Source organism: Pannonibacter sp. I15F10I1 (assembly GCF_900185665.1).
Taxonomy (GTDB): domain Bacteria; phylum Pseudomonadota; class Alphaproteobacteria; order Rhizobiales; family Stappiaceae; genus Pannonibacter; species Pannonibacter indicus.
On record NZ_FYAN01000029.1, the window covers coordinates 1 to 55,770 of the forward strand.

Below are 55,770 nucleotides of genomic sequence, written 5' to 3' on the forward strand. Positions count from 1 at the left end.
GCCTATGACGTGCTGGACGTTTCCGAGTTCCATCACGTCCGGATCAACCACTCGGAACTCTTTGCCGAAGATGCCAACCACATCAACGGTATCGAGAACTTCTGGAACCAGGCGAAGCGGCATCTGAAGGGCTACAACGGCATTCCCCAGCAGCACTTCCACCTCTTCATCAAGGAGTGCGAGTGGCGCTTCAACCATCGTCCCGTTGCCAATCTCGTCAGCGTCCTGCAAAACTGGTGGTTCAAGTAAAACTGAAAACGCTATCTATGTCAGCCCCCTATTTTTTTTTGTGCGGGTGTGATGCCGCCGATGCCCATATTGCGTGCCGTTTGTTTTTTAATATCATCCTCACTGTCAACTGCCCTAGGTTTTCAGAGGAGTCCAACTACCAGTTAAGATGGACCATTGTTGACCTGCCACTGAGTTTTTGTCCAGCAGCGGTTAAAGCCCCGGCACGGTTTACACCTTGCGGTGCGGCCCCTTCGCGCCGGGCAGCCGGTCGATCAGGCCTTCAGCTCCATAGGTCTGGAAATTGCGCCGGATCTCGTAGAACTGCTGGCGCGAATAGCCCATCACCTTGCAGGCACGGCTGACATTGGAAAGTTCGCTCGCAAGGTCCAGCAGAGACAGCTTCCGCCGTGCTATCTTGTCCTTCGTGGTCATGTTCGTTGTCCTCGGATTTGAGATGTTTGGCGACACCATCAAACCCGCTCCAACGCGGCATGGCCACACCCTTAAAGGTGAGCCAACTGTCAGGTAATTACCGTCTCAGGACACTCCAATGACACCTCCATAAGCCTTGATTCTGAACTCTCAGACCATTTTCATCCCCTCGACCACGGCCATCAAAACGGCTAATAGTCTGTGATGTCTTCAGTTTTGGGACCTATCCAAAGTTTGTATTGTGAGGTTTCATGATCACTCCCCTTCTCCTCGTCGGCGGTTCGGGCACCCGGCTCTGGCCCTTGTCGCGCAAGAGCTATCCGAAGCAGTTTGCGCCGCTGATCGGCGGGGAAAGCCTGTTCCAGGGCTCGGCCAGGCGGCTTTCGGCGGAGGGTTTTGCCGCGCCTGTCGTCATCACCGGCTCGGATTACCGCTTCATCGTCACCGAACAGCTGGCCGCCGCGGGCATTGATCCCGGCGCGGTCCTGATCGAGCCGGAGGCGCGCAACACGGCCCCGGCCGTGCTGGCCGCAGCGCTGCACATCGCCAGAACCGATCCGGACGGACTGATGCTGGTTGCCCCTTCCGACCATGTGGTGCCCAACCCGGCCGCCTTCCGCGCGGCCGTGGCTGCCGGCGTGCCGGCGGCCGAAAGCGGCCAGATCGTCACCTTCGGCATCCGCCCGACCCATGCCGAGACCGGCTATGGCTGGCTGGAGCTTTCCGCCGCCGCCGCCGAGGGCGAGCCGGTGGCGCTGAAGCGCTTTGTCGAGAAGCCGGACCGGGACAAGGCCGAGGCGATGCTCGCCGCCGGGTCCTATCTGTGGAATGCCGGCATCTTCCTGTTCAAGGTCTCCACCATTCTGGACGCCTTCCAGGCGCTGGCGCCGGAGCTGATGGAGCCCGTCACCCGCGCGGTTGAGGATGCAAAGTCCGATCTCGGCTTCCTGCGGCTTGATCCGGCGGCCTTCGGCCGCGCGCCGTCCATCTCCATCGACTATGCGGTGATGGAGCGCGCCACCAACCTCACGGCCGTGCCCTTTGGCGCCGGCTGGTCGGACCTTGGCGGCTGGGACATGGTGGCCAAGGAAATGGGGCCGGACGGCCGCGGCAACAGCCTCGGCGGCGAGGCCACAGCCATCGACTGCGACGGCACGCTGCTGCGCTCGGACAGCGACGGGCTGCAGCTCGTCGGCATCGGCCTCAAGGATATCATTGCCGTGGCGATGAATGACGCGGTGCTGGTGGCCGACAAGTCCCGCGCCCAGGATGTGAAGCTCGCCGTCGAGGCGCTGAAGCAGAAGAGCGCACGCCAGGCCGAAACCTTCCCGCGCGATCACCGGCCGTGGGGCTGGTTCGAGACGCTGGCGCTGGCCGACCGGTTCCAGGTCAAGCGCATCGTCGTGCATCCGGGTGCCGCCCTGTCGCTGCAGAGCCACCTGCACCGTTCCGAACACTGGATCGTGGTGTCCGGCACCGCGCGGGTTGCGGTGAACGACGACGTGCAGCTGCTCACCGAGAACCAGTCCGTCTACATTCCCCTCGGCGCCATCCACCGGCTGGAAAACCCCGGTAAGGTGCCAATGGTGCTGATCGAGGTGCAGACCGGGGCGTATCTTGGCGAAGACGACATCACCCGCTACGACGATATCTATTCCCGCGGGCAAGGCGCCAAGGGCTGATACCAAGGGCCTCCAGTGCCGGCGCATCACGCCTCGAAATGGCGCAAGCGCCGCACGGGCTTGACCGGCCCCTATGAGCGGGGCTCACCGGGGCAGGTCTCTTCCTTCCACTTCGGCCCCCTTTGTGCCGGTGCCCTTTGCGCTCGTGCCCTAGAGGAGGTCCCGGTCCAGCTCGGCTGACAGCCAGCGCAGAAGATGGCGCACGGCTTTGCGGGGGGCGGCCTTGGCCGTCATTTTGGCGTGGAACCCGCCGGGAACAGCCACGAAGCCCAGGGGAGCGGCAAGCCGTCCCGTGGCCAGATCCCGCTCGACCAGCCGCCGCTCCGAAAGGGCCACCCCCAGCCCGGCGGCCGCGCCCTCAATGGCCAGCATATGATGGGGATGCTCCAGATCCTGCACCGCATGGAACGTGACGCCGGCACGGCGCGCCCATTCCTGCCAGCTTCCGGCCGCCCCCAGATGCGTGAGGCTCACCGGCGCGGTCCATATGCCGTCCTGCGCGCGGAAGGGATAGTCCGGTGAACAGACCGGCCCATAGGAGGTGCTGCCGATGGAGGTGACACCGGGTTCAGGCGCGGGGCTGCGAAGCCGGTCATAGCTCAGCATCAGGTCAAACTCATGATCGGGCACACGGCTGGGCCCGGCCATCAGCAGGCGGATCTCGATTTCCGGATGGGTCCTGTAGAGGCGCGGCAATCTTGGGGTCAGCCAGCGGGTGGCTAGGGTGGCGCTGAGCAGCAGGGTGATATGGTTCCCGTCCGCCTCGCCCCGGAGGCCGCGCGACACACCGTCCAGCTGGTCCAGAACGGCCGTGACAGCCACCCGCAGCCGCTCGCCGCGCGGTGTCAGCTTCAGCCCCGTACCGGCCTTCTCGAACAGGCTGCCGCCAAGGTCTTCCGACAGATGGGCAATCTGCTTGCTGATGGCGCTGTGAGTGCGCCCAAGCTCCCCTGCAGCGGCTGTGACGGAGCCGAGCCGGGCCGCCGCCTCAAAGGCCGGCAGGGCTGTCAGAGGAGGCAGGCGGCGCATCTTTGTTCCTTTTGGTTACATTAGCCCGAAAAATATTCAATTTTTCTGCGCATATCACCTCGGCTACATCAAGAAAAAAGAACAGAAAGCAAGATCATGCCCAGCGTCATTTACATTTTCCCCCACCAAACCATCAGCACGCAGGACCGCGCCAGCGGACAGGGCTTGCACCGTATGGCCCGTTTGTGGCTTGGCAGGTGGCTGGGCGTCTGGCTGGACCGGATCGGCTACCGGCGCATGCTGCGCAAGGAACTGCTGCCGCAGCCCGACAGCGTTCTGGCGGACGCGGGCCTCGAGCGGGCCGCCGTTCTTCTCGAAGTGTCAAAACCCTTCTGGCGGGCCTGATACGGAAGCGGGCCGGGCATCAGCGCCTCTGAAAGGCCATGCCGGAATGACCAGACTGCTGGCGTTCCCGAATCTGTCTCCGGCTTCAGGAACGATGTATGCCTGCGGTGGCCATATGGGTGAGAGAAATGCTCGCACGGAAGGAGCGCCCGTCCCTCTCCGCTTTGCGTTCGCTGTAAACCCATCCAGGGGGGGGGCCTGGAAAGCCGTACCGGAGCGGCCTCCCCCATGTAACCATCTTCCCTGTGCAGAACTCCCACCGGAAACCGGTGCTTCCTTCAAATTATAACCTTAATGTTTAACAGTTGTTAATGATTGGCAGGCCTACTCAGGTGGCATACGGCCAGTCAGGAGTACAGAGTTGATGCAACCGGCAGCAGGCGAAACCCGCAAGACATCCGGCGTTCCGGAGCACAGGCTTCCCGGACAGCCTGCGGACGCGGCCTGGGCTGAGGACCTGCAGGATGAGGCGTGGGAACGTGCCGGGCGGTCTGCGGATGCAAACGGGAGCGGTGTGACTGCCTCTTTCCTTCTGATCAAAAATCTGCTGTTCTGGGGTTCGATGGCTGTGGTTCTGGCTGCGGCCGGTGTTGCGGTTTCCATTCTTTTCTGACTTTTCCACGCCGTTTTAGGTAGTGGCCTTGAATTTTGCCGCATTGCGTTTGCAGGCTACGTGGGGGTGGCAAGCAGCATAGGGAGCGGGATATGTCCGCGCTTGGCTTTGTTGGCGGCCTTGCCGGTGCCGTGGCTATCGGCATCTATGGCTTGATTGCTTTTGTTTTTCTGACTGCTGCCATGCTGGAGATGGCGGAACGCGGGCGCACAGGCCGGCTCTCCATTTTCCTGGCTTTTGCGGGCGCCATGCTGTGGCCTGTGTCCCTTTTCATTGCTTCTGTTGCTGCAGCCCATGCCCTCAGGCGAAGGCGGGAGGCGCGCAGGCCCTCCTCAGAGCCGCAACGATCCGGTTCTGACAAGTCCATGATTTCGCTGGTTGAACGGGAGGGCGGCAACAGCCGGGCCCAAGGCCGGGCAGTTCCAGACCAGCGTCCGTTGGTGCAGCCGGTCAGACCAGTGGACGGGCACGGCACGCCCTCCGCTGCCTTTACGCCAGAGACGTCAACTCATGCTGTTTCAGGCCCTTGCCTACCGGTACCGGCTATAGGCGGGCACTTGGTGCGTACGCTTGCCCCCCTGCAGATCCAGCCGCAGCCACCCTTTGCCATGCCGGGTCCGGACAGCCGCTGCCGTATCATCCTGTCACCAAGGCAGGTTCTGGCAACTGTGCGCTACGGAGAGTCGAAGCCCTCCACAAACCGTGACAGACTGCGGCAAACAGGCTTTAGCACCTCGAAAAAAGGCAAGACTGACTGAAGCCGGGGCCGGTTGAAGGCAGCACGCGCCGTGCCAGCCACACGAACCTGCCGAAGCGCCGGGGCGGGAATCAGGATCGCTTTGTGCTTGGCTCCGTTCAGGCTCTCCGGCGGAAGATCTGCACCGCATAGGCAATGAAGACCCCGGCAAGCGTGGCGGCAAGGCCAAACCAGGTCAGGGCATAGCCGAGGTGATCGTTCTTGAACTTCACCACCGTTTCGCCCGCCCTGGGAAGTCCGCCCGCGCCTGTGAAGGCGGCGTCGAGATCAATGCTGTAGGGCGCGAGGCTGCCGGTGGCGCCCAGAACCTCCGCCATATGGTCCGTGTCACGGGCAAACCAGATGCGCTTTCCGGTGTCCACGGCGGGAGTTGTCCAGTTCGGCTCCTCCCGGCGGCGCAGAAGGCCCGTCAGCTGCTGGCCGCCCGGCGGCGGGGTTTCCAGCACCGCCATCAGATCCGCCGCCAGCCATTGCGGCACAAAACCCCGGTTGATCATCACCAGCCAGCCCTCATCCGTGACGAGCGGGCTGTAGATCATGTAGCCCGGGCCGGACGGTGCGCCGGACTTGACCGGCAGGGATGTGTAGTAATAGGCCGCGCCCGGCAGATAGCGGCCGCTGACGGCCACATGGCGGTAGTCCGTCAAGGGATCGGCGATGACCTGCGGCCAGTCCTGCGGCCCCGGTGCCGGAACGGCCGGCCGCGCCACATCTGCGGTGACCCGTTCGATCAGCGCCTCTTTCCAGGCCAGCCGCTGCATCTGCCACAGGCCGAGATTGACGAGAATGGCAAGGCCGATGGCAGCCGTCACTCCCGGAACAAGCAGGCGGCGGACAGCAGATTGGCCGGAGGAACGGGAGGGACGGTTTGAGGCGGACACGTGTTTCGATCCTGTTCGGCTTACGGATTGGCTGATACCAATGCTCGATGAGCTTGAGCATTTTCAAGGCGTGATGCGTCAGCATCGAAAGCCTTGGTATGAGACGGCCGGGTTCAGGCCTCGTCCTGGCCACCCGCGTCAAGCCTGCCTTCGGCCGCATCATTGCGGTATTGCATGGCGATCATCAGCCCCTTCAACGGGCGCAGCACGCCAAGGCCGAGGATGACCGTCAGCGGCAGCCAGAGCAGCAGATGCAGCCATATGGGCGGCGCATAGGCCAGTTCCACCGCCAGCACCAGCCCCACCACGATGAAGCCGACGATCATGATGACGAAAACGGCCGGGCCATCGCCGCTTTCCGCGGCAAAGGCGAGGTCGAGGCCGCAGGCCGTGCAGGCCGGGCGGGGCGTCAGGAAGCCGCGGAACAGCCGCCCTTCCCCGCAGCGCGGGCAGCGGCATCTCAAACCGGCGGACACCGGATTCTGCGGCGGATAAAGCGCCCTGTCCTGGAAGCTGTCCTGCAAGCTGTTCTGCATTGAAACCTCTCTGGCCCCGCCGGAAAGCGAAAGGCCCGGCCAGATGGCATGCATGCCACCCGTCCGGGCCCATTCTGTTTACACCGGTTTCAGCGCCGCGTCAGTGCGTCGGCACGCCCCATGCGCCCCAGATGTAGATGGTGGCGAAGAGGAACAGCCACACCACGTCGACGAAGTGCCAGTACCAGGCAGCCGCCTCGAAGCCGAAATGCTTCTGCGGGGTGAACTGGCCGGCCGAAGCGCGGATGAGGCAGACCGCCAGGAAGATGGTGCCGACGATCACGTGGAAGCCGTGGAAGCCGGTGGCCATGTAGAAGGTGGCGCCATAGATGTTGCCCGAGAAGGCAAAGCTGGCGTGGGCATATTCATAGGCCTGGCAGATCGAGAAGACGACGCCCAGGATCACGGTGAGGGTCAGACCCCACTTCAGGCCCTGACGGTCGTTCTCGAGCAGCGCATGATGTGCCCAGGTCACGGTGGTGCCGGAGGTGAGCAGGATCAGCGTGTTCAGCAGCGGCAGGTGCCAGGGATCAAACGGGGTGATGCCCTCCGGCGGCCAGACACCGCCGGTTGCCTCGACACGGGCATACTGGATGGCTTCGCTGGTGAAGAGCGAGGCATCGAAGAAGGCCCAGAACCAGGCGACGAAGAACATCACTTCCGAGGCGATGAACAGGATCATGCCGTAGCGCAGGTGCAGGCTGACCACGCGGGTGTGATGGCCTTCCAGCGATTCGCGCACGGTGTCGCGCCACCAAGCGTACATGACGTAGAGCACGATCACGAGGCCAACGGCGAACAGGCCCCAGCCGGTGAGATCGGCACCGAAGATGGTGAAATCGGCGCCCTTGGCAGAGCGCATCAGGCCGATCCCGCCCAGGGCGAGAATGAAGGCGCCCATCGAGGCCAGGAACGGCCAGGGGCTTGGGTCCACAAGGTGGTAGTCGTGGTTCTTGGTATGTGCCTCAGCCATGGGCATGCTCCCCGAAGTTCCAAATGCGTTCCGGACGGACCGGCCGTTCAGCGGCCTGACCCATCACAAATTGCTCTCCGCTGCCGGATCCGCAGGTCTGGCAGCGACTGGTTTGACCGGATGTTGCACCGGGTAGAAAGTATAAGACAGGGTGATTTCCTTGACGTGCTTCAGGTCAGGATCTTCGTCCATCGCCGGGTCGACAAAGAACACCACCGGCATTTCAACGCCCTCACCGGCGGCCAGCGCCTGTTCGGTGAAGCAGAAACACTGCATCTTGTTGAAATAGGCCCCCGCCTCGAACGGCGTGACGTTGAACACGGATGTGCCCGTGGTCACGTCAGAGCTGGTGTTATGGGCCTCATAGGCCACCTGCATGGTCTCGCCCATGCGCAGGGTCACGCTGCGCTGCTGCGGCTTGAAGCTCCAGGGTAGCGCGCCATTGATGTTGCCATCAAAACGGACGGTGATCTTGCGGTCGATGATGGTGCCGCTCTCGCTCTCGGCGCGCTGTGTCGTACCGCCGAAACCGGTGACCTGGCAGAACAGCTCATACAGCGGCACGGCAGCGAAGGATGCGCCCACCATCGCAAAGAAGATGGACGCACAGACGAAAGCCACCTTTCGATTGCTGGCATCACGGCGGCGAAGGTCCATTCCGTTCGTTTCGCTGTTCATGAGGGCCTCACAAAGGACGTTGCAGGACGGCAGCGCCCAGCTTCAACCAGGTGACGAGATAGAACAGAACCACGAGACCGGCCAGGGACAGGCCGATCGCGAGCGAGCGGGCCTTGCGCCGCTTCAGCTGTTCATCGGTGAGCTTGATACCGTCTTCCGTCATGGCTCAAAGCATCCGCCCGGCAAGGCTCTCACCCAGCATCAGGGCATAGAGCAGGAAAAGATAGAGGATGGAGAAGCTGAAGAGCCGCACGGCCGCCTTGCGGGCCGCCTCGCCCTCCCGCTTGCGGTAGACGGCAACCGCCAGCCCCAGGAACACGGCGCCCAGCACGGTGGCGGCCACACCATAGACCACGCCGGCAAAGCCGAGCGCATAGGGGGCCACCGCCAGCGGCGCCAGAATGATGGAATAGATCAGGATCTGGCGGCGCGTTGCCGTTTCACCGGCGACGACCGGCAGCATCGGGATTCCGGCCGCGCGGTAGTCACCGCTCTTGAACAGGGCCAGGGCCCAGAAATGCGGCGGCGTCCACATGAAGATGATCAGGAACAGCACGACGCTTTCGAGGCTGATGCTGCCCGTGACGGAGGCCCAGCCGATCATCGGAGGGAAAGCACCGGCCGCGCCACCGATGACGATGTTCTGCGGCGTCGAGCGCTTCAGCCACATGGTATAGACAACCGCGTAGAAGAAGATCGTGAAGGCGAGGAAGGCCCCGGCGAACCAGTTGACCAGCAGCCCGAGCACGAGCACGGAGCCGATCGACAGCACCATGCCGAAGGCCAGGGCCTCATCCGGCGTGATCTTGCCGGCCGGGATAGGCCGCTTTGCGGTGCGGCTCATCACGGCGTCGATGTCCGCGTCATACCACATGTTCAGGGCACCGGAGGCGCCAGCGCCGACGGCAATGCACAGAAGGGCAACCCCGGCGAAAAGCGGATGGATCGAGCCGGGCGCCAGCATCATGCCGACAAAGGCGGTGAAGATCACGAGCGACATGACCCGCGGCTTCAGCAGGGCGATGTAGTCGCCAACCGAACCCATGCCACCGTTCCAGACGGCGGGGCCGGCAGTCATCCTGTCATTGCTCTCTGCGAGAGACATCGGCTCTTCCTCGTACCTGTGCGTCCTGGGCTCCGCGGCGGGCGCGGAGATGAGGGCTTTGCACCCGCGGCCCTGCGGCCCGGCGCTGCCCTTTCTCTTCGGGTGCCCTGCCGCAGCAGGGCGCAGACAGCTGACCTGTCCGCTGGATCCGCCAAGAATACGGCTTTTTCCGTATGAAGGATCCGGGCGAAATGCCGCGCCCATACGGCGCGGCATTTCTGTTTCCTGCAGGAGCGCTGCTTACTTGATGCGTGGCAGCGTCTCGAACTGGTGGAACGGCGGGGGCGAGGACAGGGTCCACTCCAGCGTGGTCGCGCCTTCACCCCAGGGGTTGTTGCCCGCAACGCGCTTCTTCATGAAGGCTTCCAGAATGCCGAACAGGAAGACGAACACTGCAAAGGCCGAGATGTAAGACCCGATGGAGGACACAAAGTTCCAGCCGGCCAGCGCATCCGGGTAATCGGCATAGCGGCGCGGCATGCCGTTGAGGCCGAGGAAGTGCTGCGGGAAGAACACCAGGTTCACGCCGATGAAGGTGATCCAGAAGTGTGCCTTGCCGATGGTCTCGTTGTACATGTAGCCGGAGATCTTCGGGAACCAGTAGTACCAGGCCGCGAAGATGCCGAACACGGCGCCGAGCGACAGCACGTAGTGGAAGTGGGCAACCACATAGTAGGTGTCATGCAGCGCGCGATCGAGACCGGCGTTGGCCAGCTGCACACCCGTCACACCGCCAACGGTGAACAGGAAGATGAAGCCGATGGCCCAGACCATCGGGGTGCGGAACTCGATGGAGCCGCCCCACATGGTGGCGATCCAGGAGAAGATCTTCACACCCGTCGGCACCGCAATCACCATGGTGGCGGCGACGAAGTAAGCCTGCGTCTCGACCGACATGCCCACGGTGTACATGTGGTGCGCCCACACGATGAAGCCGACCACGCCAATGGCGACCATGGCATAGGCCATGCCGAGGTAACCGAAGATCGGCTTGCGGGAGAAGGTGGAGACGATGTGGCTGATGATGCCGAAGGCCGGCAGGATCAGGATGTACACTTCCGGGTGGCCGAAGAACCAGAACAGGTGCTGGAACAGGATCGGGTCACCGCCACCGGCCGGGTTGAAGAAGGCCGTGTCGAAGTTGCGGTCCGTCAGCAGCATGGTGATGGCACCGGCCAGAACCGGCAGCGACAGCAGCAGCAGGAAGGCCGTGATCAGCACCGACCAGGCAAACAGCGGCATCTTGTGCAGGGTCATGCCCGGCGCGCGCATGTTGAAGATGGTGGTGATGAAGTTGATCGCACCCAGGATCGACGAGGCGCCGGAAATGTGCAGCGCCAGGATCGCCAGATCCACCGCCGGGCCGGGCTGGCCGGAGGAGGAATAAGGCGGATACATAGTCCAGCCGCCGCTCACGCCGGTGGAGCCCGGAGCCCCTTCCACGAACAGCGACAGCAGCAGCAGCGCGAAGGACGGCGGCAGCAGCCAGAAGGAGATGTTGTTCATGCGCGGGAAGGCCATGTCCGGCGCACCGATCATGATCGGCACGAAGTAGTTGGCATAGCCGCCGATCAGCGCCGGCATGACCATGAAGAAGATCATGATCAGGCCATGGGCCGTCGTGAAGACGTTGAACATGTCCGGGTTGGAGAAGATCTGCATCCCCGGCTCCTGCAGCTCCATGCGGATGCCGACCGAGAGCGCGCCGCCGATGATGCCGGCGATGATTGCGAAGATGAGATAGAGAATGCCGATGTCCTTGTGGTTGGTCGAATAGACCCACCGGCGGAAACCAGTCGGATGGTCATGAGCGCCATGCGCAGCAGCCGCAGCCATGATCGAGCTCCCTCTTGAATTTCACGACAGGGCGGGCGGCTCCTCTTGCCCTCCGCGCCCCTCTGGATTGAGCGGAAGCGGCGAGAACCCCGCCGCACCCGTTTCAGCTTGAGCAGGTGCGGTGGCCGTGCCGCCGCCCCGGATTTTTCCGCCTCAGCGAGCGGCGACAGCCGTGTTGCGCTCAGCTGCGATGGCCGCCATCAGCTGCTTGTGTGCGCCGTCGATGTCGGTCTTGGCAGTCTCGGCCCAGGCATCGAACTGCTCCTGCGTGACCACCCGGATGGCGATCGGCATGAAGGCATGATCCTTGCCGCAAAGCTCGGAGCACTGGCCGTAATAGATGCCGGTCTCGCGGGCGTTGAACCAGGTCTCGTTCAGGCGGCCCGGGATCGCGTCGATCTTGATGCCGAAGGCCGGCATGGCGAAGGCATGGATCACGTCACCCGCCGTCACCTGGACGCGGACGGTCTTGTTGACCGGCACGACCACATCATAGTCGGTGGCGAGGAGGCGAGGCACGTCGCTCAGGGGAACGCCGCGTTCCTGCGCCGCCTGCTGGCGCTCGTCGTCCTTGAGCATGATCGCTTCAAAGGCGATGCCTTCCAGCGCCTCGTCCGTATATTCGTAGCCCCAGTACCACTGAAAACCGGTGGCCTTGATGGTCATGTCATAGGCCGGGATCTCGACCTGCTTGTACAGCAGGCGGAAAGACGGCACGGCGATGACGACCAGAATGAGGATCGGCACAACCGTCCAGGCCACTTCGATCATCGTGTTGTGCGAGGTGCGCGAGGGCGACGGGTTGGCCTGACGGCGGAACCGCACCATCACGTAGATCAGCAGCGCCAGCACGAACAGCGTGATGATGGTGATGATGCCAAGCGTGAAGTTCTTGAACCAGTGAATGTCGTCCATCACCTCGGTGACAGAGTTCTGCAGGCCAAGCTGCCAGCTGGACATACCGCCTGAGACTTCGGCCATTGCCGCACCGGCGGTTCCCGCCAGCAAGACAGCCGCTGCACCTGCCGCAATGAGACGCTTGAAGTTTGCCTTCACGTCCGCGCTCCCTTCCCTTGCCCGCCCCCCGGGCGGATCATGCTCAATTCGCCCGCCTTGCGGCGGTTTTCCTTGTGTCCGCCCCGGGGCGGCCTGCGCGGCCTGCCCTTGCGGCGGAGATGCCCCATCCCCACCTTGCGGGTTGGGACAGCTTCCGGTTCCGCCTGCAGCACGCCCCGTCCGGAGACAATCCGGTCATCGGCCGGTTTCCGGCGGGTGCCCTGCTGCCTCGTCGTCAAGGCAGAACCTGCAAACTCTTGCGGGACAGCCAAACCTCCCGCCCGAGGCCGGCGGCCTTTTGGCGCCCTGCATCAGACCGGAGTGTCTCGCGTCCGTTTCGCGTATGATAATACGCATATAACCGCATGCTGCACGATGCGGCCAAGGGAGGAGCGACGTTCTGCCGCAGCCTTTTCACTTCTCCCTCTTCGGGCACAAAAACCACAAGAGAACGGCCTTAGCAATGGGTTTGTCGTGATTTCGCCAGAGCTTGTCCATTTCCCCGCCTTGATCCTTGTCAATATTTTACAGCTTGGCTGAAACCTCCGGCCAGCGGCCAGCTCCATGCACAGGTTGATCAGAATCAACGCAGTCAGCGGCAGGCTGGCATTTTTCCCGCCTCTTGCAGCGTTTCCGCCTTGCTTCTGCCATGGAGCCTATTGAAATGTGGATCACGCTGCCCGCTTGCGGCATTGTGCGTTGAGTTTTAAGAACCTGATTCGCCCTTGCGGCGTTGAATGACCCAGTCGGAGAAAAGTCCTTGCTGACCCGTATCCCGCGCCTTGCCGCTTTTGCCGCCCCGGTTTTTGGCCTCCTGTTGGGCCTGGGAGCACAGGCCATCACCAGCCCCGCCCTTGCCCAGGGCGAGGTGAAGGCTGTTCATGGTGACTGGCAGATGCGCTGCGACACCCCTCCGGGGGCCGAAAGCGAACAGTGTGCCCTTATCCAGAACGTGACGGCGGAAGACCGGGACAATGTGGGCCTTTCGGTCATCGTGCTGAAGACCGCCGACAAGCAGGCGCGCATCCTGCGCGTGCTGGCGCCGCTCGGCGTGCTGCTGCCCTCCGGCCTTGGCCTGCGTGTTGATGAGGCCGATATCGGCCGCGCCGCCTTCGTCCGCTGCCTGCCCAATGGCTGCATTGCCGAAGTGATCCTGCAGGATGACGTGGTGGGCAAGCTGCGCGGCGGCAAGCAGGCCACCTTCATCATCTTCCAGACCCCGGAAGAAGGCATCGGCATCCCGATTTCGCTCGCCGGCTTCTCCGCCGGCTTCGACGCCCTGCCGTAACGCGCCCGGAAAACTCTGCGCCTTCAGGACCCGCCTGCTGCAACAGCTGGCGGGTCTTTTCATGCAGCCTTCACACCTCGAAGCCGAAGCCGCGCAGGGCAGCTTCAAGGCGTTGTACCAAGGCTTTCGATGCTGACGCATCACGCCTTGAAAATGCTCAAGCGCCGCAAGGCCTTCAGAGAGCCATCGTGCACTGCCGGATGAGCCAGGCTCCCCGGAACGGATATCAGACCGCCGTGCCGCCGACGGTCAGCCCGTCGAGCCTGAGCGACGGCTGGCCGACGCCCACCGGCACGCCCTGGCCCTGCTTGCCGCAGGTGCCCATGCCCGGGTCCAGCGCCATGTCATTGCCGATCATGCTGACGCGGGTCAGCGCATCCGGGCCATTGCCGATCAGCATCGCCCCCTTCAGCGGCGCGCCGACCTTGCCGTTCTCGATGCGGTAGGCTTCCGTGCAGGAGAAGACGAACTTGCCGCTGGTGATATCCACCTGCCCGCCGCCGAAGGACACGGCATAAATGCCGTTCTTCACCGAAGCGAGGATTTCCTGCGGGTCCTTGTCGCCGCCCATCATGATGGTGTTGGTCATGCGCGGCATGGGAATATGCGCAAAGGACTGGCGGCGGCCATTGCCGGTGGGCTTCATGCCCATCAGCCGGGCGTTCTGCCGGTCCTGCATGTAGCCCACCAGAATGCCGTCCTCGATCAGCGGCGTTAAGGCCGAGGGTGTGCCCTCGTCATCCACGGTGATGGAGCCGCGCCGGCCGGCAATCGTGCCGTCATCCACAATGGTCACGCCGGGGGCCGCCACGCGCTGGCCCATCAGCCCGGCGAAGGCGGACGTCTTCTTGCGGTTGAAATCCCCTTCCAGCCCGTGGCCCACCGCCTCATGCAGCAGAATGCCCGGCCAGCCGGGGCCCATCACCACATCAAACGTACCGGCGGGCGCAGGCACCGCCTCCAGATTGACCAGCGCCCGGCGCAGCGCCTCATCCACACCCGCCTGCCAGGCCTCCGGCGTGATGAAACGGGCAAAGCCCTCACGTCCGCCGCAGCCGAAGGAGCCGGTTTCCATGCGCTTGCCCGAGGCCGCCACCACGGAGATGGACAGGCTCACCATCGGCCGTACATCACGCACCCGGTGGCCATCGGCCCGCAGAATGTCCACCACCTGCCAGGAGCCGCCAATGGAGACCGTCACCTGCCGCACGCGCGGATCACGCGCCCGCGCAAAGGCGTCGATCTCCTGCAGCAGCTTCACCTTTTCCTCGAAGCTCGGCCCCGCCAGCGGGTTGAGGTCCGGATAAAGCTGCACATTGGTGCGGGCGGGCGCGGCGGCATAGCTGCCCGCATGGCCGGAGCGCACCGCCGAGACCGCATCCGCCGCCCGCTTCAGCGCCGCTTCCGAAATCTCGCCCGAATGGGCATAACCGGCCGCCTCGCCGCAGACCGCCCGCAGGCCAAAGCCCTGCGACGTGTCGTAATTGGCGCCCTTCAGGCGGCCATTGTCGAACACCAGCCCTTCCGACTGCCGGTATTCCACAAACAGCTCCCCATCATCCGCCCCCGCCAGCGCCTCCCCAACAATCCGCCGCGCCGCCTCCATCCCGAGCCCCGTGGCTTCAATCAGATCCGGAATTGCGGCGGCAGAAGGGGACTGGCTCATCGGTGTCTTTCAGCTGACTTGCGGAACAGGGAACCGGCGCACAGGCGGCACCGGTTTTGAGGTAACATAGCGGGTCGGGTGGCGGAATTCATCCCCTGTGGATGAGCCCCGGCATTGACCACTGCCAGTCTCAAGCCCCCGGCATTGACCATCCCCCGGCTTCCGGCCATAACCGGCGCAAGAGTTGGGGCTTGCCTGAGGGGTGGGCCGGATGCAGGAGAGAGATGTGATGAACCGTATGGAAACCCCGCGCATGCCGGGTGAGGCGCGTTTGCGCTATCTGGATGGTGATTTCCAGATCGAGTCTCCCGGCACCTTCGTGCGCTGTGCCGTGACCGGGCAGGCCATTCCGCTGGATGAACTGAAATACTGGAACGTGGAGCGCCAGGAGGCCTATGTGGACCCCGCCGCCGCCCACACCCGCTTCGTGCAGTTCGAGGGCAAGGACCTCTGAGGTTTTTGCTGTCCGGGGCGGATTTGCCCCCTCTGTGCATGCGGGACAGCGGGGGATTGGGCTTGACGTGCCCTGTGTCCCTTACGGGTCCCGGCTCAAGGCCGGGACGGCGCGGAGAAATGATTGCCTTCTGGGACAATTCCACGTTCTCCAGGTTCAAAGAACGCAGCCTGACCATCCCCGCTGTGCTGTCCCGGCCTTGAGCCGGGACCTGTGAGGGTTTCTCTGCCTGCTGGTTCGGCCAACTGTGCCTCAGTCATGGCAAGAGGGCAGGATCTGCGCTCAGAATACGAGCTTCCGTGACATGACTGCCGGATCTCCGCTGCTTCTCTCGGGGAGGCCAGCCCCTCCCCTCACCGGCTGCGGAAGGGGCGGCGGCGGAGGGTTTCGGCGATGAGATCCATGAGACGGGATTGCGGCTCGATGCGCATGTCCACCTCCAGCACGGCGGAGCGCTTGGCAAGCCAGCGGTAGATTTCGCCCTCGGCGCTTTCGATGCGGGCCATGTCCTTGGCGGTGGTCACCAGTTGCAGGTTGCCCGTTTCGGCTCGGGTGAGAAGGCTCTGGGCTTCGGCTTCCGAATAGGGGTGATGATCGGCGAAGGCGCGGGTTTCCGCCACTTCGGCCCCGGCAGCGGCAAGGCTTGCGAAGAATTTCTGCGGCCGTCCGATGCCCGCATAGGCCAGCACCTTCTGCCCCTCGAACTCCGCGCCATTGGTGGGGGTGATCTTTGCCTCGATGATCGGCAGGCCGCGCCGGGCGGCCAGGTGCACGGCCTTGGCGGCGCGGCTGCCTTCGCCCACCACCACCAGCGCATCGGCCTTGCGGATCTGGGCGGAAAGCGGCGCGCGCAAAGGCCCGGCGGGCAGGCACAACCCGTTGCCGGTGCCGACTTCAGCATCCACCAGAGCCAGCGTCAGATCCTTGGCCAGCGCTGGGTTCTGGAAGCCGTCATCCATGAGGATGAGGCTTGCCTCCAGCGTGGCGGCGAAGGCCGCGCCCTCCGGCCGGTTGGCGGCAACGATCGTGGGGGCAGCGGCGGCCAGCAGAAAGGCCTCGTCGCCCACATCGGCGCCGCTGTGCTTTTCCGGGTCCACCAGCACCGGGCCCTTCAGCCGCCCGCCATAGCCGCGCAGCAGGAAGACCGGCTTGTGCCCCTCGGCCTGCAGCAGGGCGCAGAGTTTCAGGGCAAAGGGCGTCTTGCCCGCCCCGCCCACGACGAAATTGCCGATGCAGATGACCGGAAGGCTGGCATGGGCGGAAGGCGCCTGATGCATGCGGCGGCCGGAGACCGCGCCGTAAATGAAGGAGAGAGGCGAAAGCAGTGCGGCCTTCAGGCTGATCCTGTCATGCCACCAGAAGGCTGGAGCCGTTCTCATTCCCCGGAAATCCCGTCCCTTGCACCGCTGTCAGCGTAGAGCAAAGGCCGCAGATGTTCCAGCGTGCGATCCAGCGCGCCTGCACCCGCCTCCGCAACGGCAAAGGCACGCGCTGCCATCGCCTTGCGCCCCGGCTCATCAGCCAGAAGCCGGGCGATGACGGACCCCAGCTCTGCCGGATCATCGACGCGCACGGCCGCCTGCGCATCCCACAGGTCGCGGTAGACGGCCCGCGCATTGGCAACGAGCGGCCCGGTGACCAGCGGCACGCCAAGCTGCGCCGGCTCCACCGGATTGTGACCGCCCACGGGCGCAAAAGACCCGCCGAGGAAGACAGCCGGCGCCAGCCGCAAAAACAGCCCCATCTCACCCAGCGTGTCGGCGATATAGACATCAAGATCCGCCACCGGAAACGCCCCGCAGGAGCGCTGCCCCGCCTTGAGGCCCGCGCCTGCGGCAAGCGCTGCGATATCGCCGCCGCGCACCGGATGGCGCGGCATCAGCAGCGTCAGCAGGCCGGGAAAGCGCTCCGCCAGGTGCTTGTGGGCGGCGAGGACGATCTCATCCTCGCCCGGATGGGTGGAAGCGGCCAACCACAGCGGGCGGCCTGCCATCTGCGCCGAAAGGGCGGCAACGGCGGCAGGATCGGCCAGCGGCGGGGCGGCGTCGAATTTCAGGTTGCCGGGGGAGCGCACATCGGCCACGCCCAGCTTGCGGTAACGGGCAGCATCCGCCTCGCTCTGGGCCAGGCACAGGCTGACGCAGCCGAAGACGGCGCGGCCGAAGGCACGGCTTTTCTCCCACTTGGCACCGGAGCGGGCCGACATGCGCCCGTTGATGATGGCAAGCGGAATGCCCGTCCGCGCCAGCCGGGCGAAGGTGCCGGGCCAGATCTCCGATTCCACGACCAGCGCCAGATCCGGCTGCCAGTGGGCCAGAAACCGGCGGACAAGCTGCGGCGCATCAAAGGGGGCATATTGATGGAAGGCCCCCTGCGGCAGACGCTGCGCGGCGATTTCCGCAGAGGTGCGCGTTACCGTGGTCAGGAGCACGCTGGCGCCCTCACCCGTCAGCCGTTCGATCAGCGGCAGTACCGAGTTGGTTTCGCCAACGCTCGCCGCATGCAGCCAGACCAGCCGGCCTTGCGGGCGCGGGCGGGAGGCAATGCCGAAGCGCTCGCCGCGCCGTGCCGGATCTTCCTTGCCCGCCCGCACGCGGGAGGCATGCAGCAGCTTCAGGACCGGCAGGGCCAGCCCTGCCACGGCTCCATAGGCGCGCAAGGGAAAGGAAGCGGCGGCAGCGGCGCGCGCGTCAGCCATGGCGTTTCCCGGTCAGGGCATAGGCGCGGGCTGTCACTTCGTTGAGGCCGGCCTCGACGGCAAGGCGGGCCGCTTCCAGCGCCGCGTCATCGGCATCATTGGCCACATAGATGGGCTCGCCGATGGCGATGGCAGCGCGGCCGAACGGCAGGTTCAGGCTCGCCTTGTCCCAGCTGTTGAAGGTGAGGAAGCGGCTGGTGGCAATGGCGAAGGGCACGATGGGGCGGCCGGAGTAGCGGGCCATCTGCACGATGCCCTGCCCGGCAACACGGGCCGGCCCCTTCGGCACATCCGCCGTCAGGGCCATGATGCCGCCCTCCTTCAGCACGCGCAGGCCCTCGATAAAGCCGCGCATGCCGCCGCGCTTGGTGATCTGGTAGGACTTCTGGCTGCCCGAAGCACGGATCAGCTTCAGACCCAGCTTTTCAGCCGCCGTGGCATTGATCTCGCCATCCGCGGAGCGGGAGATCATCACATGCACGTCCCAGTCGTCAGGCCGGGTGAAGGGCATCATGAAATGCTGGCCATGCCACATGGCGCAGATGAAGGGCCGGTGCGGCTGCAGCCGATCGTAGGCATCCGGCGGATCAATGACCATGCTGTTCGTCTTGCGCACAAGACGCAGGTAAGCCGCCAGCAGCAAGCCAGCGGCCTTCAACAGCGCGGGATTCCGGCCGAGTTTCTTAAGCATTCTGTTCCTGACGTCGCGCCCGAGGGATCAAGAGGCTCTCAGGCGGCGGTTTCCGGGTCCAGCAGGCGGTGCATGTGGACGATGAAGTAGCGCATGTGCGCGTTGTCGACGGTGGCCTGCGCCTTGCTCTTCCAGGCGGTGTAGGCCGTCGCATAATTCGGGTAGATGCCGACGATATCGAGCTTTTCGAGATCACGGAAGGTCAGGCCCTCCGGGCTTTCCAGCTCACCGCCGAAAACCAGATGCAGCAGTTGCTTGGGCTCGTTTCCGGTGCTGTTCGTCACGATGTGCTCCTTGCGTCTTGTCTTCCAGCAGTCTGGCGGCAGTTCAGCGGCGGACGGCTTCAGCGCAGCTTCAATCCGCGCAGAAAGGCCGAGGCCTTTGCCGACAATGCTTCACCGGCAGCCACCAGTTCCGGGTGCTGCAGTGTCTTACGGTTATAAAGGCATGCAGCGCCAGACCAGTCCGTCAGCCGTCCACCCGCTTCCTGCACCAAAAGATCGGCAGCCGCAAGATCCCAATCATGGGCATTGCCTCCGGCAGCCGCGAGGTCCACATCTCCGGCGGCCACCTTGGCGATGCGGTAGGCCAGCGAGCCGATGGTGCCGGAAGGCACGATGCCGCTTCCTTCGGCAGCCCGGTTGAGCAGGCCCTGCGGCCCCAGCAGCGTTGCCCCCGTCAGGTTCTCACGGACGCTCGCCGTCACCAGCCGCCCGTTGAGGCGGGTGCCGCAGCCCGTAACGGCGCTGAACAGCTCGCCCCGCACTGGATTGAGCAGCACCGCCACCACTGGGCGGCCATCTTCAACCACCGCCAGAGAAATGGTCCATTCGTCCTTGCCGGCCAGAAAGGCCCGCGTGCCGTCGATCGGGTCCACCACGAAGACACGCACCTTGCTGAGCCGGTCGGGCGTATCGGCCGTTTCCTCCGACAGCCAGCCATACTCCGGCCGGGCGGCGAGCAGCGTCTCGCGCAGATAGGCATCGGCGGCCATATCGGCTTCGGAGACGGGCGAGCTCCCCGCCTTCATCCAGGTCTGCGGATCGCGCCCGAAGAAGCCGAGGGTGATTTCCCCGGCCTTACGGGCGGCCGCTTCCAGAAGCGCAAGATCCGCCAGAAGGCCAGCGTCAGTTTCCGGCAATGGTCAGATCCTCGATGACGACAGAGGGCGTGGCGGTGGAATAGCGCGCATCCAGGTCATTGGCCGGGCGCATCCGGGCGAACATGTCCTTGAGGTTGCCCGCGATGGTGATCTCGCTGACCGCTTCGACGAGTTCGCCGTTTTCGAACCAGAAGCCGGACGCCCCGCGTGAATAGTCGCCCGTCACGCCATTGGCGCCATGGCCGATCAGATCCGTCACCAGCAGGCCGGAGCCGAGGGCACGCATCATCTCCTCCGGGCTTTCCGTGCCCGGATGCAGCGTCAGGTTCGTGGCCCCGGGCGATGTGCCGGAGCCGCCCCGGTGCGCCCGGCCATTGGCGGCAAGACCCAGCTCCCGCGCGGTTGCCCCATCCAGGAACCAGTGCCGCAGGACCCCATCCTCGATCATGTCCAGCGGCAGCGCACCTGTGCCCTCCCCGTCGAAGGGGCGGGTGGCTGCGCCGCGCGGCTTGTGCGGATTGTCGCTGATGCGGATGCCCGGCGCGAAGACGCGTTCGTTCATCCGGTCCTTGAGGAAACTGGTGCCACGGGCAATGGCCGCGCCATTGATGGCCCCGGCCAGATGCCCCAGCAGGCTGCGCGCCGCATGCGCCTCGTAAATCACATGCCCCTTGCGGGTGGACAGCTTCTTCGGATTGAGCCGCCGCACCGCCCGCTCGCCCGCGCGCTGGCCGATCAGCGCCGGGGCGTCCATATCGGCGAAGAAGGTGCGGGAATCGAAGTCGAAATCACGCTCCATGGCCGTGCCCTCACCGGCCACCGCCGTCATGGACAGGCCAAAGCGGGAGCTGGTGTAGGAGCCGGTGAAGCCGTGGCTCGTCGCCAGCACCATGCCGCCCAGCCGCCAGGAGGCGCTCGCCCCGCCGGAACGGCTGACACCAGAGACCGACAGGCCTGCAGCCTCGGCGGCCAGCGCCATCTCTTTCAGTTCATCGGCAGACGGCTGATGCGTGTCCAGAAGCTCCAGCTCCGGCAGCGTCTTCAGAAGGCGCGCCTCTTCCGCAAGACCGGCATAAGGGTCCTCCGGCGCAACACGGGCCATGGCGACGGCGCGGGCGGCAAGCCCGTCCAGGTCCTGCAGCGTGTTGGCAGAGACGGAGGCGGTGCGCCGGCCGACGAAGACGCGCAGGGTGACATCATCGCCCTCGGCGCGCTCAGTTTCCTCGACCTTGCCTTCCCGTACCTCGACGCCCAGGGAAACACCTGTGATGGCCACCGCATCGCAGGCATCGGCGCCCGCACGGCGCGCAGCCTCCACAAGGCGCGCTGCCCGCTCTTCCAGTACCCGCTTGTCGACGAGATCGCTCATGGCTGGTCTTTTCTCCTTGTCATGCCCCTGTTTAAGGCGCGGGCGCACAGGCGGCAAGACCGGCGTGCCAGCGGGGACGGACAAGCAAAGTAAGTTTTTTCTTAAGTAACTGGTTAGTCTTTGATAACCCTGAATCAGATCATCTTTTCTTAACCACGCCTGTTAAGGCAATGCCCACCGGCTGCTGCGTAGATTGATGTCATTCACGAGGCCCACCGCAAAAACAAGGGTCCGATGGAGAGGCAATTGAGACGTCAGACAGCTATCGACGGAGCATTGGAGGCCGGGGCGGGCCGCGCAGAGCGGCTCGACCCGGCAACCCTCCCCGTCAGGTTCGACACCACCATGAGCGCGCCGCCCGCTGCCGGCAGCGCCCGCGTCGATGCCAGGGTCTATCTGGACCGTGACACCGCCATCATCAAGCGCCCGCTGGCCGGACTGCCGCTGACGCTGGTGGTGCCGCTCAATGTCTTTGAAGGCATTGCCGTGGAGATCCGCCCCGCCGGGCTTCTCGGCACGCTGGTGGCGCGGCTCTTCCTGCGCCATCCCGATCCGGCCCTGTGCCTCACGCTGCGTGAGGCGGACAATGCCGAGGATCTGGCCGAAGACTGGGCCGGCTGGGCCGAAGCGCTCAACCTGCCGCTGCAGATCGTGGAGCCGGACGGCAGCGTCTCGACCATTCAGGATGCCGCGCAGCCGCATTTTCCCGCAAGGCCCTGCCTGCGGCGCAAGGTCTACGCCCTCACCGGCCACCGCCCCCGCTTTCTGAACCGCCGCAAGACGGGCCGTGGCCTTGCCCTGCTGCCGGTGCACCGCGGCGAGCGCGAGATCATCGCCCGGCACTGAATGGCCGCCGAACGGCATTCAGCTTAGAAACTGGCAGGCGGCCCTGGGCCGCCTCTTCTATTTTTATTTGTTTATTTGAAAATTCCGGAATTTCTTACCGCCGCGAAAGGCATTTTTTCAATTTCTACGGGTTTGACCTAACGGATATTTTAGCATTTTCTGCGCTAGATCTGTCACCTTCCGGGCAGGAACAAAGTCATATGCATCTTGATGCCGTTACGCTTTCAACTGCAGTCACGCTCATGCTTCTGATGGGCGCTGGCATGCTGATGCTTGTGTTCCGGTTCTCGGTCCGCAGACCAAGCGCCCACGCCGACAGCGTCCGCTACTGGTCTGTTGCTCTCGGCCTCATGGGCGTTGGAGTTTTTCTCGTCAGCCTGCGCGGACACATCCCGGACTTCCCAAGCATTGCGTTTGGCAATGGCATCATTCTGCTGGCGATGAGCTTGCGCCTCAAGGCCATCAAGATGTTCTGGAACCGGCATGAGAGCTGGATGGTCACCGCAGCGCCTGCCACCCTTTGGATGTCCATGTGCCTCGTGCCCGCGTTCTACAACAACTTCCTGCCGCGTGTGGTCTTGGTCAACGCATTGGTCCTCTTGCTCCTGGTCGTGTCGATCCAGGTCACGCGCAAGTGCAATCACGACCAGCTGAAATCGGCTAACTGGCTCCGCGACAGCATGATCTTCGAGATAATGTCGAAGATGGCCATGGTTCTCGGCTTCACCTTCATCGGGCTGGATAGCTTTGAAGCTGCAGTCAAATCCAACCTGACCGCGATCTACCTTCTCACGCTCATCATCTCCACGCTCGCCACCATCATCTCCGCCTTTGCGATGATCATCGAACGGGAGGAGAGGCTGCTGCGGGAACAGGCTCTGCGCGATCCGCTGACAGAGCTGTCCAACCGGCGCGCCTTCTTTAATGATGCGGACCGCTGGCTGGAGAAGCACGCATTTGCCGACAGGCCATTTGCCGTTGCCCTGTTCGATCTGGACCACTTCAAGCAGGTGAATGACCTGCATGGCCATGCCGCCGGCGACGAGATGCTGACGATCTTTGCCGATGTTCTGCGCGAGAACACCCGCAAGGGTGACTATGTGGCCCGGCTCGGCGGCGAGGAATTTGCCATCTTCCTGCCGGATACGGACATACGCACGCTTGAAACGGTTGCAGACCGGCTGCGCGCCGACTTTGCCGAAAAGACCGTGCGGAAATCAGGCGGTGCCCTGCATGTCACCGTCAGTGCCGGGATCGCGGCGGGCAGAAGCGGCGTCAATGGCCTGGAGCAGACGCTGGCAACCGCCGACCATGGCCTCTACGCTGCAAAGCGCGCGGGCCGAAACCGGGTTCGCAACGGACATGACAAGTGCGGCGCGGATCTCCAGGAGCAGAATGAGACCGGAGCCTCCTCCGTCCTCCAGGTGCTGCATCTTCCCGTGGCATCCGCTGCCCAGTAGCCGTTACAGACGGCTGACCAACGCCTCCAGGCAGAACCCGGCAAAGACAATCCAGCCATAGCGGTCGTTGGAGCGAAAGAGCTTCAGGCACTGATCGCCATCATCGATATCCAGCACCACGATCTGCCAGAACAGATGCAGCGCGCCCAGCGCAATGCCGGCAAAGGCAAAGGGCCCCGCGTCCGCAAAGGCCGCAGCAAGGGCGAAAAGCACCGTTGCACCGGAATAAAGCACCACCAGCGCCGCTTTCGTCCAGGATCCGAACAGCCTTGCGGTGGAGCGAACGCCCACCAGCGCATCGTCTTCCTTGTCCTGATGGGCGTAGATCGTGTCATAGCCGATCGTCCAGAGAATGCCGCCGGCATAAAGCAGGAAAGGCGCCGTATCGAGCTTGCCGAACAGGGCTGCCCAGCCCATCAGCGCACCCCAGGAGAAGGCAAAGCCGAGGAACAGCTGCGGCCAGTTGGTGAAGCGCTTCATGAAGGGATAGATGGCCACGACGAGCAGCGAGGCGAGGCCGAGCACGATCGTGAACAGGTTGAACTGGATCAGCACCAGTCCGCCCACGAGCGCCTGCAGCGCCATGAAGAGCTTGGCCTGTGCGCGGGTCACCTGCCCGGCGGGGATCGGCCGCGAGCGGGTGCGTTCCACCTGCGCGTCGATCTTCTCGTCCACAAGGTCGTTATAGGTGCAGCCCGCCCCGCGCATGGCCACCGCCCCGATGAGGAACAGCAGGATGTGCCAGGGGTTGGGATAGGCATTTCCGGCCGCGACCGCCGCCAGCGCGGAGGACCACAGGCACGGCCACAGCAGCAATTGCCAGCCGATGGGCCGCTCCCAGCGCGCAAGGCGCGCATAAGGCCGGGCCCAGGCGGGCAGTTTGGTGTCGACCCAGTGACGCTTCACAGCATCGGAAACCGGGCCCGTGTCGCGGGTGCCGAAGATCTTGAGACTCATGCCCCTTCGTTACCACGACCCTGCCGCCTCTGGCGAGCCCTTGGCGGCGGCCTGAAGCCTTACGTCCGCCATGTAACCGGGTCTTCCAATCCCATTCCCGGCTGCCAGCCTCATCAAGCATGGGCAGTCATGGCCCCAGATCGTCTTCCTCGCCGATCTCGCGCTCATAGACCGCAAGCGGGCTGCGGCTAAAGCCTTCGGACAGGATCAATCCGGCGGCCACAGAGTTCTGCGGCGCAGCAGCGTGGAAATGGCGGATGCCGAAATCGGCAAGATCGGCACAGGCCCCGCGCAGCAGGCGGCGGCCCAGCCCGCGCCCGCGGGCTTCCGGAGCGATGTAGAACTCGCCGAAGAGCGCCAGACGGTCGGCCATTTCCACCGAATGGCGGAAGAACGCCACGGCATAGCCCGCAGGCTGATCCCGGAAATTGGCGAGCCACGCCCGGCCAAGATTTGCATCCACCATCAGCATGCGCAGCGCACTTTCCTGCGCCCGTGTCATCGGCAGCCCCGTTTCACCGCGCATGCGGCCGGCGAGTTCGACAATACGCGGCGCCGTGACAGCCGTTCCAAGCAGCAGCGAAAAACCGCCGGGCCGTATCATCGGGCGCTCTCCGGCGTCTCAGCGGATTGCCGCCCCCGGCCTGCCGTGCTAATCCGCGCCGCAACTCTGGAAGGCCCAGCGGCGATGCCGCGCAGACGTGAGAGCTTGCCCATGAATATTCTCCTCATCGGTTCCGGTGGCCGTGAACACGCCCTCGCCTATGCCATTGCCAAGTCGCCGCTGACCTCCCGGCTCTACGCCGCGCCGGGCAACGCCGGCATTGCCGAAGAGGCGGAACTCGTTGCTCTGGACGTTGCAGACCACGCTGCCGTGATTGCCTTCTGCAAGGAAAAGGCCATCGATTTCGTCGTCGTCGGTCCGGAAGGCCCGCTGGTGGAAGGCATCGTCGATGATCTGGCGGCGGCCGGCATCAAGGCCTTCGGCCCCTCGAAGGCCGCAGCCCAGTTGGAAGGCTCCAAGGGCTTCACCAAGGACCTCTGCGCCGAAGCCAATATTCCGACCGCTGCCTATGGCCGCTTTGCGGACAAGGACAAGGCGCTGGCCTATCTGCGCCAGCAAGGTGCTCCGATTGTTGTGAAGGCAGATGGCCTTGCCGCTGGCAAGGGCGTGGTCGTGGCCATGACGCTGGACGAGGCCGAAGCGGCAGTGAACGCCTGCTTCGACGGCAGCTTCGGCGCAGCCGGGGCGGAAGTGGTGATCGAGGAGTTCCTCACCGGCGAAGAGGCCAGCTTCTTCGTGCTGTCCGACGGCAGGACCGCCCTGCCCCTCGTGGCTGCGCAGGACCACAAGCGCGTCTTTGACGGCGACGAAGGCCCCAACACCGGCGGCATGGGCGCCTACACGCCGGCTCCCGTCGCCAGTGATGCCGTCATCGCCCGCACCATGGAGGAGATCATCCTCCCGACCATCGAAACGCTGGCAAAGCGCGGCACCCCGTTCAAGGGCGTGCTTTTCGCTGGCCTGATGATTGGCGAGAGTGGCCCGAAGCTGATCGAATACAACACCCGCTTCGGCGACCCGGAATGCCAGGTCATCACCCTGCGCCTCAAGGAGGATCTGCTGCCGCTGCTGATCGCCACCGCAGACGGCACGCTGGACCAGCACAGTGCCACCTGGAGCGATGACGTGGCCCTCACCGTCGTCATGGCCGCCAAGGGCTATCCGGGCGCTTACGAGAAGAACACGGAGATCCGCGGTCTTGAAGCTGCGGGCAAGGTCGAAGGCGTCAAAGTCTTCCACGCCGGCACCAAGGCTGATGGCGGGCGCATTCTGGCCACGGGCGGGCGCGTGCTCAACGTCACCGCCACCGGCAGGACCGTCGCCGAAGCCCGCGAGCGGGCGTACAAGGCCGTGGACCTGATCGACTGGCCCGAAGGCTTCTGCCGCCGTGACATCGCCTGGCGCGCCCTCTGAGGGCAGATGGCTCAGCACCGGACTGAAGAAGCCCGGCACGGCATCCGCTGTGCCGGGCTTCTTGTTTTCGTGAATAGGCATCTCCCTTGCGCCTGTCCCGCCCTGCGGCCATCCTGCCGTCAGCACAGGAAGGAGCCGGATGATGACAGCACCCGAGGCAGATCTTTTTCCCGGATTTGACGCCAGAATGATTGAGGCTGGCGGTGTCCGGCTGTTCTGCCGTCTCGGCGGCTCAGGGCCAGCCCTGCTGCTGCTTCACGGCTTTCCGCAAAGCCATGTGATGTGGCACCGCATCGCGCCGGAGCTTGCACGGCACTTCACACTGGTGATCCCGGACCTGCGCGGCTATGGCGCCAGCGACGCGCCCGAGGTGGATGCAAGCCTTTATTCCAAGCGGCAGATGGCGCAGGACGTGGCTCAATTGATGCGCGGCCTTGGCCAGGAGCGCTTCATGGTCTGCGGCCATGACCGGGGCGCCCGTGTCACCTACCGGCTGGCGCTGGATCATCCGGAAGCCGTCAGCCGCGCGGCCGTGCTGGATATTCTGCCTACCCATGACTACTGGGCCCGCATGGACCGGCAGTTCGCACTCAAGGTCTATCACTGGGCCTTCCTCGCCCAGCCTGCGCCCCTGCCCGAAACGCTGATCGGCGGCAGCCCGGACTATTACATCGACCACACCATGGCGAGCTGGACGGCGGAGCGGAGCCTTACCGCCTTCGCCCCCGCCGCCATGAAGGCCTACCGGGACGCCTTCCGCCAGCCCGCCCGCATCCACGCCATGTGCCAGGACTACCGGGCAGGCGCCACAACGGATCTGGAGCATGACGGCGCCGACATCGCCGCAGGACGCCAGATTGCCTGCCCGCTGCTCGCCCTGTGGGGCACGTCAGGCATTGCGCCGGGCGCAGGCACGCCGCTCGATGTGTGGCGCCGCTGGGCACCGCAGGCGGAAGGTCAGGGCGTGACCGGCGGGCATTTTCTCGCCGAGGAGAACCCGGATGGAACGCTGGCGGCCCTTCTGCCGTTTCTGCAGGGAGGATAAGCGGCGGGCGGTCCTGTCATCTTCCTGCCGGATAAATCACGCAAGACAGGCACAACCCTGATACAGGAATATCTCCCCGCGCAGATGCAGGAAGCGAGTTTCAAGATGACCTACCCCCGGATCGGCCTTGCCCTTGGCGGCGGCGGAGCGCGCGGCATGTCCCATATTCCGGTGTTTCAGGCCTTTGACGATCTGGGCCTGAAGCCCTGCCATATCACCGGTTCATCCATCGGCGCCCTGCTGGGGGCGGGCTATGCGGCGGGCTTGTCCGGCCAGGAGCTTTATGACTATGCGCTTGAAACCTTCCGCCACCGCAATGCGTTGATTGCGCGCCTGTGGCAGCTGCGGCCCAAACGCTTCACCGACATGTTCGCCGGCGGCATCGCCCAGTTTGACCCGCTGAAGGTGGTCAATCTGTTTGCCGCAGATCTGATCCCCGATCATTTCGAGGACCTGAAGATCCCGCTCACGGTGCTGGCCACCGACTTTTACGGCTGCTGCGAGATTGACATCACCACGGGCCCGCTGCGCCCCGCCATCGCCGCCTCCATCGCCATTCCGGCCGTGTTCCGGGCGGTCGAGATGGGCGGCAGGGTGCTGGTGGATGGCGGCATCGCCAATCCCCTGCCTTTCGACATTCTCCCGGCCGATTGCGGGCTGACGGTTGCAGTGGACGTGGTGGGCGTGCCCGTGCCGCGGCGCACCCACAAGAATGCACCGGCCACACTGGACTCCCTGTTCGGATCCTCACAGATCCTCATGCGTACAATTACTGCAGAAAAGCTCAAGCAAAAACGGCCGGATATACTTGTGCGGCCAGCCGTCGACGACATCCGCGTTCTCGACTTCATGAAGACCCGGACGGTGCTTGAATCCGCAGCTCCGCTGCGTGAACTTGTGAAGAAACAGCTCTCCGAACTGCTCGAAAAAGCGGCGTAACCCGCAAGAATTCGCGGATCCCGTGTATTCGCTGAGTCTTTTGATATCTTTTCCTGCCATTATTTGACGCGGAATGCCAAATTAACCATTGTTTAATACGCAAGATTGAGAATTTCTCCTGTATCCAGAAGGAGAAACCGCATGACCCGCGTTGCACCCCGGTCCTTGGATGAGGACACCTGCCCGGTCTCGGAAGAGACCTTCCAGCACCTGATGCACCTGAATGCAGCCTCGGCCGCAAGCGCCGCCGGAGACCTGCCGGAAGAGCAGAAAGCCCGGCTTGCCGTGTTCTGCTACCGCAAGGCGCATCTGCGGCCCATCGGGCTGATGATCGCAGCAGGCTGCAGCCTGCGCGCGCTGCTCGACGAGGCCGGTCATGCCGGTGAAATTCTTTACCGCCAGTCCCGCGAGATGCAGGCCAGTCTGCCCTGCGACAAGTTCCAGCCTCAGCGCGGCACAAGGCCGCCGGTAACTCTCTGTGTAATCAAGGGGTAAGGTCTTTCCTCCCGCCTGCCCCCGCCTCGCGCCGCTCCGTCTTCCCCCCAGCCAGACATCCGGAGCGGCGCTTTTTCTTTGCCTTCCCGCCCGGCTCTGACGCAATTGTGAGCTTGTCTGCGAGAGAAACTGGCCTAGGCTTTCCCGTGTCAACGCATCAGGACGGGGTGCGCCATGGTCCGGAAAACCTCCACAAGCCGCAGCAGGTCAGCCCGTTTTGAAGGGCTCCGCGGCAAGAACGAAGCCACCTGGCGCAAGCCGATCGCCCATGTCTGGTGTGCCGCGCTGCTTCTGGCGGGCTTGAGCCTTGCCACTCCGGCTGCCGCAAGCTGCCAGTTGATCGCTTCCGGCCCGCAGGCGCCTCTGACCAGCGGCTGGGTGCTGCCCTCCGGCATAAAAGTCGCCAGCGCATCGCCGGATCTCGTCCTGCAGCTGGCGCAGGCGCCGTCTCTGGCGCTGGACGAGGTGGGTCTGCGCTACATCGGACACGCGACTTTCGAAATCACCAGCCCCAAGGGCGTGCGCATCGCAACGGATTACAACGACTACGAAAAGCCGGCTGTGCCGCCGCGCGTTGCGACCATGAACAACGCCCATTCCACCCACTTCACCCTCAACCCGGATCCGTCCATCGAGCATGTGCTGACGGGCTGGAACCCGGAGGGTGGCCCCATCCATCACGACATCCGCGTCGAAGACGTGCGCATCCGCAACCTGCCGACCAACGCCCGCGGCTGGGATGGGGAAACGCGCGCCTTCGGCAATTCCATCTTCATCTTCGAACTGGCGGACCTGTGCATCGCCCATCTCGGCCACCTGCATCACCAGTTGACGCCGGATGATCTGGCCACGCTCGGCCGGATCGACGTGGTGCTGGCGCCGGTGGACAATGCCGCCACCCTGCGCCTCGACAGCCTGATGGCGGTGCTGGACGGCATCAAGCCCAGCGTCGTGGTGCCGATGCATTTCCACTTCGCCGGTGCGCTGGAGCGCTTTCTCGTCCGTGCGGCAAGCGAGGGCTGGGCCGTGACGCCCTATCCCACCTCTGCCGCCGTCCTCTCCCGCAAGGTGCTGCCTGGCGAGCGCACGGTCATGGTGATGATGCCGGGCGGCGGATAGACACCCTTACTCTTCCCGCCTGCTGCGGAAGAAGTCCTTCAGCAGCTGCGAGGCCTCGGCTTCGGCAAAGCCCGAATAGACCTCAGGTGCGTGATGGCAGGTGGGGCTGGCGTAGAAGCGCACGCCATGATCCACGGCGCCACCTTTTTCATCCCCCGCCCCATAGTAGAGCCTGCGGATGCGGGCGAAGGAAATGGCGCCTGCACACATCGGGCAAGGCTCCAGCGTGACATAGAGATCGCACTCGGGCAGGCGCTGGGAGGCAAGTGCCTCGCAGGCCATGCGGATGACCAGCACCTCGGCATGGGCCGTGGGATCATTGAGTTCCAGCGTGCGGTTGCCCGCCCTTGCCAGAACCTCCCCCTGGCGCACCAGCACGGCCCCCACCGGCACCTCACCGCGTGAAGCGGCCAGACGCGCCTCTTCCAGTGCCATGTCCATGAAGGACGGCACGGGGGCCTTCTGCTCTGCCATTCTGGGCGGTTTCATGTCCGGTAGCGCCGCTATCTCACTGTCCCTCCGCTGCTTTTAGACCAAACTGTGCGGAACGTCAGCCTGTCTCGCGGCGGCAATATTTGCCATGAGCTGCGAATTTTGTGCGGCAGCCGCATTTGCTTGATTCCTAAACCGTGCAAGCTCTGCTATGAGGCGGCCATGACCGGCAATAAAACTCCTTCCCGGCCCCGCGGCAATCGCCCCGGCGGCCCGTCGCGCCGTAACGATGGCGCAGGCTCTTCCTCTTCCGGACGCGGCGACAACCGCGCGCCCGGCAAAGGCTTTTCTGGCCCCCGCTCTTCCGGCCCCCGCTTCGGTGGCAAGAGTGGCCCCCAAGGCGACCGTCAGGGTGACCGCCAAGGTAACCGTCAAGATAACCGCCAAGATAACCGTCAGGGCCGCGAAGGAGGCTTCGGCGAGCGCGGCTATGGCCCGCGCGGCGGCCGCAATGACGCCGCCCCGCGCGGTGAGCGTCCGCAGCGTGAGGGCTGGGCCCCGCGTGGCGGCGACCGTCCGCAGCAGCGTGACGGCTGGGCTCCGCGTGGCGGCGACCGTCCGCAACAGCGCGATGGCTGGGCTCCCCGTGGCGGCGACCGCCCGCAGCAGCGCGATGGCTGGGCTCCCCGTGGCGGCGACCGTCCCTATCGTGATGACCGCCCGATGCGCAACGACCGGCCCAAGCGCGCAGACAGCAAGCCTGCGCCCAAGCGCCAGGCGGCTCCCAAGCCGCAGGCCGTGCGCGTTGCGCCCGAAGTGTCGTCCCATGACGGCGAGCGTATCGCCAAGGTGATGGCCCGCGCCGGACTGTGCTCGCGCCGCGATGCGGAAGTGTGGATCACGAACGGCCGCGTCAGCGTCAACGGCACCGTGCTGACCACTCCGGCCATCACCGTGACGGAAGACGACATCATTCTGGTGGATGGCGAGCCGCTGCCGCAGAAGGAGCGCACCCGCCTGTGGCTCTATCACAAGCCGCGCGGCCTGGTGACGACCAACTTCGACCCGGAAGGCCGTCCGACCGTCTTCGAGAAACTGCCCGAAGACCTGCCGCGCGTGGTGTCCGTCGGCCGCCTCGACATCAACACCGAAGGCCTGCTGCTGCTGACCAATGACGGCGGCCTTGCCCGCGTGCTGGAACTGCCCGCCACCGGCTGGCTGCGCCGCTACCGCGTGCGTGCCTTTGGCGAGATCACGCAGGACCAGCTGAACGCGCTGGCCGATGGCGTTGCCATTGACGGCGTGCTTTACGGCGGCATCGAAGCTGTGCTCGACAAGACGCAGGGCGACAACGTCTGGCTGACGCTGGGCCTGCGCGAAGGCAAGAACCGCGAAGTCAAGCGCGTGCTGGAGCATCTGGGCCTGTCGGTCAACCGGCTGATCCGCCTGTCCTTCGGTCCGTTCCAGCTTCTCGATCTGCCCGAGGGCGAGGCCCGCGAGATCAAGGGCCGCGTGCTGCGCGACCAGCTGGGCGACAAGCTGGCGGAAGCCGCAGGGGCTGATTTCGAAGCTCCGGTGCTGACCCAGGCCGCTCCGAAGGAAGAGCCGAAAAAGAAGAAACCGCAGCAGCAGGGTCAGAAGACCCGCGGCGAATGGATGACCGCCCGTGACGGTGCACAAGCCGTGAACCGCCCCAAGGGCCCGCGCAAGCCGCGCCCTGAAGGCGGCGAGCGCAGCTTTGGTGCCAGAGACGGCGGACGTGATGGCAACCGGGAGGGTGGCAAGCGTGAAGGTGGCGAGAGCCAGCGTCCGCAGAAGGTCTCCCCGCGCAGCCGCTTCCGCCTGACGCGCGAGCCTTCCGTCCGCAAGGCTGAAGACGAGCGTCCGCAGCGCACCGCCCGCCCCCGCCGCATCTGGGGGGCAGAGGGCCTCGTTGAGGACAAGCAGCAGGAACAGCGCACCGGCCGTGACCGCAAGCCCGCCTTCCGTGACCCGGATGACCGGCCGATCCGTCCCCGCGAGCGTTCCGAGCGCCCTGACCGTCCGGAGCGGCGCGAGCGCCCCGAAGGCGGCAGCCGTTTCGAACGCCCTGCAGGCGGTAGCCGCTTCGAGCGCAATGACCGGCCTGAGCGCGGCCCGCGTGAGGATCGCGGTCCCCGTCCGGACCGCGGCAACCGGCCTGACCGTGGAAACCGTCCCGTTCGCAGCGGCCCTGCACGCAGCGGCCCCGGCGGGCCGAAGCGCGGCGGTGGCGGTGGTGGCTTCAAGCCCCGTTCGCGCGGCTGAGAGGACCGGTGATGCGCATCGTTGCCGGACGATTCAAGGGCGCAAGCCTTGCCACGCCGAAGTCGGACGCCACGCGCCCGACTTCCGACCGGCTGCGCGAAACCATCTTCAACATCCTGCTGCATGGCGTTGGCGCGGATCTTGAGGGCGCACGGGTGCTGGATCTGTTTGCCGGCACGGGCGCCCTCGGCTTCGAAGCCATCAGCCGCGGCGCAAAACACGCCACCTTCGTTGAGGAAGGCGCGGATGCACGCGGCGTGATCCGCCGCAACATGGAAGCCTTCGGCCTCAACGGCGCCGCCAAGATCCTGCGCCGGGATGCCACGAAACTGGGGGCTGCTGGCACAATCGAGCCATTTGACCTGCTCTTCGCCGACCCGCCTTATGACAAGGGCCTCGGCGAACTGGCACTGGCCTCTGCCCGCGAGGGCGGCTGGCTGGCCGGTGGCGCCATCTGCGTTCTGGAAGAACGTGCCAGCAACACGGTTGCGCTTCCGGCCGGTTTCGAGCTTCTCGATCAGCGCACAAGCGGCGACAGTCAGGTGCTCTTCGCGCGCTGCATGCCGTCATAGGGGCGCCTTCCCGCCGTCAGGGCCGTCTGGCGGCACAGGAAGTTTCTGCCGCGGCCGGGTACGCCGCAGGATCCGGCCCAGCCGCACCGGGGCCCGGTCTTCCAATGTATGAAACAGGCCATTCAGCCGCAGAAAGCGCCGCCGCAGCCGCCGCAAAAGGCGCACTGCCCAGGGGCTGGCGGCAAGGATCATCACCAGGCCGAGGACCAGCAAGGGCAATCCGGTTGGCAAGGGCAAGGGTAGAGTGAGCCCTCCTGCAAGCAGGAGCGGAAGCGCGGCCAGCCAGACAATGCTTTTCATTTGAACCTGAAGTCTCCCAGCCGGGTGGCGTCAGCCGCCTGCGGACAATGCCGCACCGCCTGCCGTGCCGCACGGCCTCCTTGCGGCGCTTCCATGCCACGCATGCAAGACAGGCAGATGACGGAAAACTCCTCCCGCCGGAATCCACCACGGCCAGCCGCGCCCATCTCTTCATCATACGGCTAAAACAGAGGCACGCAGCACCTTACTTGGCTGCCAGCGTTTTCGGCTTGCTGCATCTTTTATAGCCGAAACAACCCCGGAAAAGCTGTTTCGTGTCTTTTTTGCATCTACGCGGCCAAATAAGTAAACGGCCTGTTTTGCCCGATTTTCTTTTTCAGGAGCCGGCGTATCATCTTCCTATTGAATGTCGACTCACGCGTCCCAGCGGCCCCGGCACGGACAGCTGGCTCATTGGGAAGGATCTCTGAATGCGCAGTGTACGCCTGATTTCTGCAATGACACTCTTGGCAGCCTCGTCTGCAGGCACTCTTGCTGCCGATCTTCCGGCCGCTCCCGAGCCGGTTGATTACGTCCGTGTCTGTGATGCCTATGGAACCGGTTTCTTCTACATCCCGGGCACCGAGACCTGCCTGCGCGTGGAAGGCCGTGTCCGCGCCGAATACCGTTTCGACAATTTCGGTAACCGCGACAATGCCTGGGACGACCGCGCGGACTTCGGCACCTACACCCGCGCCCGCGGCACCATCCGCCTCGATGCGCGTACGAACAGCGAATACGGGCTCGTCCGCGCCTACATCGACACCTACTTCGAGAACAATTCGAACGACGGGACCGGTACCGGCACCACGCTGGAACATGCCTTTGTGCAGTTCGGCAACTTCACCTTCGGCCGCACCGCGTCCATGTATGACTTCTGGACCGGCTATTCCTACGGCAACTTCCAGACCCAGTATACGGATGTGCGCAACTGGGTTGCCGCCTATACGGCCGACCTCGGCAACGGTCTGACCACCACGGTTTCGATCGAAGACGGCACCACCCGCCGCTGGAACCTTGAGGGCGGTTCCGCCACCTATGCCGGCCACCGCCTGCCGGATCTGGTTGCCAACCTGCGCATCGATCAGGCCTGGGGTTCCGCCCAGATCATGGGCGCCCTGCATGAAACCCGCTTTGAAGACACCGACGCGAAGACCAAGGCTGGTTATGCCATTGGCGCGGGTGTGCAGATCAATGTGCCCTTCCTGGGGGCAGGCGATGCCGTCGCTCTGCAGGCCATGTATGGCAATGGCGCATCCGGCTACGTTCTCGACAGCTGGGACGATGCCATCACCGATGCGACGCTGGATGGCACCAAGACCAAGACCACCAAGGCCTGGGGCATTGGTGCGGGCTACCTGCATAACTTCAATGAGCAGTGGGACGCCAACATTGAAGGCGGTTACTACTCTGCCGATGCGGCTGGCTCTGCCAATGACTTCAAGCAGTGGGGCGCCAACTTCAACGTCAACTGGAAGCCGATTTCCGACTTTTCCATCGGCACCGAGTTCGCCTACCGCAGCTTCGATTACAACCGCAACTCGGGCCGCCGTGACCGCGACGAGTTCTACACCACGATCCGCGTCGAGCGCGTGTTCTGATGATGAAACGGGGTGGCATGGTGCGCCTGCGCCATGCCCCGTCCTGACACAGTCCCTCCCAGGACGAGACCAGAGGGCCGCCACCGTGCGGCCCTCTTCTTTTTGGAGCAGGTCCTGCCCCCGAACCGGATCGCTACTTCCGGCCGAACAGCTTTTCGATATCGGAGAGTTTCAGCTCGATCCATGTCGGCCGGCCGTGGTTGCACTGGCCGGAAAGCGGCGTTGCCTCCATCTCGCGCAGCAGCGCGTCCATCTCTTCCGGACGCATGCGGCGGCCGGCGCGGATGGAGCCGTGGCAGGCCATCGTCGCGGCCACGTGATCGAGCTTTTCCTTGAGGCCTGAGGCGGTTTCCCACTCGGTCAATTCGTCGGCCAGATCCTGCACCAGCGCCCGGATGTTGAGCGATTTCAGCATGGCAGGTGTTTCCCGCACGGCAATGGCACCGGGGCCGAAGGGCTCCAGCACCAGCCCGGCAGCCTCCAGTTCATCCGCATGTTCGGCCAGCCGGTGCACGTCCTCCTCCGGCAGCTCGACGATTTCCGGGATCAGCAGCATCTGCCGTGGCACGTCACGGGCGGCCAGCATTTCCTTCAGCCGCTCATAGACCAGCCGCTCATGCGCGGCATGCTGGTCGACGATGACAACCCCGTCCATGGTCTGGGAGATGATGTAGGTCTCGTGCACCTGCGCCCGCGCTGCTCCCAGTGGGCGGCTCGTGTTTTCCTGGCCTGCCGGCTCGCTATGCGCCCGCGCATCCGCCGAGGGCAGTACGATATCCGCCAGGGCGGCCTGAGCAGCTTCGGCAAAGCCCTGTGCTCCGGCCGGAGCCGCATCGTCCTCCGAGGGCCGGTAGGCGGAACTGCGCCAGTCCCAGCCCCCCTGCGGCTGGGCAGGCCTTGAGGCGGGACGCCAGCCCCCTCCACCATAACTGCCCTGATAGGCCGCGGAGCGCTGCGGGCCGCTTCCTGGCGCCTCACCCATGCCCGGCGTCATGCCGGTCCGCAGCGCCTCCATGGCAGCCGCGGCATTGGAGGTGGACGACCTGTGGCCTGCCATCACCAGAGACTGCTTGATCGACCCGACGAGCAGTCCGCGCACCAGTTGCCCGTCGCGGAAGCGCACATCTGCCTTGGCCGGATGCACATTCACATCCACCAGGGCCGGGTCCAGATCGATATAGAGCACCACGACCGGATGCCGGTCCCGGGCCAGCACATCCGCATAGGCGCCGCGCAGACCGGACAGCAGCAGCTTGTCGCGCACCGGGCGGCCGTTGACATAGAAGAACTGCTGCTGCGCCGTGCCCTTGTTATAAGTGGGAAGGCCGGCAAAACCGGTCAGGCGCACGCCCTCCCGCTCTGCCGTGATCTCCATGGCGTTGTCGAGAAACTCCTTGCCCAGCACCTGTGCCAGCCGCGCCATGCGCGGATCCTCGCCGCGCGCTGCTGGCCAGCTTTGCGCGGTCCTGTCCGAGCCGGACAGCTGGAACCCAACCTCCGGATAGGCCAGCGCAATGCGGCGGACCACATCCGTCACGGCGGCGGCCTCCGCCTTGTCGGTCTTGAGGAATTTCAAACGGGCGGGCGTTGCAAAGAAGAGATCCCGCACTTCCACCTGGGTGCCCTTGTGGCGGGCAGCCGGATGCACATCGCTCTCCGTTCCACCCTCCACCTCGATGCGCCAGGCATGGGGTTCCTGCGCATGGCGGGTGGTGATGCCAAGCCTTGCGATGGAGCCGATGGAGGGCAGAGCCTCGCCCCGGAAGCCGAGGGTGCGGATGTCGAAGAGGTCTTCCTCATGCAGCTTCGACGTGCAATGGCGGCGCACGGCCAGCGCCAGATCGGCTGCCGTCATGCCAAGGCCGTCGTCGGAGACGCGCATCAGGGTCTTGCCGCCTGCAGCCGTCACGATGTCGATGCTGGAGGCGCCCGCATCGACCGCATTCTCCACCAGCTCCTTGATCACGCTGGCGGGCCGTTCGATCACCTCGCCTGCCGCGATGCGGTTGATCACCGCCTCGCCCAGTTGTCTGACTGCCATCTGCCTGTCCTGCGGCGCCTGTCCTTTGGCGCCAGTCTGCTGCTGTCTCTGTCTGATGCTATCTCTGTCCGGGCAGCTGTCATGCCCGGTTTCTCCCGCGCGCGGCTTCGTATATTGTCCGCCAGCCTGCGCGGGACAACCTCCCGATTCCCGCCAATGTTACCAGATCAGCCCGGAAGAGGCCCCCATGAACGCAACAGCCCCCCTGCTCATCCCCGGCCTCGGTGCCATTGCGCCTGATTACAGGGGCATTCTCAGCGATGTCTGGGGCGTGCTGCACAATGGTGTCGCCGCCTTTCCGGCCGCGCATGAGGCGCTGACCCGCTTCCGCCAGGAGCAGCGCGGCACGGTGGTGCTCATCACCAACGCTCCCCGGCCGGCCGAGCCGATCCACGAGCAGTTGGCCATGCTTGGCGTGCCGCGTCATGCCTATGATGATATCGTCACATCCGGCGACGTCACCCGCCACCTGCTGATCAGCAGCACGGAGCGCAAGTGCTTCCACATCGGCCCGGAGCGTGACCTCAGCCTCTATGACGGCACAGGGCTTGAGATTGTGAGCGAGGCAGATGCCGATCTGATCAGCTGCACCGGCCTCTTTGATGACGAGACCGAGACCCCGGACGACTACCGGGATCAGCTGGAGGCTCTTGCTGCACGCGGTCTGCTGATGGTCTGTGCCAATCCGGATATCGTGGTGGAGCGCGGCGACAAGCTGATCTGGTGCGCCGGTGCCCTTGCCCGTCTCTATGAGGATCTGGGCGGCCGCGTCACCCTGCCGGGCAAGCCGCACAAGCCGATTTATGATGCGGCACTTGCCCGCCTGCAGCAGATCCAGGGCGCGGACTTCGACCGTTCCAAGGTGCTGGCCATCGGTGACGGCCTGCCGACGGACATTCGCGGCGCAGACGCCCAGAACCTGGACGTGCTGTTCATCACCGGCGGCATCCATGCCTCGGATTTCGGCCCGGTCGATACGCCGGATGAGGCGCTGATCCGCCGGCGCCTCGCGGAAGAGGGCTTCTCCGCCCGCGCCGCCCTGCCGCGCCTCAGCTGGTAACCGATCCAAAGCAAAGGGCCGCAGCGTCACCGCTACGGCCCTTTTTGATTCGAAAGTCAGTCAGACTTCAGCCGAACAGCTTGTCGATGTCGTCCTGAGAACCGCCACCGCTCATCATGGCGTCAATATCGTCCTGCGACACGCCTTCACCGGCCATCTGCGGTCCATGCAGGATCAGCTCGCGCTTGCGGCGGTCGGCTTCGGTTTCTTCAGCCGCCGGTTCCATCGTTTCCACGATGCGCAGCTTTTCAACGAAGGCGGAGACGCGCTGGTCGATGTAGTTGAGGGTGCCCACGACCTTGGAAATGCGCTGCCCGGTGATATCCTGGAAGGCGCAGGCCTCGAAGATCTCGATCATCTTGTTGTTGACGAGTTCCTGATAGGCCAAGCCATCCGACGTGTCGGCGCCCATGATTTCCTCGGCAGCCGTCATGATCGTGTGCGTCGCCGATTCGGTCGCCTCGACGATGGCATCGAGTTCGCGCCCGGCATCGGGAATCTTCTGCTGCTTCATGTCATTGGCACGCAGCGCGGTGATTTCTTCCTTCATTCGCGTGATTTCGCCAGCGATTGCCTTCAGCTCGCCAGTCACTGCCGGCTGCACCGCCAGCAAAAAATCATGCATTGAGCCGCTCATGACTTCGGCAAGCTGCATGACGTCATTCAGGCCAACTTCCCCGTCACGGCTTTTGTTTTTTTCCAAAAACTCGATGACGCGGACCACGTTCTCTTTTGTCATTGTGGCCATTGTTCTGCCCTCCAGTTGGGTAGCCAGCACCGTTGGCCCGTTCTGCTGCCTGGAACGGGACCTCCCTCTGCACCATTTTCCGGAGTGCCATCCGGGCAATGACAGACGTGAGAAAATCGGTCTGACCCGTCACTCAGGCGGACGTGGCTGCGAGAGGAGCAGCGCAGTCCGCCGGGGTGAGCGAAATCTGTCAGTCTGCGAAGACCGCTTCGATCTTGCCCTTCAGCGTCTGCGCGTTGAACGGCTTCACGATATAGTTGTTCACGCCGGCCTTCTTGGCGGCGATCACGTTTTCGGTCTTGGACTCGGCAGTCACCATGATGAACGGCGTCTTGGAGAGACTTGCGTCAGCGCGAACCTGCTTGAGCAGCTCGTAACCGGTCATCGGTTCCATGTTCCAGTCGGAGATGACCAGGCCATACTTGCGCTGCTTCATCTTCTCCAAGGCTTCCGTACCATCGGCTGCATCGTCGATATCTTCAAAACCAAGCTGCTTCAGCAGGTTCCGGATAATCCGGATCATGGTCTTGTAATCATCGACCACCAGGACCGGCATCGAAAGGTCAAGGGCCATTGTCTACTCCATACTGTCAATTACAGGGCCCACCCTCTGGGCCGGAAATGACGAGATCTGACGTTTCAGGAGGAAGACACGATGATCGTGTTCCCACCTCCCCATACTTGGGCAATCTAAGCGGTTCCCCTGAAAAGACCGTTAATAGCGCAAGGCATTTTCTTCCCCCAAAGGCGTATTGTGTCCGAGCACTCTGCCCCATAGCGTGCGTACCGGTATTTAAGGGCACGTTTCTGGTATTGGGAGGCAAAAATGCTTGAGCTGCGTCAGCTTTGCTACGAGGACCTGAGCGAGGGCATGAGCGAGACTCTGACGAAGCACGTGAGCGCATCTGATATTGTCGGCTTTGCCGAGGTGTCCGGTGACCGCAATCCTATTCACTTGTCTGAGCATTTTGCCGCACGCACGCCCTTCCGGACGCGCATCGCCCATGGGCTTTATACTGCGAGCCTTATCTCAGCCTTGCTTGGCACGCGCCTTCCCGGCCCCGGCGCGATTTATCTTTCGCAGACCCTGAATTTCAAGGCACCGGTGCGGATCGGTGATGACGTGACGGTGGAGGTGAAGGTCGCGGAGCTTCTGCCCAAGGGCAACCGGGCCCGGCTTTCCTGCATCTGCCGGGTTGGGGAGACGGTGGTTCTGGAAGGCGAAGCCATGGTCAAGGTCCCCGCCCGGGGGACCGAGCGGGACTTTCCCGGGCACCAGAGCTGAGGGTGCAGACAGCACGGACGGCGGCCAAAGTGCGCTTGACGAAAGGCCGTGAAAACGGCAGGGTCCGGCAAATCCTGACGCAGGCATTTTCCACGCGTCAGGCCGCATGTTTCATGTCTGCTGCAGATCAGCCTGCAGTCCAGCCCGCAGGTTCTCATCTCTGATGACCGTTACGCCTTTCTCAGTTGTCGAGGATCTGGCCTCGTTACCGGCGCACCTCAAGGGCAGCGCCGTTGCCATTGGCAACTTTGATGGTGTGCACCGGGGCCACAGGGCCGTACTGCAGGCGGCGATTGATGAAGCACACGGCCACGGACGGCCTGTCATTGCCATGACGTTCGAGCCGCATCCCCGTTCGGTCTTTGCCCCGCATGTGCCGCTCTTCCGTCTGACGCCCGCCCATGTGAAGGCGGAGGTGATGGAAGCGCTTGGCCTCGACGGGCTGATCGTGCTGCCCTTCACCCGCGATTTCGCCAGCCTTGAGGCAGAGCGCTTCGTCGAGGAAATCCTGATCGGCGCCCTCGGCATCCGCCACGCGGTTACCGGCTATGATTTCCACTTCGGCAAGGGCCGGGCCGGTACGCCGGACTTCCTGCGTGCCTCCGGCGAAAAGCACGGCTTTGGCGTCACCATCGTTACGGCGGAAAATGACGAGAGCGGCGAAGTCATTTCCTCTTCCCGCATCCGTGCAGCCCTTGCAGAAGGGGATCTGGCACTGGCCAACGGCCTGCTTGGCTACCGCTGGTTTGCCGAGGCCGAGGTGCGCCATGGCGAAAAGCGCGGCCGCGATCTCGGCTATCCCACCGCCAACCTGCGCCTTGCCGATGATTGCACGCTGAAGCACGGCATCTATGCGGTGCGGGTGGAAGTGGACGGTCAGCGCCATGACGGCGTTGCCAGTTTCGGCCGCCGCCCGACCTTCGACAATGGGGCGCCGCTGCTGGAAGTGTTCCTGTTCGATTTTTCCGGCGATCTCTATGGCAAGACGCTGCGGGTGCGATTCGTCTCCTACCTGCGGGCCGAAGAGCGTTTTGACAGCAGCGCGGCACTGATTGCGCAGATGGACCGGGACAGCGCCGAAGCCCGCGCGGCCCTTGCCAGCATACAGCCCCTGTCGGCCCTCGATCTGGCGCTTGGCGCCGTGCCTCTGTCATGACGGGCGCGCCCTCGCCTGCCAGCCGGATTTCAAGCAAGGCCGATATTCTGCAGGGCATCCTGCTGATGACTCTGGCGATGATCATCGTGCCGGGCATGGACACGGTGGCGAAATACCTGTCTGCCACGGTCGCGCCGCTGCTCATCGGCTTCGGGCGTTTCTTCTTCCAGGCTGTCTTTACTCTGCTTGGCGCATTGATGATGACCGGCGGCCTGCGCACCCTGATGCCGAAGCGCTGGGGCATCAACATGCTGCGCGGCATTTTTCTGGCCGGCGCCACCTTCGCCTTCTTTACTGCCTTGAAGGTGATGCCGGTTGCCGATGCGATTGCCATCTTCTTCATCCAGCCGATGGTGCTGACCGCTCTTTCCGCCATTTTCCTGAAGGAGCAAGTCGGTCCGCGCCGCTGGGCGGCCGTGGTGGTGGGGCTGATCGGGGCGATCATGATCATCCGGCCGGGCTTTGATGCCTTTGGCGCGGCCGCACTGCTGCCGATGGTCACCGCCTGCCTGTTTGCGCTTTACCTGCTGACGACCCGCATTCTGGCGGGTGAGGACAGCATGCTGTCCATGCAGTTCACGACTTCGCTGGGAGGCGGCCTGACGCTGGCCATCGTCATTGCGGTGATTGCCGCTTTTGGCGTGGAGACGACGGGCATTATCGTGGCCATGCCCAACAGCATCGAAATGTCGCTGCTCTTTGCCATCGGAGCCATTTCCTTCGTCTCGCACGGGTTGATCGTGAAGGCTCTGGCCCTGGCGCCAGCGTCGGTCATTGCCCCGTTCAACTATCTGGAAATCGTCAGCGCCACCCTGTTCGGTTTTCTGGTCTTCGGCGATTTTCCCGATCTGATGACCTGGGCCGGCATCGCGCTGATCGTTGCCAGTGGCATCTACATTGCCCACCGGGAACGGCGCAGGGCGGCACAGGGCTGAGACCTCCGCCCTGAAGCGGCATTTTCAAACATCTCAACCGGGAATTGTTCTGGTAATTTGATCCAGATCAATTCACTTTTGTGAAATTTTCCCATCAATAGCTTCCGCAGGGTTACTTTTAAAAAACGAAGAACCTGCAAGCAAACATGAGAGATAAACATGAGCAATATCAGCAAGGCAACTGGTGAGGCTGCAAAAGGACTTGTCGGCGGCGCGATGGAAGGCGCTCTCCAGGCAGGCGAGAAGATCGGTGAAAAGATCAATGAAGCCGTGGAGGCCTACCACGGGATGCGGGAGGCTCAGGCACAACAGGCCAACGCCGAACGTGAAGCTGAACTCCAGCAGCGCGTGGTTGAGGAAAAGCGCCGCAATCCAGACCGTAGCGTCCAGGAGATCCGGGAGGAGGTGGAACGGGGAGGCTGAGCCATGGGCCGCAACGACCCGCGCCATCCTGACATCAGGCATCAGGGCCTAGGACATGAATGTCCGGAATGCCATGGGACGGGTATCGTGATGGTCTTTCCGCACAGATCCGGCGCGCATCCGCTCAAGGACTTCTATGAGCGGAGCAAAATGCAGGAGATGGCCATGCCATACTCGGAACGCTGTGGATTTTGCGGTGGAGACGGCTGGATCAGTCCGCGGGAGGAGCTGGTTGCCGGCGCATCCGATCCGCGAGACTGGATCAATGACAAGCGGGAACTGGCCCGCATCATTCGGGGAAGCCAGCTTGACAGCCGCCGCGTCCAGACCGCTGATCCTTACGACCGGAGCAGGCCCGTCATCCGATGGGCCTGCTTGCCTATTGTTCGAGTGAATTTGACCCGGCTGTGATTCCAGCATTTGCCGCTTTATTCAGAGGCTTTTGACTGGTACTAGAGCGGCCATGACAGTCATTCTTCCTGCCGGATGCCTTTCCGGCCCCGCGATTTCACGAATTAGCTGCCCGGCCTTCGGCTGACGCGATGGCGCGCCGAGGGACCGGGATCCCTTCGTGACGGGAAGCGGCATGGCCCGCCTCCCCTGACAGTTGGCAAGGCGCCCGCCTTGCCCTTCCTGATTTTTGCGGATTGCATGCAATGACCGAAACGACTGCCCGTGACTATTCCACGACGCTGAACCTGCCCGAGACCGATTTCCCGATGCGCGCCGGCCTGCCGCAGAAGGAGCCGGAAATCATCGCGCGCTGGAAGGCGATGGACCTTTACAAGCGCCTGCGCGCCGCCTCTGCCGGCCGCCGCAAGTTCCTGCTGCATGATGGCCCTCCCTATGCCAACGGCAACATCCACATCGGCCACGCGCTGAACAAGACGCTGAAGGACATCGTTACCCGCTCCATGCAGATGATGGGTTTCGACAGCAACTATGTTCCGGGCTGGGACTGCCACGGCCTGCCGATCGAGTGGAAGATCGAGGAAGAGAACTACCGCTCCAAGGGCAAGCAGAAGCCTGACCTGAAGAACTCCGCCGCGATGATCGCCTTCCGCCAGGAATGCCGCAGCTATGCGGAGCACTGGGTCGGCATCCAGCGTGAGGAATTCCGCCGCCTCGGCCTCGAAGGCGACTGGGAGAACCCGTATCTGACCATGAATTTCGAAGCCGAAGCGGTGATCGCTTCCGAGCTGATGAAATTCGCCACCTCCGGCCAGCTCTACCGCGGCTCCAAGCCGGTGATGTGGTCCGTCGTCGAGAATACCGCGCTGGCCGAAGCCGAGATCGAGTATCAGGACTATCAGTCCGACATGATCTGGGTGAAGTTCCCGGTGATCGAGGCCGGCAGCCTGGACGAGGCTGCTGCCGAAGACCTGCTGGACGCCGCCGTTGTCATCTGGACGACAACCCCCTGGACCCTCCCCGGCAACCGCGCCATCTCCTATTCTTCGGCCATCTCCTACGGCCTTTATGAGGTGACGCAGGGCGGCCTTGCCGATGACAACTGGGTGCAGAAGGGCGACAAGCTGATCCTTGCGGACAAGCTGGCCGCCGATGTCTTCAAGAACGCCCGCATCACGGATTTCACGCTTGTCCGGCCGGTCACTGCCGACGAACTGGCAGCCATGACCTGCGCCCATCCCTACCGGGATCTGGAGCTTGGCGGCTATCAGTTCGATGTGCCGCTGCTCGATGGTGATCACGTCACCGATGACGCCGGTACGGGCTTTGTCCACACCGCGCCCAGTCACGGCGCTGACGACTTCGAGATCTGGATCGCCAAGCGCGCCGAACTGGAAGAGCGCGGCATCGAGACGGCCATCCCCTTCACCGTCGCCGATGACGGCTTCTACACCAAGGATGCGCCGGGCTTTGAGGGCCATCAGGTCATCACCCACAAGGGTGAGAAGGGCACGGCCAACAAGGCCAATATCGAGAAGCTGAAGGAAGCGGGCGCGCTGATCGGCCTTGGCCGGCTCAAGCACCAGTATCCGCATTCCTGGCGCTCGAAGAAGCCGGTGATCTTCCGCAACACGCCGCAGTGGTTCGTCTACATGGACCGCGCACTGGACGGCCCGGGCGACACGCTGCGCAGCCGCGCGCTGAAGGCCATCGACGAAACCCGCTTCGTGCCCGCCTCCGGCCAGAACCGCCTGCGTTCCATGATCGCGGGCCGCCCGGACTGGGTGCTCTCGCGCCAGCGCGCCTGGGGCGTGCCGATCACCGTGTTCATCCACAAGGACACGGCGGAAGTGCTGAAGGACGAAGCCGTCAATGCCCGCATCTTCGAGGCCTTCAAGGCGGAAGGCGCGGATGTGTGGTTCGCCGAAGGCGCCAAGGAGCGGTTCCTGGGTGCGGACTACAAGGCCGATGAGTGGGTCAAGGTCGACGACATCCTCGATGTCTGGTTCGACAGCGGCTCCACCCATGCCTTCTGCCTGGAGAAGCGCCCCGATCTCAGCCCGAAGCGCAAGGTTGATGGCGGCGAGGACTACGTTCTCTATCTCGAGGGCTCGGACCAGCATCGCGGCTGGTTCCATTCCTCGCTGCTGGAAAGCTGCGGCACCCGTGGCCACGCGCCTTATGACGCAGTGCTGACCCACGGCTTCACCATGGCCGAGGACGGGCGCAAGATGTCCAAGTCCCTGGGCAATCAGGTGTTCCCGCAGGACGTGATCAAGCAGTATGGCGCCGACATCCTGCGCCTGTGGGTGGCCTCCGGCGACTATGCCGAAGACCAGCGCATCGGGCCGGAGATCCTCAAGACCTCGGTGGACAGCTACCGCAAGCTGCGCAACACCCTGCGCTGGATGCTGGGCACCCTGGCCCATGCCACCGGCGAGGAAATCGCGCTCAAGGACATGCCGGAGCTGGAGCAGCTGATGCTGCACCGCCTCGCCGAGCTGGATGCCCTCGTGCGCAAGGGCTACGAGGACTTCGACTACAAGAAGGTCTTCCACCACCTCTTCACCTTCATGACGGTGGAGCTGTCGGCCTTCTATTTCGACGTGCGCAAGGACACGCTCTACTGCGACCCGGCCTCTTCGGTGCGCCGCAAGGCCGCCCTGCAGGTGGTGGAGCAGCTGTTCACCTGCCTCGTCACCTGGATGGCGCCGATGCTGCCCTTCACCATGGAGGAAAGCTGGCTGGCCCGTCATCCGGGCGAGGACAGCTCGGTGCATCTGCAGCAGTTCCCCGCCGTTCCGGCAGAGTGGCGCAATGAAGCGCTGGCGGCCAAGTGGGAGAAGATCCGCGAAGTCCGCCGCGTCATCACCGGCGCGCTCGAAATCGAGCGCCGCGAGAAGCGCATCGGCTCGTCGCTGGAGGCCCATCCGGTGGTGCATGTCACCGACGCAGAGCTGATGGCAGCCCTTGCCGGTACGGACATGGCGGATGTGTGCATCACCAGCCAGCTCACGCTCACCGGTGAAGCGGCTCCCGAAGGCGCCTTCACGCTCGATGACGTGAAGGGCGTGGCCGTGGTGCCGGGCCTTGCACAGGGCACGAAATGCGCCCGCTCGTGGAAGATCCTGCCCGAGGTGGGTTCGGATCCGGACTATCCGGACGTGACCCTCCGCGATGCAGCAGCCCTGCGTGAATGGGACGCAGCCCACAAGGCAGCCTGACGGTTGCTTCAGTTGGAAACGGTGAAGGACGAAGCATGAGCAAGGTGGCTCCCCCGTCAGGTTTTACCCGCAGATGGCTGTGGGGGCCGCTCAGCCGGATGGTGGCGGTGATTGCCGCCATCATCTTTGCCGCCGATCAGGTGAGCAAGCTCTGGCTGCTGTTCGTCTATGACCTGCCCCGGCAGGGCAACATGGATCTGCTGCCGTTCCTGGAGCTCGTCACCGTCTGGAACCGGGGCATTTCCTACGGGCTTTTGCAGCAGGAAACGGATCTGGGCCGCTGGGCCCTGGCCATCTTCACCGTTCTGGCAGCCATTGCGCTGTGGGTCTGGGCGGTGCGCAGCACCAGCAAGTTTGCCGGAGTGAGCCTGGCGCTGATCATCGGCGGCGCGCTTGGCAATGGGGTTGACCGTTTCGCCTATGGCGCGGTCTATGACTTTCTCCACATCCACTTCGGCAGCTTCTCGTGGTATGTCTTCAACATTGCGGATGCTGCAATCGTTGCCGGAGTGGCTGCTCTCCTGTATGACGGTTGGCGAGGAAGCCCCAATAAAGCCTCAAAGGGCGGTTCTAAAGGCCGCAAAGCGGGATAATTGGGACAGCGAGTGCGAGCGGGCAGGCCTGAAGCCGCCTTTGCAGCCTTGCGCTCACAGGAAACGGGATAGGTTACGTGCGGTTCAAGTTTTCTCTGGCAAGTTCCCGGACCGTAAGCCTCGGCGGGCTGCGTGGTGTCGTATCTGCTGTCATGCTGGGCGCTCTGGCGGCTGGCTGCGTGACAAACTCCTATGGCGAGCAGGAAGCCGTCGACAAGGTCGCCGTCCGCAAGATCATGGAAGGCATTGGCGCGGTTGATCCGCAGGCCAAGCCGATCGAGTACAAGCCGCGTGCGCCGCTGGCCATGCCGGCCAAGCTGGACCAGTTGCCTCAGCCTGAAAAGCCGGTGACCGAGACAGCGGCCAACTGGCCGACGAAGGAAGACAAGTCGCTTCAGGATGTGCGCGCTGTCTATGCACAGCCCGGACGCGGCAGCGATGGTGAATTGCTGACCCCCGAACAGATGCGCGGCGTGCAGATCAACGGTGCACAGCGCCAGGCCAAGACCGCAGCCGATGTGCGCGATGGCGAAATCATGGACGGCGCCCGCATGACGCCGGCTGAAATGAAGAAGCAGAGCCAGGGCCCGCTGACGCGTGTCGACACGTCTGATCTGTTTGGTCCCGATGGCAAGCCGGTCCGCCGCTATCTGGTGGAGCCGCCGATCGCCTATTCGACGCCTGCCGGCAATGCACCGCTGGCGATGCCGAACGACCGCCAGCAGATCCAGGACCGCAAGCAGCTGGAAATGGATGGCGGCCGCATCAAGCCGAATTGCACCCCCACAGCCAAAGAGACCTGCGTCTACTGATGCAGCCACCCTTGCAGGACTGTTCGACGGCGGCCACTGGCCGCCGTTTCTGTTTGGCATCTCCCTACATGACGAAAATTTAAGGCACCGGAGCCACGCCAGCGCCTATATTGCAGGCGACGCATTGCTCTGGCGGCGCGACCGGATTCGCGCCCTGTTCCATTCCGGGAGATCCCCAAGATGACACTTCCCGCTGCGAGACGGCGCGGCCTTCTCTTTGCCACGGCGCTGTCCTGCCTTGTTTTGGGCTCCGGCCTGTCGCTTGCCCAGACTGCGGCCGAAGCGCCGCCGGTCATTGCGCCGAACCTGTCCAGCTTCACGCTGGACAACGGCCTTGAGGTGGTGGTGATCCCCGATCACCGCGCCCCCGTGGTCACCCACATGATCTGGTACAAGACGGGCGCTGCCGATGAGCCGGCGGGCCAGTCCGGTGTTGCCCACTTCCTTGAGCACCTGATGTTCAAGGGAACAAAGGACAATCCGGACGGCATCTTTTCCAAGATCGTCTCCGATATCGGCGGCCAGGAAAATGCCTTCACCAGCAACGACTACACCGCCTATTTCCAGCGCGTGGCCAAGGAGCACCTGCCGCGCATGATGGAACTGGAAGCGGACCGGATGCAGAATCTCGTCCTCACCGACGAAGTGATCAAGCCGGAACAGCAGGTGGTGCTGGAAGAGCGGCGCATGCGCGTCGATGCCGATCCCTCCTCGCGTCTGCAGGAGACGCTTTCCGCCATCACCTATGTGAACCATCCTTACGGATCGCCGGTGATCGGCTGGCAGAGCGAGATAGAGGCGCTGAACCACGACGCCATCATCTCCTTCTATGACCGTTTCTACACGCCCAACAATGCCGTTCTTGTGGTGGCGGGCGATGTGGAAGAGGCCGATGTGCGCAAGCTTGCCGAGGAAACCTATGGCAAGCTGCCACGCCGGGCCGAGCCGGGTCCGCGCATCCGCCCTGCCGAACCTCCGCTGAACGGCAAGCGCAGCGTGCATCTGGAGGACGAGCGCGTCCGTCAGCCTTCCGTCTCCGAAAGCTGGCTGGTGCCGAGCCAGGCGACCGGCAAGGACCGCGAACCGGAAGCCTTTGAACTGCTGGCCCAGATTCTCACCGGCGGCCCGTCCAGCCGCCTCTACAAGGAAGCGGTTCTGGAGAAACAGGTGGCCATCGGCGTCGGCGCCTATTATCTCGACACCTCGCTCGATACGACCCGCTTCATCGTCTATGGCTCCCCACGCGGCGATGGCACGCTCACGGGGCTGCAGGAGATCTTCGAGCGCACGATCCGGGACATTGCCGAGAATGGCGTCACGGAGGCGGAACTGGCGCGGGCCAAACACTCGCTCACGTCCTCCGCGATTTATGCGCAGGACAGTCAGGTCACCCTCGCCCGCCTCTTCGGCGCCGCGCTGACCAGCGGCCAGACCATCGAGGATGTGCAGACCTGGCCCGCCCAGATCGAAGCGGTCACTCCGGCTGATATCCAGAAGGTGGCGCAGGATTATCTGCTGAAGGATCCGGTCACCGGCTATCTCACCGCCCCCGGCCAGTCGCCGGATGGCGCTGTCAGCGACCAGAAGTCCTGATGTGGCCCGTTAAACGAGGAAACACGCGCATGACGCAGTTTTTTGCTCCTACCCGTTTTGCACGGGCCCATTTCACCCGGGCTGTTGCCGGCATTGGCCTGCTGATGCTTGGCGCCCTGCCAGCCGGAGCCACGACCATCGAGAAGGTCGTCAGCCCCGGCGGCATTGAGGCCTGGCTGGTGCAGGATGAAACCCTGCCGATGATCTCCATGAACTTTGCCTTCGACGGGGGTTCTGCCCAGGACCCGGACGGCAAGGAAGGGCTGACCAATCTTCTGGCCAGCACCATGGATGAAGGCGCCGGTGATCTGGACAGCGAAGCCTTTCAGGGCAAGCTGGAAGAACTCGCAGTGTCCATCCGCTTCAACGCGGGCAAGGACCAGCTGTTCGGCACCCTGCGCACGCTGACCGGCACGCGGGACGAAGCCTTCGATCTGCTGCGCCTTGCCGTCAACGAGCCGCGCTTTGACGAAAAGCCGGTGGAACGCGTGAAGGCGCAGATCCTGGCGGGCCTGCGCCAGCAGCAGGAAGATCCTGACGCAATTGCCTCGGAAGCCTTCCGCAATGCTGCCTTTGGCGGCCACCCCTATGGCAAGCCGGGGGATGGCATCGTGGAAACAGTGGAGAAGCTCGCCCCGGCCGATCTGAAGACCATGCACGGGGACCTTCTCTCCCGCCACAAACTCGCCATCGGCGTTGTCGGTGCCATTGATGCAAAGACGCTGGCACCGCTCTTGGACGAGGTTTTCGGCAAGCTTCCGGAAAAGCACAAGCTGCCTGAAGTTGTGGACGTGGAGCCCAAGACGGGCGAGCGCATCTCCCGCACTCTGGACGTGCCGCAGACCACGATCCTCATCGGCCTGCCGGGCCTGAAGCGGGACGACCCGGACTATCAGGCAGCCTTCGTGATGAACCACATTCTGGGCGGCGGCACCTTCACGTCCTGGCTGTTCGAGGAAGTGCGCGAGAAGCGCGGCCTCTCCTATGGTGTCGGCTCTGATCTGGCTCCGGACGACCATTCCGCCCTTCTGGTTGCATCTGCTGCAACACGGGCTGACCGGGCGGACGAGACCATCAGCATCATTGAGGAGCAGTTCAAGCGCATGGCGGAACAGGGGCCCACACAGGAAGAGCTGGACAAGGCCAAGAGCTTCCTTACCGGCTCCTACGCCCTGCGCTTCGACACTTCGGGCAAGATCGCAGCCCAGCTGGTGGCCCTGAAACTGGCGGACCTCGGCATCGACTATTTCGACCGCCGCAATGCGGAGATCGAGGCGGTCACCCTCGAAGACGTCCAGCGCATCGCCAAACGCCTTCTGGAAGGCAAGACGCCGCTGATCGTCACCGTCGGCCCGCAGGCCAGCTGACTTTCAGCGATGGATGAGTGAATGCCCAAGGGGCGGCCATCTGGCTGCCCTTTGGTGTTTTTTGGGGTGGGCATCAGAAACCTTCAGCAAGCCCCACTTGCTCAAGTCTCCAAGCCTTCGTCATGCCGTGCCTCGTGCATACGGGCAGACCTTCAACTCGCAAGCCAAAACCGCTGAGCACAAGCGGAAAGGCAAGGGAGTGGATGCCATGATCAAGTCATGGCATGACGGAGTGAATATAACACTTCTGGAATTATTATTTCATAATAATCGAAAATAATAAAACCCCTGCAAGCAATCAACTCGCTCAAAACTCAAAATATTCGTCATGCCATGACTTGATCATGGCATCCACGCCGTGCCCAATCCACGCGATTTGCCCCTCAAGTCAACGGTACAGTCCCCGTCGAATAACCTTGCAGCCTCATGCATTCAGGAACCGGCCAAGATCATACCATTCGGGATTTGTGGCTTCGATCAGTTCGACTTTCCAGGCTCGCGGCCAGCTCTTGATCGCCTTTTCGCGGGCAATCGCTTCCTCCGCCGTCCCATGCGGCTCATACCAGACGAGACGCTGAACCGAGTACCGGGCCGTGAAGCGGGAACCGGCTCCACTCTGATGCTCATGCAGTCTTCGGATCAGATCGTTGGTCACGCCGGTATAAACCGTCCCATTCTTGCGGCCAGCGAGGATGTAGACCCAGTAGCAGCGCATGCTCTCCGGGACGCTCCCAATGCGAACTGCAATCAGAACGAGCGTAATATCCATACCGCATCAATTCAAGCAGAAGGGCATATCGCCATTCCTGCAATAAAAAAGGCGGCCCGCAGACCGCCCTTTCTTCCATTACAAAGCCTGAGCCCTCAAGCTTCCGAGATCAGCTTGCCCAGGCGGGAGATGCCTTCCTCGATCATGGCTTCGTTGGAGCTGGAGAAGCTGAGGCGCAGGGTGTTGGCGCCGGAGCCATCGGCAAAGAAGGCCTTGCCGGGCACGAAGGCGACCTTGACCGTTTCCAGCGAACGGGCGAGCAGGCCCGCGCCGTCCAGCCCCTCGGGCAAGGTGACCCAGACGAACATGCCACCATCCGGGCGTGACCAGCTGCAACCCTGCGGCATATGGCGGCTGAGCGCATCCAGCATGCAGTCGCGGCGCGCCTGATAGGCCTTGCGGATCGTGGCCACTTGCGTGTCGAAATAGCGCTCCGCCACATCGGCCAGCACCATCTGGTTGATGGTGGACGTGTTGAGGTCTGCCGCCTGCTTCATCAGCACCAGACGGCTGATGACGGGAGCCGCGGCGCAGATCCAGCCCACACGCAGGCCCGGAGACAGCGTCTTGGAGAAGCTGCCGCAATAGATGGTGCGCGCTGCATCAATGTGGCCGCAGCGGGCAATGTCGAGCGCCAGCATCGGCGGCACCGGCTCGCCGTCATAACGCAGCGACTGGTAGGCGGCATCCTCGATCACCGGAATGTCCAGTTCGCCCGCCAGATCAAGGATGCGCTCGCGCGTCTGCCGGTCCAGCGTCTCGCCCGTGGGGTTGGCGAAATCGGCGGAAGCATAAGCGAATTTCACCGCGCCGCCCCGCTCCTGTGCAGCCTTGACGAAGTCCTCCGCCGGGCGGTTGCCGAGCGGGATCAGGCGGTCATAATGCGGTTCATAGGCGTTGAAGGCCTGCAGTGCGCCCAGATAGGTCGGCCAGTTGACCAGCGCCGTGTCACCCGGCGAAAGCAGCAGCTTGCCGAGGTAATCCAGCCCCTGCTGGGAGCCGGAGGTGATGATGATGTTTTCCACCTGGCAGGTGACGCCAAGGCTGGCCATGTAGCCCACCAGCCACTTGCGCAGGGCCAGATTGCCCTCGCTGACCGAATATTGCAGCGCCGTGTTTGCGCCTTCGCTGGTCAGCACACGGGCATAGCTTTCAGCAAATACGTCCTTGGGGAAGAGAGCCGGGTCAGGAATGCCGCCTGCGAAGGAAATGATGTCGGGGCGGTCAAGCAGTTTCAGAAGCTCACGGATTTCCGAAGCGCGCATCCGTTTCGAGCGCGTCGCGAACACATGTTCCCAGTCCAGCATGGGGGTCTCTTCCCGGCGTTCTGCGGGCCTTGGAATCCGGCCCGTCTGATCACGTGACAGAACCACAGGCGTTCAAAAACGTCAATATTGCTTACCTATAAGCAGCAAAAATTCTTCTCATGCCCTGCTGACGCAATTTTGTTGATGGCAAGCCCACCCATGACCCGTCTGGCGCAGATGCCCCGGACGCCCTATCTGTCGCAGCAGATCAAGATCGCAAGGACCAAGCCATGAGCCGCATCGACGACAGCCGCCCCTTCATCCCTCTGCGCATTGCGGTGCTGACCGTTTCGGACACGCGGCAGCTGGAGGATGACCGCTCCGGCACGGTGCTGGTGGAGCGGATTGCGGGCGCTGGCCACACGCTGGCGGACCGGCGCATCGTGCCCGATGACGTGGAACAGATCCGGGAAGCCGTGGGCGGCTGGATTTCGGACAGCACCGTGGATGTGGTGATCACCACCGGCGGCACAGGCTTCACCGGGCGCGATGTGACACCGGAGGCCCTTGAGCCGCTGTTCGAGAAGCGGATGGAAGGCTTCTCCTATGTCTTCCACCGCATTTCCTATGAGAAGATCGGCACCTCGACCGTGCAGTCACGGGCGACAGCGGGCGTTGCGGGCGCGACCTATATCTTCGTGCTGCCGGGCTCACCGGGCGCCTGCAAGGATGCCTGGGACGGCATTCTCAAGTGGCAGCTCGACTACCGCCACATGCCCTGCAATTTCGTCGAGATCATGCCGCGCCTCGATGAGCATCTGAAGCGCGGCAAGCTGCAGCAGGCCTGACGCCGCTTCAAGCTTCCAGACTGTAGGCCGGAACGGTGGAGAGATAACTGCTGTAGGCATCCGCATCCGGCGGCAGGAAGACTTCCGCCAGCGGGTTGGCGCGCCTGCGCTGCGCCGCCCCCATGTCTGCCAGCAGATCATCGAGATGGCGGAAGTGATAAGGCGCAGAGCACAGCCCGCCATAGCCCTTGGCCGCAGGGCGCACCGTTCTGCGCCATTCCAGATGCCGGTCAATCCAGCCGTTCATCTCACGGTCTGAGGGCTGATGAGCCAGCTTGCCATCGGCATAGCGCACCAGCCAGCGGGCCGCCATGTCGCTGGTCAGCACCGTGGCGAAGGAGGAGTTGAAGCCGACAAAGCCCAGATCGGGCACATCCGGGTTCACCGCCAGCCGGTACAGCCTGTACTGCCCGTCCGGCTCCACCAGCTTCTGGCGCACCTCTTGCGGCAGGAAGGGCACGCCCATCTTCCAACCGACGGCCAGAAGGACAACATCCGCCGGCAGACGGTCTCCGGCCGACAGGATCACCGTTCCCGGCTCGTATCCCGCAATCGTACCCTGAATGGCCTTGATCCGCCCATCCTTCAGCATCGGGTAGAAGCCTTCCGTCGCCAGAGACAGGCCGCAGGCAATGCCGTTCTCGATCGGCTGCTTTGGCCGCATGCCAAGCTTCTTCAGCCCGAACTGCATGGTCAGCAGGCTTTCCAGCGCCCGCCAGTTGGCCCAGACCAGCGGTTTGGTCAGCGCATGGCGCAGCTTTTCGCCCCAGGACATTTCCCAGCCGGGGAACATCCCCTCCGAGGCGCGGCAATAGAGGATGCGCTTGAAGTTGATCAGCCCTGCGAAGTGATAGGGCACCCGCCAGACCGGCTCCAGATAGACGATGGTGACAGATGCCGCACCCTGCTGCACCGCATTGACCGCCACATCGGTGGCCGACTTGGAGAAGCCAAGGATCACCACCTTGCGGCCTCTCACCAGAGCCGGGTCGGTGTATTCGCTGGAATGCAGGATCTGCCCGCCGCCTGCCCTGAATTCATCCATGCCCGGATGCACCAGCTCGTTGCGGTCGCTGAAGACGCCGCTGGCGATGGTGACGAAATCATAGCCGGTGCGGCCCTCGCCTGTTTCCACCCACCAGCCGCCGCCATCCCGCCGGGACAGACCGGTGACGCTGGTGTTGAACCGGATCAGCGGCAGCAGCGCCTTCTCTCTGGCATAGCTTTCCAGATAGGCATGCACCTGCGCCCCGGACGGCCACTCCGGATACCCCTCCGGCATGGCAGCATCGGTGTAGCGGTAAAGATCCTTCGGGCTCTGGGTGCGGATGCCCGGATAGGAGCGGTGCGGCGCCCAGACGCCGCCAAGCTCGTGGCTGCGCTCCAGCACGGTCACCGCATGCCCCTGCTCCTGAAAGGCATGCGCGGCGGCAAGCCCGCTCACGCCCGCGCCGATGACGCAGACCTGTTTGCGTTTGGTCATGATCGAAATCTCCTGTCCCGCACGGCGGGCCGGACTGCTCCGGCCGCACCGGACGCCTGATTTTTCACGTTGGCGGGGGCCGTCAGATCTTCAGGGTTAGCGGATCGAAGGTCATTTCATCCGGGCGCAGGAAGTGAACCTCTCTCAGGGCTGAGCGGCGCACCACTTCAGCCGGATCACCCACATTGTGCAGATTGTCGAAGAGCTCGCGCAGGCGCCGGGCAGGCGACACCCAGAAGATGGCGCGGGTGGGCTTGCCGGTGAGATTGTAATAGCCGTGCGGAATGCCCATCGGCATGCGCACCACATCGCCCGCATTGGCA

The 55,770-nt window shown here is 63.8% G+C and carries 55 protein-coding genes and 1 pseudogene (1 of these 56 only partly in view); 29 read left to right on the plus strand and 27 right to left on the minus strand.

Annotated features, from left to right (window positions below; all coding sequences use genetic code 11):
- Window positions 1–249: transposase (locus IF10I1_RS20850; protein WP_186424640.1), on the plus strand; the 249-nt coding region annotated here is incomplete at its 5' end.
- Window positions 250–471: 222 nt separating this feature from the next.
- Here the strand turns inward: IF10I1_RS20850 and IF10I1_RS20855 are convergent.
- Window positions 472–663, minus strand: a pseudogene (locus IF10I1_RS20855) (helix-turn-helix domain-containing protein); the annotation flags it as partial.
- 251 nt (window positions 664–914) lie between these two features.
- Here IF10I1_RS20855 and IF10I1_RS20860 point away from each other — a divergent pair.
- Complete coding sequence (locus tag IF10I1_RS20860; protein ID WP_186424641.1) at window positions 915–2,345, plus strand: mannose-1-phosphate guanylyltransferase/mannose-6-phosphate isomerase; 1,431 nt, start codon at window positions 915–917, stop codon at window positions 2,343–2,345.
- Window positions 2,346–2,495: 150 nt separating this feature from the next.
- Here the strand turns inward: IF10I1_RS20860 and IF10I1_RS20865 are convergent, their stop codons facing one another.
- A complete protein-coding gene (locus IF10I1_RS20865) occupies window positions 2,496–3,374 on the minus strand; it encodes a LysR substrate-binding domain-containing protein (protein ID WP_186424642.1) in 879 nt (292 codons plus the stop codon).
- A 96-nt stretch (window positions 3,375–3,470) separates the two neighbouring features.
- On the opposite strand from IF10I1_RS20865, the gene IF10I1_RS20870 reads away from it, so the two are divergent.
- The 3 genes from IF10I1_RS20870 to IF10I1_RS20875 all read left to right on the plus strand — a co-directional run bounded on the left by IF10I1_RS20870 (window position 3,471) and on the right by IF10I1_RS20875 (window position 5,090).
- The gene (locus IF10I1_RS20870) at window positions 3,471–3,719 is read left to right on the plus strand and encodes a DUF1127 domain-containing protein (protein WP_186424643.1); all 249 of its coding nucleotides are present in this window, start codon (window positions 3,471–3,473) and stop codon (window positions 3,717–3,719) included.
- Window positions 3,720–4,083: 364 nt separating this feature from the next.
- A complete protein-coding gene (locus tag IF10I1_RS22885) occupies window positions 4,084–4,332 on the plus strand; it encodes a hypothetical protein (RefSeq protein WP_208994298.1) in 249 nt (82 codons plus the stop codon).
- A gap of 92 nt (window positions 4,333–4,424) precedes the next feature.
- Window positions 4,425–5,090 (plus strand): hypothetical protein, encoded by a 666-nt coding sequence (locus IF10I1_RS20875; RefSeq protein ID WP_186424644.1) that lies wholly within the window; start codon window positions 4,425–4,427, stop codon window positions 5,088–5,090.
- A 97-nt stretch (window positions 5,091–5,187) separates the two neighbouring features.
- Here IF10I1_RS20875 and IF10I1_RS20880 read toward each other — a convergent pair whose 3' ends face one another.
- The 8 genes from IF10I1_RS20880 to coxB all read right to left on the minus strand — a co-directional run bounded on the left by IF10I1_RS20880 (window position 5,188) and on the right by coxB (window position 12,154).
- Complete coding sequence (locus IF10I1_RS20880; protein WP_208994299.1) at window positions 5,188–5,970, minus strand: SURF1 family protein; 783 nt, start codon at window positions 5,968–5,970, stop codon at window positions 5,188–5,190.
- Window positions 5,971–6,083: 113 nt separating this feature from the next.
- Window positions 6,084–6,506, minus strand: a complete 423-nt coding sequence (locus IF10I1_RS20885; protein ID WP_050471978.1) for a DUF983 domain-containing protein — start codon at window positions 6,504–6,506, stop codon at window positions 6,084–6,086.
- A 100-nt stretch (window positions 6,507–6,606) separates the two neighbouring features.
- Window positions 6,607–7,479: a cytochrome c oxidase subunit 3 gene (locus IF10I1_RS20890; RefSeq protein ID WP_186393179.1), complete on the minus strand. Its 873-nt coding sequence runs from the start codon at window positions 7,477–7,479 to the stop codon at window positions 6,607–6,609.
- A gap of 63 nt (window positions 7,480–7,542) precedes the next feature.
- Window positions 7,543–8,157 (minus strand): cytochrome c oxidase assembly protein, encoded by a 615-nt coding sequence (locus tag IF10I1_RS20895; RefSeq protein WP_050471979.1) that lies wholly within the window; start codon window positions 8,155–8,157, stop codon window positions 7,543–7,545.
- A 7-nt stretch (window positions 8,158–8,164) separates the two neighbouring features.
- The gene (locus tag IF10I1_RS20900) at window positions 8,165–8,320 is read right to left on the minus strand and encodes a hypothetical protein (protein WP_019966588.1); all 156 of its coding nucleotides are present in this window, start codon (window positions 8,318–8,320) and stop codon (window positions 8,165–8,167) included.
- A gap of 3 nt (window positions 8,321–8,323) precedes the next feature.
- Window positions 8,324–9,262 (minus strand): heme o synthase, encoded by a 939-nt coding sequence (locus IF10I1_RS20905; RefSeq protein WP_208975589.1) that lies wholly within the window; start codon window positions 9,260–9,262, stop codon window positions 8,324–8,326.
- 240 nt (window positions 9,263–9,502) lie between these two features.
- Window positions 9,503–11,098, minus strand: a complete 1,596-nt coding sequence (gene ctaD, locus IF10I1_RS20910; protein WP_050471981.1) for a cytochrome c oxidase subunit I — start codon at window positions 11,096–11,098, stop codon at window positions 9,503–9,505.
- 153 nt (window positions 11,099–11,251) lie between these two features.
- Window positions 11,252–12,154, minus strand: a complete 903-nt coding sequence (coxB, locus tag IF10I1_RS20915) for a cytochrome c oxidase subunit II (RefSeq protein ID WP_058897829.1) — start codon at window positions 12,152–12,154, stop codon at window positions 11,252–11,254.
- Between the two features lie 814 nt (window positions 12,155–12,968).
- On the opposite strand from coxB, the gene IF10I1_RS20920 reads away from it, so the two are divergent.
- Window positions 12,969–13,442, plus strand: a complete 474-nt coding sequence (locus tag IF10I1_RS20920; RefSeq protein ID WP_244284715.1) for an invasion associated locus B family protein — start codon at window positions 12,969–12,971, stop codon at window positions 13,440–13,442.
- 226 nt (window positions 13,443–13,668) lie between these two features.
- On the opposite strand, the gene tldD is transcribed toward IF10I1_RS20920, so the two are convergent.
- A complete protein-coding gene (tldD, locus tag IF10I1_RS20925) occupies window positions 13,669–15,048 on the minus strand; it encodes a metalloprotease TldD (RefSeq protein WP_186393187.1) in 1,380 nt (459 codons plus the stop codon).
- Between the two features lie 289 nt (window positions 15,049–15,337).
- Between tldD and IF10I1_RS20930 the strand changes: the two genes are divergently transcribed.
- Complete coding sequence (locus IF10I1_RS20930) at window positions 15,338–15,562, plus strand: DUF2093 domain-containing protein (protein WP_040678048.1); 225 nt, start codon at window positions 15,338–15,340, stop codon at window positions 15,560–15,562.
- Between the two features lie 353 nt (window positions 15,563–15,915).
- Here the strand turns inward: IF10I1_RS20930 and lpxK are convergent, their stop codons facing one another.
- From lpxK to IF10I1_RS20960, 6 genes are read right to left on the minus strand one after another with little or no spacing between them, the layout of a single operon-like run.
- The gene (gene lpxK / locus IF10I1_RS20935; protein WP_186393178.1) at window positions 15,916–16,941 is read right to left on the minus strand and encodes a tetraacyldisaccharide 4'-kinase; all 1,026 of its coding nucleotides are present in this window, start codon (window positions 16,939–16,941) and stop codon (window positions 15,916–15,918) included.
- Entirely contained in the window at window positions 16,938–18,260 is a 1,323-nt protein-coding gene (locus IF10I1_RS20940) for a 3-deoxy-D-manno-octulosonic acid transferase (protein ID WP_186393177.1), read from the minus strand. Before IF10I1_RS20940 ends, lpxK begins: the two co-directional genes overlap by 4 nt.
- Entirely contained in the window at window positions 18,253–18,951 is a 699-nt protein-coding gene (locus tag IF10I1_RS20945) for a lysophospholipid acyltransferase family protein (protein WP_186393176.1), read from the minus strand. The genes IF10I1_RS20940 and IF10I1_RS20945 overlap by 8 nt, the downstream gene beginning before the upstream one ends.
- Window positions 18,952–18,989: 38 nt before the next feature.
- Window positions 18,990–19,235, minus strand: coding sequence for a DUF4170 domain-containing protein (locus IF10I1_RS20950; protein WP_019963126.1), 246 nt, complete (start codon window positions 19,233–19,235; stop codon window positions 18,990–18,992).
- A gap of 59 nt (window positions 19,236–19,294) precedes the next feature.
- Window positions 19,295–20,092 carry a 3'(2'),5'-bisphosphate nucleotidase CysQ gene (locus IF10I1_RS20955; protein WP_186393175.1) on the minus strand — a complete coding sequence of 266 codons (798 nt, stop codon included), beginning with the start codon at window positions 20,090–20,092 and terminating at the stop codon, window positions 19,295–19,297.
- On the minus strand, window positions 20,079–21,422 hold the full coding sequence (locus IF10I1_RS20960; protein WP_186424645.1) for a TldD/PmbA family protein: 1,344 nt from the start codon (window positions 21,420–21,422) through the stop codon (window positions 20,079–20,081). The genes IF10I1_RS20955 and IF10I1_RS20960 overlap by 14 nt, the downstream gene beginning before the upstream one ends.
- Window positions 21,423–21,668: 246 nt before the next feature.
- Between IF10I1_RS20960 and IF10I1_RS20965 the strand changes: the two genes are divergently transcribed.
- Both IF10I1_RS20965 and IF10I1_RS20970 read left to right on the plus strand, forming a co-directional pair.
- The gene (locus tag IF10I1_RS20965; protein WP_208977294.1) at window positions 21,669–22,268 is read left to right on the plus strand and encodes a DUF6101 family protein; all 600 of its coding nucleotides are present in this window, start codon (window positions 21,669–21,671) and stop codon (window positions 22,266–22,268) included.
- A gap of 200 nt (window positions 22,269–22,468) precedes the next feature.
- Window positions 22,469–23,728: a GGDEF domain-containing protein gene (locus IF10I1_RS20970; protein WP_186393173.1), complete on the plus strand. Its 1,260-nt coding sequence runs from the start codon at window positions 22,469–22,471 to the stop codon at window positions 23,726–23,728.
- A gap of 3 nt (window positions 23,729–23,731) precedes the next feature.
- Here the strand turns inward: IF10I1_RS20970 and ubiA are convergent, their stop codons facing one another.
- Together ubiA and IF10I1_RS20980 are read right to left on the minus strand one after the other, a co-directional pair.
- Complete coding sequence (ubiA, locus tag IF10I1_RS20975) at window positions 23,732–24,685, minus strand: 4-hydroxybenzoate octaprenyltransferase (protein ID WP_058897836.1); 954 nt, start codon at window positions 24,683–24,685, stop codon at window positions 23,732–23,734.
- Between the two features lie 127 nt (window positions 24,686–24,812).
- Window positions 24,813–25,289 (minus strand): GNAT family N-acetyltransferase, encoded by a 477-nt coding sequence (locus IF10I1_RS20980; protein WP_186393172.1) that lies wholly within the window; start codon window positions 25,287–25,289, stop codon window positions 24,813–24,815.
- 111 nt (window positions 25,290–25,400) lie between these two features.
- Between IF10I1_RS20980 and purD the strand changes: the two genes are divergently transcribed.
- The 5 genes from purD (at window position 25,401) to IF10I1_RS21005 (ending at window position 30,261) form a co-directional block, all read left to right on the plus strand.
- Window positions 25,401–26,663 carry a phosphoribosylamine--glycine ligase gene (gene purD, locus IF10I1_RS20985; protein ID WP_123193643.1) on the plus strand — a complete coding sequence of 421 codons (1,263 nt, stop codon included), beginning with the start codon at window positions 25,401–25,403 and terminating at the stop codon, window positions 26,661–26,663.
- Window positions 26,664–26,805: 142 nt separating this feature from the next.
- Window positions 26,806–27,708: an alpha/beta fold hydrolase gene (locus IF10I1_RS20990; RefSeq protein WP_208977295.1), complete on the plus strand. Its 903-nt coding sequence runs from the start codon at window positions 26,806–26,808 to the stop codon at window positions 27,706–27,708.
- Between the two features lie 105 nt (window positions 27,709–27,813).
- Window positions 27,814–28,647 (plus strand): patatin-like phospholipase family protein, encoded by an 834-nt coding sequence (locus IF10I1_RS20995; protein ID WP_208977296.1) that lies wholly within the window; start codon window positions 27,814–27,816, stop codon window positions 28,645–28,647.
- Between the two features lie 141 nt (window positions 28,648–28,788).
- The gene (locus tag IF10I1_RS21000) at window positions 28,789–29,142 is read left to right on the plus strand and encodes a hypothetical protein (protein ID WP_050471993.1); all 354 of its coding nucleotides are present in this window, start codon (window positions 28,789–28,791) and stop codon (window positions 29,140–29,142) included.
- A gap of 174 nt (window positions 29,143–29,316) precedes the next feature.
- A complete protein-coding gene (locus IF10I1_RS21005) occupies window positions 29,317–30,261 on the plus strand; it encodes an MBL fold metallo-hydrolase (protein ID WP_208977297.1) in 945 nt (314 codons plus the stop codon).
- A 6-nt stretch (window positions 30,262–30,267) separates the two neighbouring features.
- Here the strand turns inward: IF10I1_RS21005 and IF10I1_RS21010 are convergent, their stop codons facing one another.
- Window positions 30,268–30,735 (minus strand): nucleoside deaminase, encoded by a 468-nt coding sequence (locus tag IF10I1_RS21010; protein WP_208977298.1) that lies wholly within the window; start codon window positions 30,733–30,735, stop codon window positions 30,268–30,270.
- A gap of 681 nt (window positions 30,736–31,416) precedes the next feature.
- Here IF10I1_RS21010 and IF10I1_RS21015 point away from each other — a divergent pair.
- The 3 genes from IF10I1_RS21015 to IF10I1_RS21025 all read left to right on the plus strand — a co-directional run bounded on the left by IF10I1_RS21015 (window position 31,417) and on the right by IF10I1_RS21025 (window position 35,452).
- Window positions 31,417–32,979, plus strand: coding sequence for a pseudouridine synthase (locus IF10I1_RS21015; RefSeq protein ID WP_371328551.1), 1,563 nt, complete (start codon window positions 31,417–31,419; stop codon window positions 32,977–32,979).
- Between the two features lie 11 nt (window positions 32,980–32,990).
- A complete protein-coding gene (rsmD, locus tag IF10I1_RS21020; protein WP_123193639.1) occupies window positions 32,991–33,551 on the plus strand; it encodes a 16S rRNA (guanine(966)-N(2))-methyltransferase RsmD in 561 nt (186 codons plus the stop codon).
- A 731-nt stretch (window positions 33,552–34,282) separates the two neighbouring features.
- Window positions 34,283–35,452 (plus strand): porin, encoded by a 1,170-nt coding sequence (locus IF10I1_RS21025; protein WP_208977299.1) that lies wholly within the window; start codon window positions 34,283–34,285, stop codon window positions 35,450–35,452.
- Window positions 35,453–35,585: 133 nt separating this feature from the next.
- On the opposite strand, the gene mutL is transcribed toward IF10I1_RS21025, so the two are convergent.
- Window positions 35,586–37,493, minus strand: a complete 1,908-nt coding sequence (gene mutL / locus IF10I1_RS21030) for a DNA mismatch repair endonuclease MutL (protein ID WP_186393169.1) — start codon at window positions 37,491–37,493, stop codon at window positions 35,586–35,588.
- Window positions 37,494–37,680: 187 nt separating this feature from the next.
- Between mutL and IF10I1_RS21035 the strand changes: the two genes are divergently transcribed.
- Window positions 37,681–38,553: a TIGR01459 family HAD-type hydrolase gene (locus IF10I1_RS21035; RefSeq protein ID WP_122519404.1), complete on the plus strand. Its 873-nt coding sequence runs from the start codon at window positions 37,681–37,683 to the stop codon at window positions 38,551–38,553.
- 67 nt (window positions 38,554–38,620) lie between these two features.
- On the opposite strand, the gene IF10I1_RS21040 is transcribed toward IF10I1_RS21035, so the two are convergent.
- Together IF10I1_RS21040 and IF10I1_RS21045 are read right to left on the minus strand one after the other, a co-directional pair.
- Window positions 38,621–39,178, minus strand: coding sequence for a protein phosphatase CheZ (locus IF10I1_RS21040; RefSeq protein WP_208977300.1), 558 nt, complete (start codon window positions 39,176–39,178; stop codon window positions 38,621–38,623).
- A 313-nt stretch (window positions 39,179–39,491) separates the two neighbouring features.
- A complete protein-coding gene (locus IF10I1_RS21045) occupies window positions 39,492–39,875 on the minus strand; it encodes a response regulator (protein ID WP_019963146.1) in 384 nt (127 codons plus the stop codon).
- A 252-nt stretch (window positions 39,876–40,127) separates the two neighbouring features.
- Here IF10I1_RS21045 and IF10I1_RS21050 point away from each other — a divergent pair, with 252 nt between their 5' ends.
- From IF10I1_RS21050 to IF10I1_RS21095, 10 genes are all read left to right on the plus strand, one after another.
- Window positions 40,128–40,586 carry a MaoC family dehydratase gene (locus IF10I1_RS21050; RefSeq protein WP_019963147.1) on the plus strand — a complete coding sequence of 153 codons (459 nt, stop codon included), beginning with the start codon at window positions 40,128–40,130 and terminating at the stop codon, window positions 40,584–40,586.
- A 163-nt stretch (window positions 40,587–40,749) separates the two neighbouring features.
- Window positions 40,750–41,742: a bifunctional riboflavin kinase/FAD synthetase gene (locus IF10I1_RS21055; RefSeq protein ID WP_186393167.1), complete on the plus strand. Its 993-nt coding sequence runs from the start codon at window positions 40,750–40,752 to the stop codon at window positions 41,740–41,742.
- Window positions 41,739–42,677, plus strand: coding sequence for a DMT family transporter (locus IF10I1_RS21060; protein WP_186393166.1), 939 nt, complete (start codon window positions 41,739–41,741; stop codon window positions 42,675–42,677). Before IF10I1_RS21055 ends, IF10I1_RS21060 begins: the two co-directional genes overlap by 4 nt.
- A 159-nt stretch (window positions 42,678–42,836) precedes the next feature.
- Complete coding sequence (locus IF10I1_RS21065) at window positions 42,837–43,100, plus strand: hypothetical protein (RefSeq protein WP_058897844.1); 264 nt, start codon at window positions 42,837–42,839, stop codon at window positions 43,098–43,100.
- A gap of 3 nt (window positions 43,101–43,103) precedes the next feature.
- A complete protein-coding gene (locus tag IF10I1_RS21070; RefSeq protein ID WP_186393165.1) occupies window positions 43,104–43,511 on the plus strand; it encodes a hypothetical protein in 408 nt (135 codons plus the stop codon).
- Between the two features lie 245 nt (window positions 43,512–43,756).
- Window positions 43,757–46,735 carry an isoleucine--tRNA ligase gene (gene ileS / locus IF10I1_RS21075; protein WP_186393164.1) on the plus strand — a complete coding sequence of 993 codons (2,979 nt, stop codon included), beginning with the start codon at window positions 43,757–43,759 and terminating at the stop codon, window positions 46,733–46,735.
- Between the two features lie 98 nt (window positions 46,736–46,833).
- Window positions 46,834–47,328, plus strand: a complete 495-nt coding sequence (lspA, locus tag IF10I1_RS21080) for a signal peptidase II (RefSeq protein WP_082205841.1) — start codon at window positions 46,834–46,836, stop codon at window positions 47,326–47,328.
- A 77-nt stretch (window positions 47,329–47,405) separates the two neighbouring features.
- Window positions 47,406–48,140, plus strand: coding sequence for a hypothetical protein (locus IF10I1_RS21085; protein ID WP_208977301.1), 735 nt, complete (start codon window positions 47,406–47,408; stop codon window positions 48,138–48,140).
- 180 nt (window positions 48,141–48,320) lie between these two features.
- On the plus strand, window positions 48,321–49,733 hold the full coding sequence (locus tag IF10I1_RS21090; RefSeq protein WP_186393163.1) for a pitrilysin family protein: 1,413 nt from the start codon (window positions 48,321–48,323) through the stop codon (window positions 49,731–49,733).
- Window positions 49,734–49,762: 29 nt separating this feature from the next.
- A complete protein-coding gene (locus tag IF10I1_RS21095; protein WP_186393162.1) occupies window positions 49,763–51,100 on the plus strand; it encodes a pitrilysin family protein in 1,338 nt (445 codons plus the stop codon).
- Between the two features lie 424 nt (window positions 51,101–51,524).
- Here IF10I1_RS21095 and IF10I1_RS21100 read toward each other — a convergent pair whose 3' ends face one another.
- Both IF10I1_RS21100 and IF10I1_RS21105 read right to left on the minus strand, forming a co-directional pair.
- Complete coding sequence (locus IF10I1_RS21100) at window positions 51,525–51,815, minus strand: GIY-YIG nuclease family protein (RefSeq protein ID WP_186393161.1); 291 nt, start codon at window positions 51,813–51,815, stop codon at window positions 51,525–51,527.
- Window positions 51,816–51,964: 149 nt separating this feature from the next.
- Window positions 51,965–53,176 (minus strand): PLP-dependent aminotransferase family protein, encoded by a 1,212-nt coding sequence (locus IF10I1_RS21105; RefSeq protein ID WP_186415255.1) that lies wholly within the window; start codon window positions 53,174–53,176, stop codon window positions 51,965–51,967.
- Between the two features lie 230 nt (window positions 53,177–53,406).
- Between IF10I1_RS21105 and moaB the strand changes: the two genes are divergently transcribed.
- Entirely contained in the window at window positions 53,407–53,964 is a 558-nt protein-coding gene (gene moaB, locus IF10I1_RS21110) for a molybdenum cofactor biosynthesis protein B (RefSeq protein ID WP_186415256.1), read from the plus strand.
- A gap of 7 nt (window positions 53,965–53,971) precedes the next feature.
- On the opposite strand, the gene IF10I1_RS21115 is transcribed toward moaB, so the two are convergent.
- Window positions 53,972–55,447 (minus strand): NAD(P)/FAD-dependent oxidoreductase, encoded by a 1,476-nt coding sequence (locus IF10I1_RS21115; RefSeq protein ID WP_186415257.1) that lies wholly within the window; start codon window positions 55,445–55,447, stop codon window positions 53,972–53,974.
- 82 nt (window positions 55,448–55,529) lie between these two features.
- Window positions 55,530–55,770, minus strand: the end of a protein-coding gene (locus IF10I1_RS21120; protein ID WP_163001204.1) for a cupin domain-containing protein. It continues 260 nt past the right edge of the window; 241 of the gene's 501 nt are visible here — the last part of the coding sequence; its start codon lies beyond the right edge, outside the window — the gene reads right to left on this strand; it ends in the stop codon at window positions 55,530–55,532.

Coding starts and splice junctions, on each gene's coding strand:
- IF10I1_RS20860 (WP_186424641.1), top strand. CDS start 915: ATGATCACTCCCCTTCTCCTCGTCGGCGGTTCGGGCACCCGGCTCTGG.
- IF10I1_RS20865 (WP_186424642.1), bottom strand. CDS start 3,374: ATGCGCCGCCTGCCTCCTCTGACAGCCCTGCCGGCCTTTGAGGCGGCG.
- IF10I1_RS20870 (WP_186424643.1), top strand. CDS start 3,471: ATGCCCAGCGTCATTTACATTTTCCCCCACCAAACCATCAGCACGCAG.
- IF10I1_RS22885 (WP_208994298.1), top strand. CDS start 4,084: ATGCAACCGGCAGCAGGCGAAACCCGCAAGACATCCGGCGTTCCGGAG.
- IF10I1_RS20875 (WP_186424644.1), top strand. CDS start 4,425: ATGTCCGCGCTTGGCTTTGTTGGCGGCCTTGCCGGTGCCGTGGCTATC.
- IF10I1_RS20885 (WP_050471978.1), bottom strand. CDS start 6,506: ATGCAGAACAGCTTGCAGGACAGCTTCCAGGACAGGGCGCTTTATCCG.
- IF10I1_RS20890 (WP_186393179.1), bottom strand. CDS start 7,479: ATGGCTGAGGCACATACCAAGAACCACGACTACCACCTTGTGGACCCA.
- IF10I1_RS20895 (WP_050471979.1), bottom strand. CDS start 8,157: ATGAACAGCGAAACGAACGGAATGGACCTTCGCCGCCGTGATGCCAGC.
- IF10I1_RS20900 (WP_019966588.1), bottom strand. CDS start 8,320: ATGACGGAAGACGGTATCAAGCTCACCGATGAACAGCTGAAGCGGCGC.
- IF10I1_RS20905 (WP_208975589.1), bottom strand. CDS start 9,262: ATGTCTCTCGCAGAGAGCAATGACAGGATGACTGCCGGCCCCGCCGTC.
- ctaD (WP_050471981.1), bottom strand. CDS start 11,098: ATGGCTGCGGCTGCTGCGCATGGCGCTCATGACCATCCGACTGGTTTC.
- tldD (WP_186393187.1), bottom strand. CDS start 15,048: ATGGAGGCGGCGCGGCGGATTGTTGGGGAGGCGCTGGCGGGGGCGGAT.
- IF10I1_RS20930 (WP_040678048.1), top strand. CDS start 15,338: ATGAACCGTATGGAAACCCCGCGCATGCCGGGTGAGGCGCGTTTGCGC.
- lpxK (WP_186393178.1), bottom strand. CDS start 16,941: ATGAGAACGGCTCCAGCCTTCTGGTGGCATGACAGGATCAGCCTGAAG.
- IF10I1_RS20940 (WP_186393177.1), bottom strand. CDS start 18,260: ATGGCTGACGCGCGCGCCGCTGCCGCCGCTTCCTTTCCCTTGCGCGCC.
- IF10I1_RS20945 (WP_186393176.1), bottom strand. CDS start 18,951: ATGCTTAAGAAACTCGGCCGGAATCCCGCGCTGTTGAAGGCCGCTGGC.
- IF10I1_RS20960 (WP_186424645.1), bottom strand. CDS start 21,422: ATGAGCGATCTCGTCGACAAGCGGGTACTGGAAGAGCGGGCAGCGCGC.
- IF10I1_RS20970 (WP_186393173.1), top strand. CDS start 22,469: ATGCATCTTGATGCCGTTACGCTTTCAACTGCAGTCACGCTCATGCTT.
- ubiA (WP_058897836.1), bottom strand. CDS start 24,685: ATGAGTCTCAAGATCTTCGGCACCCGCGACACGGGCCCGGTTTCCGAT.
- IF10I1_RS20980 (WP_186393172.1), bottom strand. CDS start 25,289: ATGATACGGCCCGGCGGTTTTTCGCTGCTGCTTGGAACGGCTGTCACG.
- purD (WP_123193643.1), top strand. CDS start 25,401: ATGAATATTCTCCTCATCGGTTCCGGTGGCCGTGAACACGCCCTCGCC.
- IF10I1_RS20990 (WP_208977295.1), top strand. CDS start 26,806: ATGACAGCACCCGAGGCAGATCTTTTTCCCGGATTTGACGCCAGAATG.
- IF10I1_RS20995 (WP_208977296.1), top strand. CDS start 27,814: ATGACCTACCCCCGGATCGGCCTTGCCCTTGGCGGCGGCGGAGCGCGC.
- IF10I1_RS21000 (WP_050471993.1), top strand. CDS start 28,789: ATGACCCGCGTTGCACCCCGGTCCTTGGATGAGGACACCTGCCCGGTC.
- IF10I1_RS21005 (WP_208977297.1), top strand. CDS start 29,317: ATGGTCCGGAAAACCTCCACAAGCCGCAGCAGGTCAGCCCGTTTTGAA.
- IF10I1_RS21010 (WP_208977298.1), bottom strand. CDS start 30,735: ATGGCAGAGCAGAAGGCCCCCGTGCCGTCCTTCATGGACATGGCACTG.
- IF10I1_RS21015 (WP_371328551.1), top strand. CDS start 31,417: ATGCGCAACGACCGGCCCAAGCGCGCAGACAGCAAGCCTGCGCCCAAG.
- rsmD (WP_123193639.1), top strand. CDS start 32,991: ATGCGCATCGTTGCCGGACGATTCAAGGGCGCAAGCCTTGCCACGCCG.
- IF10I1_RS21025 (WP_208977299.1), top strand. CDS start 34,283: ATGCGCAGTGTACGCCTGATTTCTGCAATGACACTCTTGGCAGCCTCG.
- mutL (WP_186393169.1), bottom strand. CDS start 37,493: ATGGCAGTCAGACAACTGGGCGAGGCGGTGATCAACCGCATCGCGGCA.
- IF10I1_RS21035 (WP_122519404.1), top strand. CDS start 37,681: ATGAACGCAACAGCCCCCCTGCTCATCCCCGGCCTCGGTGCCATTGCG.
- IF10I1_RS21040 (WP_208977300.1), bottom strand. CDS start 39,178: ATGCATGATTTTTTGCTGGCGGTGCAGCCGGCAGTGACTGGCGAGCTG.
- IF10I1_RS21045 (WP_019963146.1), bottom strand. CDS start 39,875: ATGGCCCTTGACCTTTCGATGCCGGTCCTGGTGGTCGATGATTACAAG.
- IF10I1_RS21050 (WP_019963147.1), top strand. CDS start 40,128: ATGCTTGAGCTGCGTCAGCTTTGCTACGAGGACCTGAGCGAGGGCATG.
- IF10I1_RS21055 (WP_186393167.1), top strand. CDS start 40,750: ATGACCGTTACGCCTTTCTCAGTTGTCGAGGATCTGGCCTCGTTACCG.
- IF10I1_RS21060 (WP_186393166.1), top strand. CDS start 41,739: ATGACGGGCGCGCCCTCGCCTGCCAGCCGGATTTCAAGCAAGGCCGAT.
- IF10I1_RS21065 (WP_058897844.1), top strand. CDS start 42,837: ATGAGCAATATCAGCAAGGCAACTGGTGAGGCTGCAAAAGGACTTGTC.
- IF10I1_RS21070 (WP_186393165.1), top strand. CDS start 43,104: ATGGGCCGCAACGACCCGCGCCATCCTGACATCAGGCATCAGGGCCTA.
- ileS (WP_186393164.1), top strand. CDS start 43,757: ATGACCGAAACGACTGCCCGTGACTATTCCACGACGCTGAACCTGCCC.
- lspA (WP_082205841.1), top strand. CDS start 46,834: ATGGTGGCGGTGATTGCCGCCATCATCTTTGCCGCCGATCAGGTGAGC.
- IF10I1_RS21090 (WP_186393163.1), top strand. CDS start 48,321: ATGACACTTCCCGCTGCGAGACGGCGCGGCCTTCTCTTTGCCACGGCG.
- IF10I1_RS21095 (WP_186393162.1), top strand. CDS start 49,763: ATGACGCAGTTTTTTGCTCCTACCCGTTTTGCACGGGCCCATTTCACC.
- IF10I1_RS21100 (WP_186393161.1), bottom strand. CDS start 51,815: ATGCGCTGCTACTGGGTCTACATCCTCGCTGGCCGCAAGAATGGGACG.
- IF10I1_RS21105 (WP_186415255.1), bottom strand. CDS start 53,176: ATGCTGGACTGGGAACATGTGTTCGCGACGCGCTCGAAACGGATGCGC.
- moaB (WP_186415256.1), top strand. CDS start 53,407: ATGAGCCGCATCGACGACAGCCGCCCCTTCATCCCTCTGCGCATTGCG.
- IF10I1_RS21115 (WP_186415257.1), bottom strand. CDS start 55,447: ATGACCAAACGCAAACAGGTCTGCGTCATCGGCGCGGGCGTGAGCGGG.